The sequence below is a fragment of the Cellulosimicrobium sp. 4261 genome, from assembly GCF_040546915.1.
Lineage (GTDB): Bacteria > Actinomycetota > Actinomycetes > Actinomycetales > Cellulomonadaceae > Cellulosimicrobium > Cellulosimicrobium cinnabarinum.
The window spans coordinates 225,070-281,379 of the sequence record NZ_JBEPOQ010000001.1 but is presented as its reverse complement, the minus strand read 5'-3'; the positions used below and the strand labels follow the sequence as shown (position 1 = coordinate 281,379).

52 protein-coding genes, 1 tRNA gene and 1 pseudogene (2 of these 54 cut by a window edge) are annotated in these 56,310 nt (G+C 75.3%); 34 read left to right on the top strand and 20 right to left on the bottom strand.

Annotated elements, in window-relative coordinates; all coding sequences use genetic code 11:
* Window positions 1-193, top strand: the 3' portion of a protein-coding gene (locus ABIE39_RS01295; RefSeq protein ID WP_354050073.1) for an AGE family epimerase/isomerase. 1,088 nt of this gene lie to the left of the window's left edge; 193 of the gene's 1,281 nt are visible here — the last part of the coding sequence; its start codon lies off the left edge, out of view; its stop codon occupies window positions 191-193.
* A 350-nt stretch (window positions 194-543) separates the two neighbouring features.
* Here the strand turns inward: ABIE39_RS01295 and ABIE39_RS01290 are convergent.
* Window positions 544-614 (bottom strand) — tRNA-Gly (locus ABIE39_RS01290).
* A 154-nt stretch (window positions 615-768) separates the two neighbouring features.
* On the opposite strand from ABIE39_RS01290, the gene ABIE39_RS01285 reads away from it, so the two are divergent.
* The 12 genes and pseudogenes from ABIE39_RS01285 (at window position 769) to ABIE39_RS01230 (ending at window position 13,197) form a co-directional block, all read left to right on the top strand.
* Window positions 769-1,341 carry an NINE protein gene (locus ABIE39_RS01285; protein WP_175007480.1) on the top strand — a complete coding sequence of 191 codons (573 nt, stop codon included), beginning with the start codon at window positions 769-771 and terminating at the stop codon, window positions 1,339-1,341.
* A gap of 165 nt (window positions 1,342-1,506) precedes the next feature.
* Window positions 1,507-2,082: a dCTP deaminase gene (dcd, locus tag ABIE39_RS01280; RefSeq protein WP_074805252.1), complete on the top strand. Its 576-nt coding sequence runs from the start codon at window positions 1,507-1,509 to the stop codon at window positions 2,080-2,082.
* A gap of 65 nt (window positions 2,083-2,147) precedes the next feature.
* Window positions 2,148-3,218, top strand: coding sequence for a hypothetical protein (locus ABIE39_RS01275; protein WP_209828151.1), 1,071 nt, complete (start codon window positions 2,148-2,150; stop codon window positions 3,216-3,218).
* 195 nt (window positions 3,219-3,413) lie between these two features.
* Window positions 3,414-6,482: a Na+/H+ antiporter subunit A gene (locus ABIE39_RS01270; RefSeq protein ID WP_354050070.1), complete on the top strand. Its 3,069-nt coding sequence runs from the start codon at window positions 3,414-3,416 to the stop codon at window positions 6,480-6,482.
* An 11-nt stretch (window positions 6,483-6,493) separates the two neighbouring features.
* Window positions 6,494-6,985, top strand: a pseudogene (locus tag ABIE39_RS01265) (Na(+)/H(+) antiporter subunit C); the annotation flags it as partial.
* Between the two features lie 140 nt (window positions 6,986-7,125).
* Window positions 7,126-8,739, top strand: coding sequence for a Na+/H+ antiporter subunit D (locus ABIE39_RS01260; RefSeq protein WP_175007483.1), 1,614 nt, complete (start codon window positions 7,126-7,128; stop codon window positions 8,737-8,739).
* Complete coding sequence (locus tag ABIE39_RS01255; protein ID WP_074805261.1) at window positions 8,736-9,335, top strand: Na+/H+ antiporter subunit E; 600 nt, start codon at window positions 8,736-8,738, stop codon at window positions 9,333-9,335. Before ABIE39_RS01260 ends, ABIE39_RS01255 begins: the two co-directional genes overlap by 4 nt.
* Entirely contained in the window at window positions 9,332-9,739 is a 408-nt protein-coding gene (locus ABIE39_RS01250; RefSeq protein ID WP_175007484.1) for an MrpF/PhaF family protein, read from the top strand. Before ABIE39_RS01255 ends, ABIE39_RS01250 begins: the two co-directional genes overlap by 4 nt.
* Window positions 9,739-10,266 (top strand): monovalent cation/H(+) antiporter subunit G, encoded by a 528-nt coding sequence (gene mnhG / locus ABIE39_RS01245; RefSeq protein ID WP_175007485.1) that lies wholly within the window; start codon window positions 9,739-9,741, stop codon window positions 10,264-10,266. The genes ABIE39_RS01250 and mnhG overlap by 1 nt, the downstream gene beginning before the upstream one ends.
* A 111-nt stretch (window positions 10,267-10,377) precedes the next feature.
* Window positions 10,378-11,370: a cation diffusion facilitator family transporter gene (locus ABIE39_RS01240; RefSeq protein ID WP_354050067.1), complete on the top strand. Its 993-nt coding sequence runs from the start codon at window positions 10,378-10,380 to the stop codon at window positions 11,368-11,370.
* 119 nt (window positions 11,371-11,489) lie between these two features.
* The gene (locus ABIE39_RS01235; RefSeq protein WP_354050066.1) at window positions 11,490-12,506 is read left to right on the top strand and encodes a CAP domain-containing protein; all 1,017 of its coding nucleotides are present in this window, start codon (window positions 11,490-11,492) and stop codon (window positions 12,504-12,506) included.
* A gap of 133 nt (window positions 12,507-12,639) precedes the next feature.
* Window positions 12,640-13,197, top strand: a complete 558-nt coding sequence (locus ABIE39_RS01230; RefSeq protein WP_354050064.1) for a DoxX family membrane protein — start codon at window positions 12,640-12,642, stop codon at window positions 13,195-13,197.
* A gap of 31 nt (window positions 13,198-13,228) precedes the next feature.
* Here the strand turns inward: ABIE39_RS01230 and ABIE39_RS01225 are convergent, their stop codons facing one another.
* From ABIE39_RS01225 to ABIE39_RS01215, 3 genes are all read right to left on the bottom strand, one after another.
* A complete protein-coding gene (locus tag ABIE39_RS01225) occupies window positions 13,229-13,807 on the bottom strand; it encodes a methylated-DNA--[protein]-cysteine S-methyltransferase (protein WP_209828160.1) in 579 nt (192 codons plus the stop codon).
* Entirely contained in the window at window positions 13,804-15,402 is a 1,599-nt protein-coding gene (locus ABIE39_RS01220) for an AlkA N-terminal domain-containing protein (RefSeq protein ID WP_354050062.1), read from the bottom strand. The genes ABIE39_RS01225 and ABIE39_RS01220 overlap by 4 nt, the downstream gene beginning before the upstream one ends.
* 65 nt (window positions 15,403-15,467) lie before the next feature.
* Entirely contained in the window at window positions 15,468-16,445 is a 978-nt protein-coding gene (locus ABIE39_RS01215; protein ID WP_354050060.1) for an alpha/beta hydrolase, read from the bottom strand.
* 106 nt (window positions 16,446-16,551) lie between these two features.
* Between ABIE39_RS01215 and ABIE39_RS01210 the strand changes: the two genes are divergently transcribed.
* Complete coding sequence (locus ABIE39_RS01210; RefSeq protein ID WP_354050058.1) at window positions 16,552-17,883, top strand: enoyl-CoA hydratase/isomerase family protein; 1,332 nt, start codon at window positions 16,552-16,554, stop codon at window positions 17,881-17,883.
* 73 nt (window positions 17,884-17,956) lie between these two features.
* On the opposite strand, the gene ABIE39_RS01205 is transcribed toward ABIE39_RS01210, so the two are convergent.
* Window positions 17,957-19,357 carry an LppM family (lipo)protein gene (locus ABIE39_RS01205; protein ID WP_354050056.1) on the bottom strand — a complete coding sequence of 467 codons (1,401 nt, stop codon included), beginning with the start codon at window positions 19,355-19,357 and terminating at the stop codon, window positions 17,957-17,959.
* 294 nt (window positions 19,358-19,651) lie between these two features.
* On the opposite strand from ABIE39_RS01205, the gene clpB reads away from it, so the two are divergent.
* From clpB to ABIE39_RS01185, 4 genes are all read left to right on the top strand, one after another.
* On the top strand, window positions 19,652-22,273 hold the full coding sequence (clpB, locus tag ABIE39_RS01200) for an ATP-dependent chaperone ClpB (protein ID WP_209828172.1): 2,622 nt from the start codon (window positions 19,652-19,654) through the stop codon (window positions 22,271-22,273).
* Between the two features lie 124 nt (window positions 22,274-22,397).
* Complete coding sequence (locus tag ABIE39_RS01195) at window positions 22,398-23,381, top strand: diacylglycerol kinase family protein (RefSeq protein ID WP_175007491.1); 984 nt, start codon at window positions 22,398-22,400, stop codon at window positions 23,379-23,381.
* A 70-nt stretch (window positions 23,382-23,451) separates the two neighbouring features.
* Window positions 23,452-23,838: a hypothetical protein gene (locus ABIE39_RS01190; RefSeq protein ID WP_175007492.1), complete on the top strand. Its 387-nt coding sequence runs from the start codon at window positions 23,452-23,454 to the stop codon at window positions 23,836-23,838.
* A 51-nt stretch (window positions 23,839-23,889) separates the two neighbouring features.
* The gene (locus tag ABIE39_RS01185; protein WP_354050053.1) at window positions 23,890-24,687 is read left to right on the top strand and encodes a YqjF family protein; all 798 of its coding nucleotides are present in this window, start codon (window positions 23,890-23,892) and stop codon (window positions 24,685-24,687) included.
* Window positions 24,688-24,689: 2 nt separating this feature from the next.
* On the opposite strand, the gene ABIE39_RS01180 is transcribed toward ABIE39_RS01185, so the two are convergent.
* The 4 genes from ABIE39_RS01180 to ABIE39_RS01165 all read right to left on the bottom strand — a co-directional run bounded on the left by ABIE39_RS01180 (window position 24,690) and on the right by ABIE39_RS01165 (window position 28,405).
* Window positions 24,690-25,349, bottom strand: a complete 660-nt coding sequence (locus tag ABIE39_RS01180) for a response regulator (RefSeq protein WP_108050948.1) — start codon at window positions 25,347-25,349, stop codon at window positions 24,690-24,692.
* Window positions 25,346-26,653, bottom strand: coding sequence for a sensor histidine kinase (locus ABIE39_RS01175; RefSeq protein ID WP_354050051.1), 1,308 nt, complete (start codon window positions 26,651-26,653; stop codon window positions 25,346-25,348). Before ABIE39_RS01175 ends, ABIE39_RS01180 begins: the two co-directional genes overlap by 4 nt.
* A gap of 145 nt (window positions 26,654-26,798) precedes the next feature.
* Entirely contained in the window at window positions 26,799-27,692 is an 894-nt protein-coding gene (locus ABIE39_RS01170; protein WP_074805316.1) for a hypothetical protein, read from the bottom strand.
* Complete coding sequence (locus tag ABIE39_RS01165; RefSeq protein ID WP_175007496.1) at window positions 27,692-28,405, bottom strand: ATP-binding cassette domain-containing protein; 714 nt, start codon at window positions 28,403-28,405, stop codon at window positions 27,692-27,694. Before ABIE39_RS01165 ends, ABIE39_RS01170 begins: the two co-directional genes overlap by 1 nt.
* Before the next feature lie 292 nt (window positions 28,406-28,697).
* Here ABIE39_RS01165 and ABIE39_RS01160 point away from each other — a divergent pair, with 292 nt between their 5' ends.
* A complete protein-coding gene (locus tag ABIE39_RS01160) occupies window positions 28,698-29,507 on the top strand; it encodes a peptidoglycan-binding domain-containing protein (RefSeq protein WP_354050049.1) in 810 nt (269 codons plus the stop codon).
* An 88-nt stretch (window positions 29,508-29,595) separates the two neighbouring features.
* Window positions 29,596-30,267: a TetR/AcrR family transcriptional regulator gene (locus tag ABIE39_RS01155; protein ID WP_074805324.1), complete on the top strand. Its 672-nt coding sequence runs from the start codon at window positions 29,596-29,598 to the stop codon at window positions 30,265-30,267.
* Between the two features lie 34 nt (window positions 30,268-30,301).
* On the opposite strand, the gene ABIE39_RS01150 is transcribed toward ABIE39_RS01155, so the two are convergent.
* The 3 genes from ABIE39_RS01150 to ABIE39_RS01140 form a co-directional block, all read right to left on the bottom strand.
* Window positions 30,302-31,138: a DUF4190 domain-containing protein gene (locus tag ABIE39_RS01150; protein ID WP_354050047.1), complete on the bottom strand. Its 837-nt coding sequence runs from the start codon at window positions 31,136-31,138 to the stop codon at window positions 30,302-30,304.
* The gene (locus ABIE39_RS01145; protein ID WP_209828176.1) at window positions 31,135-31,767 is read right to left on the bottom strand and encodes a DUF4190 domain-containing protein; all 633 of its coding nucleotides are present in this window, start codon (window positions 31,765-31,767) and stop codon (window positions 31,135-31,137) included. Before ABIE39_RS01145 ends, ABIE39_RS01150 begins: the two co-directional genes overlap by 4 nt.
* A gap of 91 nt (window positions 31,768-31,858) precedes the next feature.
* The gene (locus ABIE39_RS01140) at window positions 31,859-32,644 is read right to left on the bottom strand and encodes an exodeoxyribonuclease III (protein ID WP_209828177.1); all 786 of its coding nucleotides are present in this window, start codon (window positions 32,642-32,644) and stop codon (window positions 31,859-31,861) included.
* Window positions 32,645-32,770: 126 nt separating this feature from the next.
* Here ABIE39_RS01140 and ABIE39_RS01135 point away from each other — a divergent pair, with 126 nt between their 5' ends.
* The 3 genes from ABIE39_RS01135 (at window position 32,771) to ABIE39_RS01125 (ending at window position 38,769) form a co-directional block, all read left to right on the top strand.
* Window positions 32,771-33,535, top strand: a complete 765-nt coding sequence (locus tag ABIE39_RS01135) for an SDR family NAD(P)-dependent oxidoreductase (RefSeq protein WP_061267145.1) — start codon at window positions 32,771-32,773, stop codon at window positions 33,533-33,535.
* A 30-nt stretch (window positions 33,536-33,565) separates the two neighbouring features.
* Entirely contained in the window at window positions 33,566-34,153 is a 588-nt protein-coding gene (gene pyrE, locus ABIE39_RS01130; protein ID WP_021483023.1) for an orotate phosphoribosyltransferase, read from the top strand.
* Window positions 34,154-34,380: 227 nt separating this feature from the next.
* Window positions 34,381-38,769, top strand: a complete 4,389-nt coding sequence (locus tag ABIE39_RS01125) for an HtaA domain-containing protein (protein ID WP_354050044.1) — start codon at window positions 34,381-34,383, stop codon at window positions 38,767-38,769.
* A 104-nt stretch (window positions 38,770-38,873) separates the two neighbouring features.
* Here ABIE39_RS01125 and ABIE39_RS01120 read toward each other — a convergent pair whose 3' ends face one another.
* Window positions 38,874-39,647 (bottom strand): HAD-IIA family hydrolase, encoded by a 774-nt coding sequence (locus tag ABIE39_RS01120; RefSeq protein WP_021482670.1) that lies wholly within the window; start codon window positions 39,645-39,647, stop codon window positions 38,874-38,876.
* 1 nt (window position 39,648) lies between these two features.
* Window positions 39,649-40,353, bottom strand: coding sequence for a VTT domain-containing protein (locus ABIE39_RS01115; protein ID WP_354050240.1), 705 nt, complete (start codon window positions 40,351-40,353; stop codon window positions 39,649-39,651).
* Between the two features lie 204 nt (window positions 40,354-40,557).
* Here ABIE39_RS01115 and ABIE39_RS01110 point away from each other — a divergent pair, with 204 nt between their 5' ends.
* Complete coding sequence (locus ABIE39_RS01110; RefSeq protein WP_502914823.1) at window positions 40,558-41,274, top strand: TrmH family RNA methyltransferase; 717 nt, start codon at window positions 40,558-40,560, stop codon at window positions 41,272-41,274.
* Window positions 41,275-41,383: 109 nt separating this feature from the next.
* Entirely contained in the window at window positions 41,384-42,406 is a 1,023-nt protein-coding gene (gene fbaA / locus ABIE39_RS01105; RefSeq protein ID WP_074805350.1) for a class II fructose-bisphosphate aldolase, read from the top strand.
* A 109-nt stretch (window positions 42,407-42,515) separates the two neighbouring features.
* Here the strand turns inward: fbaA and ABIE39_RS01100 are convergent, their stop codons facing one another.
* Window positions 42,516-42,941, bottom strand: a complete 426-nt coding sequence (locus tag ABIE39_RS01100; RefSeq protein ID WP_425457988.1) for an STAS domain-containing protein — start codon at window positions 42,939-42,941, stop codon at window positions 42,516-42,518.
* Between the two features lie 139 nt (window positions 42,942-43,080).
* Between ABIE39_RS01100 and ABIE39_RS01095 the strand changes: the two genes are divergently transcribed.
* Window positions 43,081-45,300, top strand: a complete 2,220-nt coding sequence (locus tag ABIE39_RS01095) for a SpoIIE family protein phosphatase (protein WP_175007501.1) — start codon at window positions 43,081-43,083, stop codon at window positions 45,298-45,300.
* Window positions 45,301-45,315: 15 nt separating this feature from the next.
* On the opposite strand, the gene ABIE39_RS01090 is transcribed toward ABIE39_RS01095, so the two are convergent.
* The gene (locus ABIE39_RS01090; RefSeq protein ID WP_043653881.1) at window positions 45,316-45,678 is read right to left on the bottom strand and encodes an STAS domain-containing protein; all 363 of its coding nucleotides are present in this window, start codon (window positions 45,676-45,678) and stop codon (window positions 45,316-45,318) included.
* Between the two features lie 72 nt (window positions 45,679-45,750).
* Window positions 45,751-46,185: a DUF3151 family protein gene (locus ABIE39_RS01085; RefSeq protein WP_175007502.1), complete on the bottom strand. Its 435-nt coding sequence runs from the start codon at window positions 46,183-46,185 to the stop codon at window positions 45,751-45,753.
* Window positions 46,186-46,420: 235 nt separating this feature from the next.
* On the opposite strand from ABIE39_RS01085, the gene ABIE39_RS01080 reads away from it, so the two are divergent.
* The gene (locus ABIE39_RS01080) at window positions 46,421-47,707 is read left to right on the top strand and encodes an adenylosuccinate synthase (protein ID WP_021482868.1); all 1,287 of its coding nucleotides are present in this window, start codon (window positions 46,421-46,423) and stop codon (window positions 47,705-47,707) included.
* A gap of 73 nt (window positions 47,708-47,780) precedes the next feature.
* On the top strand, window positions 47,781-49,103 hold the full coding sequence (gene purD, locus ABIE39_RS01075; protein WP_175007503.1) for a phosphoribosylamine--glycine ligase: 1,323 nt from the start codon (window positions 47,781-47,783) through the stop codon (window positions 49,101-49,103).
* Between the two features lie 21 nt (window positions 49,104-49,124).
* Here purD and ABIE39_RS01070 read toward each other — a convergent pair whose 3' ends face one another.
* Both ABIE39_RS01070 and ABIE39_RS01065 read right to left on the bottom strand, forming a co-directional pair.
* Complete coding sequence (locus tag ABIE39_RS01070) at window positions 49,125-50,360, bottom strand: S1 family peptidase (protein ID WP_354050038.1); 1,236 nt, start codon at window positions 50,358-50,360, stop codon at window positions 49,125-49,127.
* A gap of 247 nt (window positions 50,361-50,607) precedes the next feature.
* Window positions 50,608-52,113 carry an AAA family ATPase gene (locus tag ABIE39_RS01065; protein WP_354050036.1) on the bottom strand — a complete coding sequence of 502 codons (1,506 nt, stop codon included), beginning with the start codon at window positions 52,111-52,113 and terminating at the stop codon, window positions 50,608-50,610.
* A 96-nt stretch (window positions 52,114-52,209) separates the two neighbouring features.
* On the opposite strand from ABIE39_RS01065, the gene ABIE39_RS01060 reads away from it, so the two are divergent.
* Window positions 52,210-53,124 carry a phosphoribosylaminoimidazolesuccinocarboxamide synthase gene (locus ABIE39_RS01060; protein ID WP_354050239.1) on the top strand — a complete coding sequence of 305 codons (915 nt, stop codon included), beginning with the start codon at window positions 52,210-52,212 and terminating at the stop codon, window positions 53,122-53,124.
* Between the two features lie 18 nt (window positions 53,125-53,142).
* Here the strand turns inward: ABIE39_RS01060 and ABIE39_RS01055 are convergent, their stop codons facing one another.
* Window positions 53,143-53,502, bottom strand: coding sequence for an HNH endonuclease signature motif containing protein (locus tag ABIE39_RS01055; RefSeq protein WP_222592330.1), 360 nt, complete (start codon window positions 53,500-53,502; stop codon window positions 53,143-53,145).
* A gap of 174 nt (window positions 53,503-53,676) precedes the next feature.
* Here ABIE39_RS01055 and ABIE39_RS01050 point away from each other — a divergent pair, with 174 nt between their 5' ends.
* From ABIE39_RS01050 to ABIE39_RS01030, 5 genes are all read left to right on the top strand, one after another.
* A complete protein-coding gene (locus ABIE39_RS01050; RefSeq protein WP_354050034.1) occupies window positions 53,677-54,057 on the top strand; it encodes a PadR family transcriptional regulator in 381 nt (126 codons plus the stop codon).
* Window positions 54,054-54,674: a hypothetical protein gene (locus ABIE39_RS01045; RefSeq protein ID WP_354050032.1), complete on the top strand. Its 621-nt coding sequence runs from the start codon at window positions 54,054-54,056 to the stop codon at window positions 54,672-54,674. Before ABIE39_RS01050 ends, ABIE39_RS01045 begins: the two co-directional genes overlap by 4 nt.
* 178 nt (window positions 54,675-54,852) lie before the next feature.
* Window positions 54,853-55,140, top strand: coding sequence for a phosphoribosylformylglycinamidine synthase subunit PurS (gene purS, locus ABIE39_RS01040; protein ID WP_021483374.1), 288 nt, complete (start codon window positions 54,853-54,855; stop codon window positions 55,138-55,140).
* Window positions 55,140-55,859, top strand: coding sequence for a phosphoribosylformylglycinamidine synthase subunit PurQ (purQ, locus tag ABIE39_RS01035; protein ID WP_074805369.1), 720 nt, complete (start codon window positions 55,140-55,142; stop codon window positions 55,857-55,859). Before purS ends, purQ begins: the two co-directional genes overlap by 1 nt.
* Window positions 55,856-56,310, top strand: the 5' portion of a protein-coding gene (locus ABIE39_RS01030) for a GNAT family N-acetyltransferase (RefSeq protein ID WP_354050030.1). Its footprint extends 328 nt past the window's final position; only the first 455 of its 783 coding nucleotides appear in the window; it begins with the start codon at window positions 55,856-55,858; its stop codon lies off the right edge, out of view. Before purQ ends, ABIE39_RS01030 begins: the two co-directional genes overlap by 4 nt.

Here is a 56,310-nt window from a genome sequence, read left to right as displayed (position 1 = left end):
CGACGAGCACCTCGTCGACCACGAGCGCGGGTCGTGGCACCACGAGCTCGACACCGCCAACCGGCCCGACGGCGTCACGTGGGTCGGCAAGCCCGACGTCTACCACGCGGCCCAGGCCGTGATCCTGCCCGACCTGCCGCTCACCGGCTCCCTCGCCGCCTCGGCCAAGGCCGCCGGCAGCATCCTGGGCTGACGCCCGGGCCACCGACCGCCGAACCCGGGGTCGCGCGCCACGTCACCGTCGCCGTGGCGCGCGACCTCGGGCTCGGCGACGACACCCCCATCGAGTTGAGCTTTCTTGGTGGGGGTTCGATCGGAGGGGGTCTCAGGAGCGGGAATCCTCGGGCACTCGACGGCTCGATCCCTCCGAGCATGCTCGACCGGTCCCGGGGTCGGTGCCGCGACCCCGCTCGTCGCGGTCTGCCCGGCCGGTGCCGACGACGACCCGCGCCTGTCCCGGGTGGACGGCCGACGACCTGCTTGCCGCCTGGTCATGACGAGAGAGCCCCGCACCGGTCCGGTGCGGGGCTCTCTCGAAGGCTGAGCGGGTGACGGGAATCGAACCCGCGCTATCAGCTTGGGAAGCTGAAGTTCTACCATTGAACTACACCCGCGCGGCGCCGGTAGCGTTCGCCCCGGGCCCTCTGGGAGGATCCTCGGCGAACCAGCGCGCGACCCGATCATAGCGGACGACGCCGGTGATGCCAGAACCGCCCGCACCACGACCACTCCCGCGCCGACGAGCGGCGCGCCGCCCGAGGAGCCGCCTTGTCCGAGAACCCGTACCAGCAGCAGCCCGACCCGTCGCAGGGGACGCCCGCCCCCGGCGACCCGGTCTCCGGGGGCTCCGCCGCGCCGTCGGACCCGACGCCCGGCTACGGCCAGCAGCCCGGGGCCGGTGACGCGTACGGCCAGCAGGCGTACGGGACGCCGGGTGCCCCGGGCTACGGACAGCCGACGCCCGACCAGGGCTACGGCTCCGCCCCGCAGCAGGGCTACGCCCAGCAGGGCTACGGCCAGCAGCCGGGCTACGCGCAGCCCGGCGCCTACGGCCAGCCCGGGGCGTACGGCCAGCCCGGCTACGACCCGGCGTACGACCCCCAGGCGAAGTCGCGCCTCGCGGCGGGCCTGCTGGGCATCCTCGTCGGGAGCCTCGGCATCCACCGCTTCTACCTCGGGTACACCGGCATCGGCCTGACGATGCTGCTCGTGTCGGTGCTCTCCTTCGGGTTCGCGGCGCCGGTCATCGCGATCTGGGGCCTCGTGGAGGGCATCCTCTACCTGACCTCGAAGACGGGCTACTACTCCGTGGACTCGACGGGCCGCCCGCTGCGCGCCTGACCTCCCGACGGCGGGCGGGGTCCGCGCCGTCTCGACGACGAGGCGGCCCGCGGACCCCGGCCCGACGGCACCTGCCGCCCGCCGGTCCACGGCGCTGGTCCACGGTGCCGATCCACGGTGCGGCGCCCGGTCCGGGCACGCTCCGGCGTCGGCTAGCGTGGGCCCGTGCTGCTCTCCGACCGCGACATCCGGGCCGAGCTCGACGCCGGCCGCGTCCAGCTCGAGCCGTACGACCCGGCGATGCTCCAGCCGTCGAGCGTCGACGTGCGCCTCGACCGGTTCTTCCGGCTGTTCGACAACCACAAGTACCCGTTCATCGACCCGTCGCAGGACCAGCCCGACCTCACGCGCCTCGTCGAGGTCGACCCGGCGGAGCCCTTCGTGCTGCACCCGGGGGAGTTCGTCCTCGGGTCCACGTTCGAGACGGTCACGCTGCCCGACGACGTGGCGGCGCGCCTCGAGGGCAAGTCGAGCCTGGGCCGCCTCGGTCTCCTCACGCACTCCACCGCCGGGTTCATCGACCCGGGCTTCTCCGGCCACGTGACGCTCGAGCTGAGCAACGTCGCGACGCTGCCCATCACGCTGTGGCCGGGCATGAAGATCGGCCAGCTGTGCTTCTTCCGGCTGTCCTCGCCCACGGAGAACCCGTACGGGTCGAGCGTCTACGGCTCCCGCTACCAGGGCCAGCGCGGCCCGACGGCCTCCCGCTCGTGGCAGAGCTTCCACCGCACCGACGTCTGAGCGCGGCCCGCCGCGTCGGACGCCGCCCGACCCCGCAGGACCCGAGGCCAGGAGGACCGCACCGCATGAGCCCGCTCCCGCCCCTGCCGCACCCCGCCGGGCCCGGCGCCGCGCAGTCGTACCAGGCGCGGCACGTGCTGGGGCTGCCCGCCGACGTCCTCGTGGACGAGGTCGAGACGCTCGCGCTCTCGCGGTTCGCGGGTGCGCGGTGGGACGTCGCTCCGGAGGGCACCGAGCCCCTCGTGCCGCCCGCGCGCACCGCGCGGCCCGGAGAGCCGGGCGTGCTGCGCACGTCGCGCCACACGACGCTCACCGGGCCGTACGCGGGCCCCGGCTCCGGCGTGCCGGGCACCGCGCTCGTGTTCGACGTCGTCTGCCCCCGCGAGCGCGGGGACGTCCCCTACCCGGGCGGCGGGGACCGGGACGGCGTCGGGCGCGCGTTCCCCGGCGGCCTGCCGGTCCGGGAGGAGGAGCGCGTGGTCGCGTTCCTCGTCGCGGCGGCGCGGCGTCTCGGCGGCTCGCTCCGGACCGACGTCGGCAACCCGGCCGGGCCGGGCGTCGTCCTCACCCCGGACCCGGGCGTCGCCGTCGACATGACCCTGTACTCGGACGTGTGGCTCGACCCGCACGCCGCGCTCGCGCTCGTCGGTCGGCTGAACCCCCGGACGCGGCTCGCGACGGAGGGCAAGCCGTACGAGGGGCCGCCGAAGGGCATCACCGAGCTGCCGCTCTACCCGGGCGAGAAGATGGACCCGGAGCTGCGGCGCGCGCTGCACGCCGCGGCGGACGACGTCGACATCAAGGCGCTGACGACGGGCGCGGTGCTCGACGGGTACGGCCTCCTCGTCGACCTGGGCATGGACGGTCTCGTCGCGGTCGAGGTCGGCGGCGAGGAGGCGCTGCCCCTCCTGCTGCGCGGGCTGCCGTGGACGGTGGACGGCGCGGTGAGCTACCGCGTGCGCTGGGAGCCGCAGGACCTCGCCGAGTCCCAGCGGGAGCAGCCGTCGCTCGACCACCAGATCGCGCGCAAGCGCGCCGCGGAGGTGGTCACGCAGGTCACGCGGACGCTGCACCAGGCGGTCGGCGGGGAGATCGCGGACGAGGCCGAGTTCCTCGTGGACCCCGAGGATCTGTGACGGCCGACTGAGGAATCGGTCACGGACGGGGCTGCGGGCGCCCCGCACGGCTGAGGAGTCGGTAAAATGATTCTCGGCCCGGCCTCGTCGGCGCCGTGAACTGTCGTGCCCTGCGGCTTCCCCCCGCCCGGGCGCGGCGATGACAAGTCCAGCAAGAACTTCGCCCACCCGCCCCCGACCCGGACGGAGCGGCCCGTGCTCTACGTGCTCCTTGCCCATCTCGTGATGGCACTGGGCGCGCCTGCACTCGTCTCGCTCCTCGGCCGCCGGGCGTTCCTCGTCATGGCGCTCGCGCCGGCGTCCGCGGCGGTCTACGCGCTCGCCTGGACCGAGCGCGTCATGTCGGGAGAGCACCCGACGCAGGTCATCGAGTGGGTGCCGGGGCTGGGGCTCGAGCTCGCCTTCCGCATGGACACGCTGTCGTGGCTCATGCTGCTGCTCGTCGGCGGCGTGGGCGCGCTCGTCCTCGTCTACTGCTCGGCCTACTTCTCGCCCACCGCGCAGGGCCTGCGGCGGTTCGGCGGCGTCCTCACCGCGTTCGCGGGCGCGATGGTCGGGCTCGTCACCGCGGACGACATGCTGCTCCTGTTCGTGTTCTGGGAGCTCACGACCGTCTTCTCGTACCTGCTCATCGGCCACTACGCCGACCGCAAGGCGAGCCGTCGTGCCGCCATGCAGGCGATCATCCTCACCACCGCGGGCGGCCTGGCCATGCTCGTGGGGGTCGTGATCCTCGGGGTCCAGGGCGGGACCTTCCGCATGTCCGAGATCATCGCGGACCCGCCGACGGGCGGCGCCGTGACGGCGGCGATCGTGTGCCTCCTCGTCGGGGCGGCGAGCAAGTCCGCGCTCATCCCGTTGCACTTCTGGCTGCCCGCCGCGATGGCGGCGCCCACGCCGGTGAGCGCCTACCTGCACGCGGCCGCGATGGTCAAGGCCGGTGTCTACCTCGTCGCGCGCTTCGCGCCCGCCTACTCGGACACCACGGTCTGGCGCACGCTCGTCATCGTGCTCGGCGCGGGCACGCTGCTCGTGGGCGGCTACCGCGCGCTGCGGCAGTACGACCTCAAGCTCGTCCTCGCGTTCGGCACCGTGAGCCAGCTCGGCCTCATCATCCTGCTCGTGGGCCTCGGGACGCGAGGCGCCGCGCTCGCCGGGCTCGCGATGATCGGCGCGCACGCGATGTTCAAGGCCTCGCTGTTCCTCGTCGTCGGCGTGGTCGACGCCGCGGCCGGGACGCGCGACCTGCGCCGCCTCACGGGCGTGGGCAAGGCCCTGCCGTGGACGGCGGTCGCGGGCGGGCTCGCGACCGCGTCGATGATCGGGCTGCCGCCGTTCGCCGGGTACGTCGCGAAGGAGGCGGCGCTCGAGTCGCTCCTGCACGGCGAGGGGCTGGTCTGGGTGGACACGGTCGTGCTGTGGTCGGTCGTCGTCGGCTCGATGTTCACGGTCGCGTACGGCCTGCGCTTCTGGTGGGGCGCGTTCGCGTCCAAGCCGCACCTCGGTCGCTCGCCCGCGCGCGCCAACGCGCACGAGAAGGCGTGGGGCGCCGACGCCGGTACCGGCGCGCGCCGCCCGGCCGTCGAGGCCGAGGAGCCGCCGATCGACCCGGCGCGCATCCACCGCCAGCCGTTCCTGCTCGTGGGCCCGGCCGTCGTGCTCGCGGTCCTCGGGCTCGCGACGGCGCTCGTGCCGCACTTCGGCGAGGACCTCCTCGCCCCGTACGCGGACACCTACCCCGTCGGCGACCCCGGGCACCTCGTCCTGTGGGCCGGCTTCACCCCCGCGCTCGCGCTGACGGTCCTCGTGCTCGCGGTCGGTGTCGTGCTGTTCTGGCAGCGGTCGCGCGTCGAGCGGTTCCAGGCCTCGCTGTGGACGGGGCCCGAGGCCGACGTCACGTACCGCAAGGTGATGCGCAAGCTCGACGACCTGGCCGCCGACATCACGGCCGTCACGCAGCGTGGTTCGCTCCCGTTCTACCTCGGCGCGATCCTCGTGGTCCTCGTGCTCGGGCCGGGCATGGTCATGGTCGCGCAGACGGCGTGGCCCGAGCAGCTCCGGGCCTGGGACCGCCCCGCGCAGCTCGTCGCCGTCGCCGCGATCTGCATCGCGTCGGTGCTCGCCGCGCGCTCGCGCCGCCGGCTCAAGGCCGTGATCCTCGTCGGGATCGCGGGGTACGGCAACGCCGTCCTCTTCCTCCTGCACGGCGCGCCCGACCTCGCGCTCACCCAGGTCCTCGTGGAGACGATCACGCTCGTCGTCATGGTGCTCGTGCTGCGACGCCTGCCCGCGTACTTCTCGAACCGGCCGCTGGCGGCGAGCCGGTGGGTCCGCCTGGGGATCGGCCTCGCGGTCGCGGTCGTCATGATGGGCTTCGCGCTCGTCGCGCCCCTCGCGCGCGTCGCGACGCCCATCTCGGTCGACTTCCCGGCCGAGGCGTACGAGTTCGGGCACGGCAAGAACATCGTCAACGTGACCCTCGTCGACATCCGCGCCTGGGACACCATGGGCGAGATCTCCGTCCTCCTGGCCGCCGCGACGGGTGTCGCGTCGCTCGTCTTCCTGCGGTCGCGCAGCGGCGAGATCCTGCGTGCCTCGGGCGCGCGGCCCGCGACGACGGCGTCGGGCTCCGGCGTCTGGAGCGACACCGACGACCCGGGTGCGGCGCTGCGCCGCCGCGGGGTCACGGAGAAGGACCAGCCGCGCATGCTCGTGTGGCTGAGCGCCGGCCGCACCCTCGCGCCCCAGCGGCGCTCGGTGATCTTCGAGGTCGTCACGCGCGTGCTGTTCCACGCCATGATCGTCTTCGCGCTCTTCCTGCTGTTCTCGGGCCACAACGCGCCGGGCGGCGGGTTCGCCGCAGGCCTCGTCGTCGGCATCGCCCTCATCGTGCGGTACCTCGCGGGCGGCCGGTACGAGCTCGGCGAGGCCGCGCCCGTCCACCCCGGCCTGCTCCTCGGGACGGGCCTGTTCCTGTCCGCGGGCGTGGGGCTCGTCGCGTTCCTGCTCACCGGCAACGTGCTCGGCAGCGAGGCCTACGACCTCGCGCTCCCGCTCGTCGGGGAGATCCACCTCGTGACGTCGCTGTTCTTCGACGTCGGCGTGTTCCTCGTCGTCGTGGGCCTCGTCCTCGACATCCTGCGGACCCTCGGCGCCGAGATCGACCGGCACGCGGAACGCGCCGCCGCGGGCCGCGAGCCCGGCGAGGACACGGGGCCGCTCGAGGCCATGGAGCCCGACTCGATCGGAGGTGGCCGCCGGTGAACGCCATCGACATGGCGCCGAGCGTCGTCCTCGTCCTCGCGATCGGCGTGCTGTTCGCCGCGGGCGTCTACCTGCTTCTCGAGCGCAGCCTCACGCGCGTCCTGCTCGGGTTCATCCTCATGGGGAACGGCGCCAACCTGCTCTTCCTCGTCGCGGGCGGGCGCGCCGGGGGAGCGCCGCTCATCGGCACGACGCCCGAGGAGGACATGAGCGACCCGCTCGTCCAGGCGATGGTCCTCACGGCGATCGTCATCACGCTCGGCATCACGGCGTTCGTGCTCGCGATGGCCTACCGCTCGTGGCAGCTGCACGGCCACGACGAGGTGCAGGACGACCTCGAGGACCGCCGCGTCGCGCGGCACGCCGCCCGCAACGCGCCCGCGTTCGAGGACGCGGACACGGAGGAGAGCGGCGCGACCCTGGACGACGAGGCCGCCGAGGTCCGCGACGAGACCGACGGCGACGGCGACGGCGTCACGGACGGCGAGGAACCGCCGTCGGGCCCGGCCGGGCGGGACGCCGGGGACGCCACGGACGGCCGCACCGAGGGCTCCGACGCCCGACCCGATCACGCCCGAGCTGACGATGCACGACCGGACGACGCACGGCCGGACGACCGACGGACCGACGGGAAGGAGCCGCGATGAACCTCACCGCCGCGGCCCTCGTCCCGCTCCCCGTGGTCCTGCCGCTCGTCGCGGCCGGTCTCGCGCTCGCCCTCTGGCGCCACCCGCGCGCGCAGCGGATCATCACGGTGGCCGCGCTCGCGCTCGTCCTCGCGGCGGCCGTCGGCCTCCTGGTCGCGGCCGACTCGGGTCCGATCGTCGTCGACGTGGGCGGCTGGGCGGCGCCGGTCGGGATCGACCTCGTCGCGGACCGGCTCTCCTCGCTCATGCTCGTCGTGTCGAGCTTCGTCATGCTGTGCGTCCTGCTGTACTCGCTCGCGCAGGGCGTGGCGGACGGCGACGAGGAGGCGCCGGTCGCGATCTACCACCCGACGTTCATGGTCCTCGCGGCGGGCGTGTTCAACGCGTTCCTCTCCGGCGACCTGTTCAACCTCTACGTCGGGTTCGAGATCTTCCTCGCCGCGAGCTACGTGCTCCTCACGCTCGGCGGCACGGGCGAGCGCATCCGCGCCGGGTCGATCTACGTGGTCGTGGCGCTGCTCTCGTCGATCGTCTTCCTCGTCGCGATCGCGCTGACCTACGCCGCGACGGGCACGGTCAACCTCGCCCAGCTCTCGGAGCGGTACGCCGAGATCGACCCGGGCACGGCGCTCGCGATCCAGCTCCTGCTGCTGCTCGCGTTCGGCATCAAGGCGGCGATCTTCCCGCTGTCGGCGTGGCTGCCCGACTCCTACCCGACGGCGCCCGCGCCCGTCACCGCGGTCTTCGCGGGCCTGCTCACCAAGGTGGGCGTCTACGCGATCATCCGCACGCAGACGCTGCTCTTCCCGGAGGACAGCGTCGTCGACGACGTCCTCATGTGGCTCGCGCTGCTGACCATGGTCGTGGGCATCCTCGGCGCCGTCGCGCAGAACGACATCAAGCGACTCCTGTCGTTCACGCTCGTGAGCCACATCGGCTACATGATCTTCGGCATCGCGCTCGCGTCCGAGCCGGGCATGGCGGCCGCCATCTTCTACGTGGTGCACCACATCACCGTGCAGACGACGCTGTTCCTCGTCGTCGGCCTCGTGGAACGCCGCGGCGGCTCGACGTCGCTCGACCGGCTCGGCGGCCTCGCCAAGCTCGCGCCCGGTCTGGCGATCCTGTTCTTCATCCCCGCGATGAACCTCGCCGGCATCCCGCCGCTGTCGGGCTTCCTCGGCAAGGTCGGTCTCCTCGAGGAGGGCGTCGCGCAGGGCACGCCGCTCACGTGGGCGCTCGTCGTGGGGTCCGTCGTGACGTCGCTGCTCACGCTGTACGCGATCGTCAAGGCCTGGAACAAGGCCTTCTGGCAGACGGCGCCCGTCGAGATCCCCGCGGATGCTCGCCTCCCGCGCGGGATGGTCGGGCCGGCGACGGCGCTCGTCGCGTTCGGCCTCGCGCTCACCGTGGTCGCCGGCCCGCTCTACTCGTACACGGAGCGCGCCGCCGCGACGCTGCTCGACGGCCACACGTACGTCGACGCCGTGTTCCCGGGGAACTCCGACCGGGGGCAGGGCGAGTCGAGCGACGTCGCCACGGGCGAGACGGACGGCGCGGGACCCGTCAGCACCGAACCCGCCGGTGCGGACGGGGGTGCGGACGGATGAGCCTGCACCGCCGCCGCCGCGCGCTCGCCTCCGGCTGGTTCGCCCGCGTCACCACGCAGTGGCGCACCATCCTGTGGCTGACGATCGTCTGGGTCATGCTCTGGGGCGACCTGTCCGTGGGCAACGTGCTCGCGGGCGTCATCATCGGGTTCGCCGTCATCACGTTCTTCCCGCTGCCGTCGATCGCGGCGCGCGGGAAGTTCCGGCCGTGGCCGTTCCTCGTGCTCGTGGGGCGCTTCGTCTCCGACCTCGTCGTCGCGTCGTTCCAGGTGAGCCTCCTCGCGCTGAACCCGCGGCACACGCCGCGCGGCGCCGTCGTCGGGGTGCGCCTGCGGAACCCGTCCGACATCTACCTGACCATCACGGCCGAGCTGTCGTCGCTCGTCCCCGGCTCGATCGTCGTCGAGGCGCACCGCCTCACGGGGATGCTCTACCTGCACGTGCTCGACGTCGAGACCGCGGGCGGCGTGGAGAAGATCCGCGAGGACACGCTCGCGCTCGAGGCGCGCGTGCTGCACGCGTTCGCGTCGAACGACGAGCTGCGGGCCGCCGGCCTGTACGACGTCCCGTCCGCGCGAGAGGTGGCCGAGGCATGAGCGACACCGTCTACCTCGTGATCGTCGTGGCGAGCGCCGTGCTGCTCGCCGCGGGAGCCAGCCTCGCCGTCGCGCGCGCCGAGCGCGGTCCCTCGATGCTCGACCGCACGATCGCGCTCGACGTCTTCACGACGACGCTCGTCGGGGCGATCGCGCTCGAGGCCGCGTTCTCGCGGCGCACGGACACCATCCCGATCCTCGTCGTGCTGTCGCTCGTCGGGTTCGTGGGCTCGGTGACGATCGCGCGGTTCGCGTCGGTCGAGCCCGAGGACGAGGGCCGCATCCGCACGGCCGAGGAGATCGCGGCCGAGGACGCCGCCCGCCGCGAGGCCGAGGAGTCCGACCGGGACGCGGCGGTCGACGGCGAGCACCACGGTGGCGCGCCCGAGGGGGAGGTGCGCTGATGGACCCGACCACCGGCCTGTGGGACACGGTCGCCGACGTCGTCTCCGCCGTCTTCCTCCTGTGCGGCGCGTTCCTCGCGTTCGCCGCGGGCGTCGGCGTCGTGCGGTTCCCCGACCTCCTGGCGCGCATGCACGCCGCGACGAAGCCCCAGGTCCTCGGGCTGATCCTCGTGCTCGCGGGCCTGAGCCTGCGGCTGCGCTCGTGGGGTGCCGTCGCGACGCTGTTCCTCGTCGTCGTGTTCCAGCTCCTCACGTCGCCCGTCGCGGCGCACATGGTCGGTCGTGCCGGGTACCGCACGGGCAAGGTCCGCACCGACCTGCTCGTCGTCGACGAGCTCACGCGCGACCAGGAGGCGGCGGAGCGCGAGGACACGGGCGAGCACGACGACACGGACCGGCACGGCGAGCCGGGCGCGACCGGCGACGTCGAGCTCGCCGACACGAGCGACCCCGGGCCCGACGGCGCGGGCGACCCCGGGTCCGACGGCGCGGGTCGTGCCGCCGGTGCGGAGGGCCCGGCGCGCTGACGTCGCCTCGCGGCGCGTGCGCTGCCGGGCCCGGTGCCCGGGCCCTGCACGCCCGGCCCGGGCGCCCGGCCTCCGCGCGCGGGTCGTGCACGCGGCTGGTAGACCGGCAGCATGCCCGACGCCCCCACGCCCGCCCCGCCGCAGCCGGAGTCGCGCAACCCGCGCGTCGCGCGACCGGAGGGCGGCGGCGACAGCACGGTGACGGTGATCGTCGCGTTCCTCGCGAACGCGCTCATCGCGGGCGCGAAGACGGTCGCCGCGACGGTCACCGGCTCGGCGTCGATGCTCGCGGAGGCGGTCCACTCGTGGGCGGACACGGGCAACGAGATCTTCCTCCTCGTCGCCGACCGGCGCTCGCGCCGCCCGGCGGACACCGAGCACCCCCTCGGGTTCGGCCGCGAGGCGTACGTGTGGTCGATGTTCGCGGCGATCGGGCTGTTCGCCGTCGGCGCGGGGGTCTCGATCACGCACGGCATCCAGGAGCTGGTGCACCCCGAGCCGGCGGACAACTACGTCGTCGCCTACGCGGTCCTCGCCCTGGCGTTCGTGCTCGAGGGGGTGTCGTTCCTGCGCGCCCGGCGGCAGGCGCGTGCCGAGGCGCGGGCGGCGGACCGCGACACCCTGCACCACGTGCTCGTCACGTCGGACCCGACGCTGCGCGCGGTGTACGCGGAGGACGCCGCCGCGCTGATCGGCCTCGTGGTGGCGTTCGCGGGCGTCCTGGCGCACCAGCTCACCGGGTCGCCCGTGCCCGACGCCGTCGGGTCGATCGTCGTCGGCCTCGTCCTCGCGGTGGTGTCCGTGGTGCTCATCGACCGCAACCGGCGGTTCCTCGTGGGGGAGGCGGCGATGCCGGCGACGCGCGCCGCGGTGCTCGCGGGCATCCGCGACCTGCCGGAGGTCGAGCGCGTCACGTACCTGCGACTCGAGTACGTCGGGCCGCGCGCGCTGTACCTCGTGGCGAGCGTGGACCTGCGCGGGGACGAGTCGGAGACGTCCGTCGCCCGTCGGCTCGACGAGCTCGAGCGTCGGGTGACGTCCGTGCCGCTCATCGCGGGCGCGGTGTTCACGGTCTCCGCCCCGGAGGAGCCGTCGATCGTCTGACCTCGCGGTCGACCCGGCCATCGATCTTGCCGTCGACCCGGCCCTCGATCCGGCCGTCGACCGGGCGCAGAACGGACGAAGCGGTACACATCCACGGGCGCGATGGGTAAGGTCGGGCGATGGTCTCGCAGCGCACGCCCCGGCACCGCTCGGCGGGGGCGGCGCCCGCGCCGTCCCCCGTGACCCCGTCGTCGTCCGCGCCCGCACGACGGCGGGGCGGCCCGTTCGCCCGGCACCTGCGGTCCGGTCCGCGCGTCGCGGTGACGACGGGCGTCGTGGCCGCCCTGCTGCTGGGCCCGGCGCTCGGGCTCACGGCCGCCACGGTGACGGGCGAGATCCGTCCCGAGCACGCGGGTCCGTTCGGCCCCGTCGTCGCGGCGCTCCCGTGGCAGGGGACCTCTCCGCAGGAGTGGCTCGCGGGCCGGGACCCGCGCGACGACCGCGCGTCGCGCACCCTGGCCGACGCGCGCGACGACCTGCCCTCGGGCGTCCCCACCGCGCCGGGAGCGCCCGCGGCCGACGACGCCCCCACCGGCTCCGAGGCCTCGCCCGCGCCCGCGGCGGCCGAGGAGCCTCCCGCCGCCCCGGCACCGACGGGCACCCCGGAGGACGTGCCGCCCGCGGGCGAGGCGGACCCCGCCGGCCCGGACGACGCCACCGCGACGGGCCCGGTACCTGGCACCGCACCGGCCGACGCGGCGACTCCTGCCGCCGGGACCGCGACGGCCGCCGGAGCGGCGGCGCCGGGCGGAGCAGGTCCCGGGGCGATCACGGCGGAGGGCGCGGCGGTCGTCGAGCTGACGAACGCGGCGCGGGCCGCCGCCGGGTGCGAGCCGCTCGCCGTCGACGACCGCCTCACCGCTGCGGCGCAGCTCCACAGCGAGGACATGGACGCGCAGGGGTACATGGACCACACGAGCCTCGACGGCCGCTCGCCGTGGGACCGGGCGCACGCGCAGGGCTACCCGAACCCGGGCGCCGAGAACGTGGCGAAGGGCTACCGGACCGCCCAGGACGTGGTGCGCGGGTGGATGGACTCGCCCGGCCATCGCGCGAACATCCTCGACTGCGGCCTGCGGGAGATCGGCGTCGGGCACGCGAACGGGGCCTGGACCCAGGTCTTCGGCCGGGGCTGATCCCGGCCCCTCTCGTCGGCGGCGCACCGCCCGTCCCGCGTCTCGCGGGAGCGGGCCCACGCGCGGCGAATATCGCAGGTCCGCTATCTTATCGCCGGAAAGTGGAACGCTCCTGCTCGACGAGGAGCTCAGAATGGCCCCCACAGGATCCACCGGACCCGCCGCACCGACCCCGTCCACCGCCGCCCCCGTCGCGGAGGAGCCGCGGCGCGCCGCTGCCCGGCGGCTCCGCGAGGGGCTCTGCGAGCGCCTCGCCGTCTGGTCCGTGCCGGCACTGCGGGTCGCCCTCGGCCTCGTCTTCCTCGGCTTCGGGGTGCTCAAGTTCTTCCCGGGCGCGAGCCCGGCGGAGCAGATCGCGCGCCGCACGGTCGAGGCGCTGACCTTCGGCCTCGTCGACGGCACCGCCGCCGTGGTCCTCACGGCGGTCGTCGAGACGGCGGTCGGGCTCGCGCTCCTCACCGGTCGCGCGCTGCGGGCGGGGCTCGTCGTGCTCGCCGTCACGCTGGCCGGCGTCCTCTCCCCGGTCGCGCTCTTCCCGGGCGACCTGTTCGGCGACGGCATGACCCTCATGGGTCAGTACGTGCTCAAGGACGTCGTCCTCGTGGCCGCCGCCGGGGTGGTGGCGGCGGCGACGCTCGGCGCCCGGTTCACGCTCGCGGCGCCGGAGCCGGCGCGCGCTCCGGCGGCGTGAGACCGGGGCCGTCGGTCCGTCCCCGGCGGCCTCAGCCCACCGGCGCCGACGCGGTCGCCCGGGCCTCGCGATCGAGGAGGCTGCGCTTGACGTCCAGGCCGTAGCGGAAGCCGCCGAGGCTGCCGTCCGTGCGCAGCACGCGGTGGCAGGGCACGAACAGGGCCGCCGCGTTCATCGCGCAGGCGCCCGCGGCGGCACGGACGGCGGCGGGCCGCCCCGACAGCTCCGCGTACCGGGTGTAGGTCACCGGGTCGCCGGGCTCGACCGTGCGCAGCACGTCCCACGCGTGCGCGCGGTAGGGTCCCGAGGCCTGTCGCACCGGCACGGCGTCGATCGCCCGCACGTCGCCCGCGTAGTAGGCCCGGACCGCGGCGACGGCGGTCGCGACGGCGGGGTCGTCGTCGGGCACGGGGGTCACCTCCGCGGGGCGCAGCCCGGGGTGCACGAGGGCGACGAGGGACGCGGCGTCGTCGGTCCAGCCGGACGCGAGGACCGCGCCGGCGGCGTCGACGACGACCGTGAACGGACCGTCGGGCGTGGTGAGCGTCGTGGTGACGGCCGGGCTCGTGCCTGCCGTCGCGGTGGTGGTGGGAGCGGGTGCGGTGGTCACGGGGTCTCCTTCGGAGGGGTCGGGGCAGGCGCGGAGGCGCGCCAGAGGTGCATCGCGGCGTACGAGCGCCACGGCGCCCAGCGCTCGGCGCGGGCGGCGAGCGCGCGGCGGTCGTCGGGCAGGCCGAGCGCGGCGGCACCCGCGCGGAGGGCGAGGTCGCCGTCGAGCAGGACGTCGGGGTCGTGCAGCACGCGCATCGCCACGTACCCGGACGTCCACGGCCCGACGCCGGGCATCGCCTCGAGCGCCGCGCGCTGGGCCGCGGGGTCGTCGGCCGGGGAGAGGGCGAGCGACCCGTCGGCGAGCGCGTGCGCGACGCCGAGCACCGCCGCCGTGCGCCGGGCGGGGCCGCGCAGGTGGTCCGCGCCCCCGGCGGCGAGCTGCGCGGGCGTCGGGAACAGGCGTGTCGGCCCGAACCGCGACGCGAACGGCGTCCCGAGCGCGACGGCGAGCCGCGACAGGTGCGTCCGCGCGGCCGCGACCGAGATCTGCTGCCCGACGAGCGCGCGCACGAGGATCTCGGCGGCGTCCACCGCCCCCGGGACGCGGATCCCCGGGACCGCGTGGACCGACGCGGCGAGCGCCGGGTCCGCGGCGAGGGCGGCGTCCACGGCCGCGGGGTCGGCGTCGAGGTCGAACAGCCGCCGGACGCGCGCGATCGCCGCCGGGAGGTCGGCCACGGACGTCAGCTCGAGCTCCACGTGGAAGCGCGGCGGGCGCCGTCGGGTCCCGGGCGGCGGCCCGTAGGTGGCTCGGAGAGCGCCCGGCCCGTGCGGCAGCGCGAGCGTGCGCGCGTAGGAGAGCAGCGGGCCGTCGAGGTCGACGACCTCGACGCCGTCCACCGCACGCGCCGCGAGGAACGCGAACACGCCGTGGGCGTCGAACGGCTCGCGCAGCGGGAGGGTGAGGTCGAGCGCGGCGGTGGCGCCGCCGTCGTCCGCGGGGGACCCGGCGGTCTCGGCGCGCGAGCCGGGGTCGCCGGTCGACGTCGCCCGGTCGGGCCGGGCGCGACGGCGCAGCTCGCCCGGCGTCGTGTCGAAGACCTCGGCGACCGTGTCGTTGAACTGACGCACGCTGCCGAAGCCGGCGGCGAACGCGACGTCGGCCAGCCGCAGGTCGGTCCCGGTGAGCAGGGCGCGCGCCGTCTGGGCGCGCACCGCACGGGCGAGCGCGACCGGACCGGCGCCGAGCTCCGCGACGAGCACGCGGTGCACGTGCCGGGCCGAGTAGCCGAGGCGGGCGGCGAGGCCGTCGACGCCCTCGCGGTCCACGACGCCGTCCGCGACGAGGCGCATGGCCCGGGCCGACAGGTCGTGCCCGAGGTCCCAGCTCGGCGTGCCCGGCACCGCCTCCGGGAGGCAGCGCTTGCACGCGCGGTAGCCGGCCTCGTGGGCGGCGGCCGAGGTGAGGTAGAAGGTGACGTTCTCGGGCTTCGGGGTACGCGCCGGGCACGACGGCCGGCAGTAGATGCCGGTGCTGCTCACGGCGGTGATGAACTGCCCGTCGAAGCGGCGGTCGCGCGACGCGATGGCGCGGTAGCGCTCGGCGAACACGGGGTCCGTGGTCGCCGGGCGCGTCGCGAGGGTCGTCGTCATGACTCGATCCTCACCCGCCGGACCACGCGCTGGCTAGCGGGATTCGGACACGACGGTGAGCGGCGTCAGACGCGTGCGTCGAGCCAGTCGAGGACCTCGCGCAGGTACGTCGACCGGGCAGGCTCGGGGGAGAGCGCGAGGTCGTGCGCGCCGCCCTCGACCGTGACGACCGTGACGTCGTCGCCCAGCCGCTCGGCCCGCGACGTGATGTGCCCGACGTCGAGCACGCTGTCGGTCGTGAGCAGGGCGTCGTGCCAGCCCGACGCCGGGCCGCTGCGCGCGGAGGCGAGCACGAGCACCGGGCAGTCGACGTGGAGCCCGCGCGCGACGCGGGCGTGGCCGCGGCGCACCGCCCGCAGGAACCCGGCGCGCACGGGGAACCCCTCGATCGGCTTCCACGCGAGGTCGAAGTCCCACTCGCCGCCGGTGCCCGCGTGCAGCGCCTCCGCCCAGTGCGGGTCGAGCGCGCCCACGACGAGCCGCGGCGCGACCCGCCCGACGACGTCGACCACCCACGTCACCGGGCCCCGGAACACCCACGGCTTGTTGAGGTCGAACCACGGGCTGTTGAGCACGAGCGCCGCGAGCCGGCCGGGCCGCGCGTCGGCCCACAGGCTCGCGAGGAGGCCCCCGGTCGAGTGCCCCAGCACCACGATCCGGTCGTGGCCCTCGGCGCGCACCGCGCGCGCCGCCGCGTCGAGGTCCTGCGCGTAGACGGCGAGGTCGGTGACGAAGTTCGGGTCGTCGTCGGGCCGCGACGGCGCGCCCGTGCCGCGGCCGATCGAGCGCCCGTAGCCGCGCAGGTCGACGGCGTAGAACCGGTATCCGCGCGCCTCGACGGCCTCCGCGACGTGCGTCTGGAAGAAGTAGTCGATGAACCCGTGCACGTACAGCACCGCGGGCCGGTCGCCCGCAGGCGCCGCGGCGTCGCGCCGCACCAGGGTCGCCACCGCACCGTCCGGGAGGTCGAGGTCGCGCGCGACCCAGTCCCCGCCCAGCACGTCGGGCCGCCAGGTCCCGTCCGTCCGCGTCGCCTCGTCCACCGCCGCCTCCTCGCTGCTCCCGGCACCGCCGGCCCGACCCCTCTGCCGTGCCAGGGTCCCACGTCGTGCGCACCCGCGGCCGCCGACGGGCGGTAGCGTGACGCGGATGACGAGCGAGATCCTCGCCCGCGTCGACGACGGCGTCGGGCACCTCACCCTGGACCGGCCCCGCGCGCTCAACGCGCTCGGGTACTCGATGCTCGGCGAGATCGCCGACGTGCTGGACGAGTGGCGCGTCGACCCGACCGTGCGTCTCGTGCTGCTCGACGGCGCGGGCGACCGCGGCCTGTGCGCGGGCGGCGACATCCGCGAGCTGCACGCGTCGGTCGTCGCCGGGCAGCAGGCCGACGCGCGCCGGTACTTCCGGCGCGAGTACGCGGTCGACGCGGCGCTCGCGGAGCTGCCCGTGCCCGTCGTGACGATCATGGACGGCATCACGATGGGCGGCGGCGTCGGCCTCGCGGCCCACGCGCCGGTCCGCGTCGTCACCGAGCGCTCGCGCGTCGCGATGCCCGAGACGCGGATCGGCTTCACGCCCGACGTCGGTGGGTCGTGGCTCCTCGCCCGCGCGCCCGGGCGGCTGGGGGAGATGCTCGCGCTCGGCGCGGTGACGATGGACGCCGCCGACGCGATCCACGCCGGGCTCGCCGACCACTACGTGCCGAGCGAACGGCTGCCCGTGCTCGGCGCGGACCTCGCCGCGCTCGCGGGCGCGGGCGTCGACCCGCTCGACGTCGAGGCCGTGCGCGAGGTCGTGCGGCGGCACGCTCTCCCGACGCCGGTGTCCGGGCTCGTCGCGCGCCGGACCGCGATCGACGCCGCGTACGCGGCGGACACGGCGCCGGAGATCGTGGCGCGCCTGCGCGCGGCCGCCGCGGAGGGCGACGAGCGCGCGGGCGCGGAGGCGGACGAGCTCGAACGGCTGTCGCCCACGGCGGTCACCGTCGCGCTCGCGGCCGTGCGGAGCGCGCGCGGCCTGCCCGACCTCCGCGCCGCGCTCGCCCAGGAGTACGGGCTCGTCTGCTGGTTCGTCGACACGCAGCCGGACCTCGTCGAGGGGATCCGCGCGCAGGTGGTCGACAAGGACCGCGACCCGTCGTGGCGCCCCGCGACGCTCGAGGAGGTCGACCCCGCGCTCGGCGCCGAGGCGCTCGCCTACGTGCCCGCGGAGGCGCTGTGGGACGACGCCCTCAGCCCGCGGCTCGCGCGCCGCGCGGTCGAGGCCGTCGTGCGCCGGTTCGGCGAGGGGGAGCCGACGCCCGACGAGCTCGCCGAGGCGCACGACGACCTCGTCGTCGAGCTCGTGGAACGGCACGAGGACGGGAGCACCGTGGTGCACCTCGCCGACACGTGCGGCGAGCACTTCCTCGACGGCTACTGGCCCGCCGTGCGGCTCGACGCCGTCGGTGACGTCGTCGAGGTCACCGTCGAGTCCTGAGCGGTCCTGGACGCACGACAGCCCGCCCCGGTGCTCCGGGGCGGGCCGTCGTGTCGTGCGGGGTGCGGGCCGCTCAGTCGGTCGGCGGGCGCAGCCGCGTCGCGTCGTCGATCTCGTCGTCGGGACCGGCCTGCGCGCCCGGGCCGTCCTGGCCGGCGCCCGGCTGCGGCGGGAGCGGCTGGGTCGGTGCCGGCGGCTGGTGCGGCGGCAGCGGCTGGGTCGCGCCCGGCGCGACGGGCGGCTGCGCGGGCAGCGGCGTCGTCGGGGACGACTGCGGGTGCGGCGCGCCGGGGGGCGCGAACGGCGCGGCACCCGGGTAGCCGCCCTGCTGCGGCGGTGCCGGCGGCTGGCTGCCGTACGGGCCACCCTGCTGGCCCGGGCCGGACGGCGTCCCGTAGCCCTGCGGCTGGCCGGGCTGACCCGGGTACTGGCCCTGCTGGCCGGGGTACTGGCCGGGCTGACCCGGGTACTGACCCGGCTGGCCCGGGGCTCCGGGGTACTGGCCCTGCTGGCCGGGGTGCGCGCCGGGCTGGCCGTACTGACCCGGGTACTGGCCCTGCTGGCCCTGACCGGGGTACTGGCCCTGCTGGCCGGGCTGGCCCGGGTACGGCTGCTGGCCGGGGTACTGGCCCTGCTGACCGGGCTGACCCGGGTACTGCCCCGGGGCGCCGTAGACGCCCTGCTGGCCGGGCTGGCCGGGCTGGCCGGGCTGGCCGGGGTACCCGCCCTGCGGGAAGCCGGTGCCCTGGCCGTCCTGCGTGCCGGGCTTGGAGCGGAGCACGAGCCACAGCACGAGGCCGATGATGCCGAGCAGCACGAGGCCGCCGACCAGGAACCAGATCCACGCCGACGAGCCGGACTCGTCGGAGCTCCCGGCGTCGGGCGCGGTCGCGCCGTCGTCGGTCCCCTCGTCCGTGCCCTCGTCGGAGCCGGAGCCGGAGCCGGAGCCGGAGCCCGCGGAGCCGCCGGGCAGGGCCGAGCCGCGTGCCGTCATCTCGTTGACCTCGCCGACCACCGGCGTCCACGTCACGGTGTTGCCGTCGACCTCGCCGTTGGACTCCGCCACCTCGCCGGGGAACGTGATGGCGATCTTGATGTCGAGACCCTCCATCATCTGCCGCGACATCTCGTCGGTCGCCGCGTCACCCGTGTCCGGGTTGAACTCCTCGCCCGTCATGTCCATCGAGCCGCTCACGACGTAGTCGTCGCCCTCGCGGGTGACGGAGATCGAGTCGGCGGCGCCGGTGTCGAGCTGCGCGATCGGCTGGTCGGCGTAGGTGATCTTGGTGCCGGTGTAGCCGTCCTGCGCGTACGGCTCCTGCGTCGCGCCCTCCGGCATCTCGGACTCCATCTCGGAGCCCATCTGGTCCCAGAGCTCCTGGGGGTCCGACCCCATCGACTTGGCGACCTCGTCGGAGAACGCCATGACGACGCTGCCGTCGAACGTGTCGTCCTCGTTGAGGGTGATGGCCATGTCCATCCTCATGCACCCCGTGAGGAACAGTGCGAGGGTGGCGAGGAGGGCACCGAGGCCGAGTCGTCTGCGCAAGGGTGAGGAGTTCACCCGCCCAGCATGTCGCGGATCGTCGCCCGGGGCGAGGGTCGATGCCGTTTTGAGACGGAATGCGGCCGGACTTCATCCGCTCCGGGACGCGGGCGGGCGGGGAGAGGGCGTCCGGGGGTGCCGATCGAAGTTGAGCGGAATACACTCAACTTAGGAGTCGTTCCACTGGTCAGACCATCTTTTCGAGCATCACACGGAGCACCTATGGAAACGAAGTTCACCACGATGTCGCAGCAGGCGATCGGCGAGGCGATCCAGACCGCGTCGGCCGCCGGCAACCCCCAGCTCGAGCCGACCCACCTCCTGGCCGCGCTGCTCACTCAGGAGGGCGGCGTCGCCGTCGGGCTCCTCGACGCCGTCGGCGCGGACAAGCAGGCCGTGGGGCAGAAGGTTCGCGCCGCGCTCGTCGCGCTGCCCACCGCGAGCGGCTCGGCCGTCGCGCAGCCGACGCCGTCGCGCGCCACGTCCGCGGCGCTCGACGCCGCCGCGAAGGAGGCCCAGGCGCTCGGCGACGAGTACGTGTCGACGGAGCACCTGCTCCTCGGGATCGCGGCAGGGTCGTCGCAGGCCGCGACGATCCTCCAGCAGGCCGGTGCCACGGCCGAGGCCCTGCGCTCCGCGCTGCCCGCCGTCCGGGGCGGCGCGCGCGTGACGAGCCCCAACCCCGAGGGCACCTACAAGGCGCTCGAGCAGTACGGGACCGACCTCACGGCGCGCGCGGCCGAGGGGAAGCTCGACCCCGTCATCGGGCGCGACTCCGAGATCCGGCGCGTCGTGCAGGTGCTCAGCCGCCGCACCAAGAACAACCCGGTGCTCATCGGTGAGCCGGGCGTCGGCAAGACGGCCGTCGTCGAGGGCCTCGCCCAGCGCATCGTCGCGGGCGACGTCCCGACGTCGCTGCAGGGCAAGCGCCTCGTGTCGCTCGACCTCGCGAGCATGGTCGCGGGCGCGAAGTACCGCGGCGAGTTCGAGGAGCGCCTCAAGGCCGTCCTGGAGGAGATCAAGTCCTCCGACGGCGAGGTCGTCACGTTCATCGACGAGCTGCACACGGTCGTCGGGGCGGGCGCGGGCGGCGAGGGCGCCATGGACGCGGGCAACATGCTCAAGCCGATGCTCGCGCGCGGCGAGCTGCGCCTCGTCGGCGCGACCACGCTCGACGAGTACCGCGAGTACATCGAGAAGGACCCCGCGCTCGAGCGCCGGTTCCAGCAGGTGTTCGTCGGGGAGCCCTCCGTCGAGGACACGGTCGCGATCCTGCGCGGCCTCAAGGAGCGGTACGAGGCGCACCACAAGGTGACGATCGCCGACTCGGCGCTCGTCGCGGCGGCGTCGCTCTCCGACCGGTACATCACGGGCCGCCAGCTCCCGGACAAGGCGATCGACCTCGTCGACGAGGCGGCGTCGCGCCTGCGCATGGAGCTCGACTCCTCGCCGATCGAGATCGACGAGCTGCAGCGCGCCGTCACGCGCCTCGAGATGGAGGAGGTCGTGCTGTCCGAGTCGACCGACCCCGCGTCGCTCGAACGGCTCGAGAAGCTGCGCGCCGACCTCGCGGACCGTCGTGAGGAGCTCGCCGCGCTCACCGCGCGGTGGGAGGCCGAGAAGGCGGGCCACAACCGCGTCGGCGACCTGCGCGCCAAGCTCGACGAGCTGCGCGTCCAGGTCGAGCGCGCGATCCGCGAGGGCGACCTCGAGACCGCGGGCCGGCTGCAGTACGGCGAGATCCCGCAGGTGCAGCGCGAGCTCGACGAGGCCGAGGCGGCCGAGCAGGCCGACGACGCGTTCGCCGCGTCCGGCCCCGAGGCCGCGCCGATGATCGCGGACAAGGTCGGCGCCGACGAGATCGCGGAGGTCGTGTCCGCGTGGACGGGCATCCCCGCCGGCCGCATGCTCCAGGGCGAGAGCGAGAAGCTCCTGCACATGGAGGAGGTCATCGGGGAGCGCCTCATCGGCCAGCAGGCCGCCGTCCGCTCGGTGTCCGACGCCGTCCGCCGCTCGCGCGCGGGCGTCGCCGACCCGGACCGCCCCACGGGCTCGTTCCTCTTCCTCGGCCCCACGGGCGTCGGCAAGACGGAGCTCGCGAAGTCGCTCGCCGACTTCCTCTTCGACGACGAGCGCGCCATGGTGCGCATCGACATGTCCGAGTACTCCGAGAAGCACTCGGTCGCCCGGCTCGTCGGCGCGCCCCCGGGGTACGTCGGCTACGAGGAGGGCGGCCAGCTCACCGAGGCCGTCCGGCGTCGGCCGTACTCGGTCGTGCTGCTCGACGAGGTCGAGAAGGCGCACCCCGAGGTCTTCGACATCCTGCTGCAGGTGCTCGACGACGGCCGTCTCACCGACGGCCAGGGCCGCACGGTCGACTTCCGCAACGTCATCCTCGTGCTGACGTCGAACCTCGGCTCGCAGTTCCTCGTCGACCCGATGCTCGACGACGCGGAGAAGCGCGAGGCCGTGATGAGCACGGTGCGCGCGTCCTTCAAGCCGGAGTTCCTCAACCGGCTCGACGACGTCATCGTGTTCGAGCCGCTGACGATCGAGGAGCTGGGCCGGATCGTCGACATCCAGGTCGCCGCGCTCGGCCGGCGCCTCGCGGACCGGCGCATCACGCTCGACGTGACGACCGCCGCCCGCGAGTGGCTCGCGCTCGAGGGGTTCGACCCGGCGTACGGTGCGCGCCCGCTGCGCCGCCTCGTGCAGCGCGAGATCGGTGACCGCCTCGCGCGGATGCTGCTCTCGGGCGACGTCGCCGACGGCGACGTCGTGCGGGTCGACCGCGACCCCGAGGGCGGCGGCCTCGCCCTCGGCACGGAGATCCTCACGGCCTGACCCGACCGGCGGCCCGTGCCACGTCCTGCCCCCGCGGGCAGGTGCGGCACGGGCCGCGGTGCCGTCCGGCACGGTCGGCCCTCCCGGCCGCGCGTCGTCGCGGCGACCGGGACATACTCGGTCCGTGCCGACCGACGAGACGACCTCTTCCGCGACCACCGCCCCGCAGCGGCGGCCCGACGACGTCCCGCGCCGCTCCGCGGTCATCGTCAACCCGAACCGTGTCGAAGGGCTGGACGCGCTGCGCGAGCTGATCGTCACGCGACTCACGGACGCCGGGTGGCCCGAGCCCGCGTGGCTCGAGACGACGGCCGAGGACCCGGGGACGGGGCAGGCGCGTCAGGCCGTCGAGGACGGCGCCGAGGTGGTCTTCGTGAGCGGCGGCGACGGCACGGTCCGCGCCGTCGTGGAGGGGCTCGCGGGCACCGACGCCGCGCTCGCGATCCTGCCCGGCGGCACGGGCAACCTGCTCGCGGTGAACCTCGGTGTCCCGTCGGACGCCGAGGAGGGCATCCGGCTCGTGCTGCGCGGCGGCAGGCGCACCATCGACGTCGGGGTGGCCGACGGCCAGACGTTCGCGATCATGGCCGGCATGGGCCTCGACGCCGCGATGATGCAGGACGCGCCGACGGCGCTCAAGGCCCGCGCCGGGTCGGTCGCGTACGTCTTCTCCGCGCTCAAGCACCTGGCCGACGACGAGATGCACGTCGAGGTCACCGTCGACGGGCGCACGCGCCGGCGCCGCGCGCGCACCGTCGTGGTCGGGAACGTCGGGCGGCTCCAGGCGGGGACGAACCTCCTCCCGGACGCCGAGCCCGACAACGGCCGGCTCGAGGTCGCGATCATCGCGCCGCGCAACGTGCGGCACTGGTTCCAGCTCCTGTGGGGCGTGGTGCGCGGCAAGAGCCGGGTGCCGAGCCGCGAGGTCGTGCGGGGGCGCGAGGTGTCCGTCGTGTCCGACCGGCCGCAGCCCCGCCAGCTCGACGGCGACGTCATCGAGCCGGACGAGCGCCTCGACATCAGCGTGCGGCCCCGAGCCCTGCACGTGTGCGTCTACCACCCGGAGGAGTCCCAGGACCTCCGGCGCGGCGCGCCGGGCCACCGCTGAGCGCCGGTTCCGGCGGCGCGGCCCCCGGACGACCCTGTCGCCGGTGCCGCTCCTCGGGCACGATGTGCGCATGAGCGCTCCCCAGCCCGGCCCCGAGACGTGGTCGCCGACCGCCGCGTACGGCACCTCGTCCCCCGTCCCCGCGCGCCGCTCCCCGCTGACGGTCACGGCGTTCGTCGCCGGTGTCGTGACCGTGCTCGTCGGCGGGGTGGCGTCGCTGGCGCTCCCGCTCGTGCTGTCGTCGGGGTACGACCCCACGGCGGTCGGCCTGCTCCAGCTCGCGCGCGGCACGCTGACGGGCCTGCTCGCGCTCGTCGCGACCGTCACCGGCACCGTCGCGCTCGTGCGGCGTCAGCCGGGCACCGGGCTCGCGGCGGCCGGTACGGCGCTCGGCGCGTCGGCACTGTTCGGCATCGTGAGCGGGCTCGTCCAGGGTGCGCTGTACCAGGTGTTCTGAGTGGTGCGCCGACCTCGTGCGAGGGTGCGCCCGGGGGAGCACCGTAGGGCCATGACCCCACGACCGCCCGAGCGTCCGGGCGTGCGCGCACCCGGCGCGTCGCCGCGCGGGCGGCCACGAGTCGTGGTGAACGCCCAGCGCTGGGAGGCCCTGACGTTCCTGCACTGGCCCGTCGACCCGGCCGTCGTGCAGGGCTGGCTCCCGCCCGGCCTCACCGTGCAGCAGGTGGACGGGACGACGTGGCTCGGGGTGGTCCCGTTCCGGATGGCCGGCGTCCGTGTCCCGCCGCTGCCCGCCCTGGGCGCGTGGTCGACGTTCCCCGAGCTCAACGTCCGCGTGTACGTGCGCGACCGCGCGGGCGCCGAGGGCGTGTGGTTCCTCGGCCTGTGGGCGACGTCGCGTGCGTTCGTCGCCGCGACGCGCGCGGCAGGCGTCCCGTACCACCCGGCCCGCGCGGCGGTGCACGCACGCGACGACCGGGCGGGGCCGCCGTCGGCAGTGCGCTATGGGTTCCGCTCCGTGGGCCGCGGGCCCCTGCGCGTGCCGCACGAGCACGCGGGCCTGCGCGGTCTCTCCCTGCACGCCGAGGTGCGCTCCCACGAGGAGGTGGACGCGGCGTCGGGCCTCGTGCGGTGGCTCACCGCTCGGTGGTCCGCGTACGGCGTGCGTGCCGGGCGGCTGTGGCGGTTCCCCGTGGTGCACGAGCCGTGGACCCTGCGGCGCGGCACGCTCGACGCCCTCGACACCGACCTGCTCGATCTCCTCGGGCTGCCGCCCGCGGCCCCGCCGCTCGTGCACGTCGCCGCGCCGGTGCACGCGCGGTTCGGCCTCCCGCGGCCCGTGCGCTGAGGTCAGGCCGCGGGGTCCACGATCCCGTGCCGGAACGCCCACACGACGAGCTGCACGCGGTCGCGCGCGCCCGTCTTCGTCATGGCCCGGCTGAGGTGCGACTTCACGGTGCTCGGCTCGAGGAACAGCGCCGTCGCGATCTCCGCGTTCGACGACCCCCGGCACAGCAGCGCCACGATGTCGAGCTCGCGGGGCGTGAGGAGCGCGGCCGCGTCGTCGTCCCGCGACACCGGGGCACGGCGCCGCGCGAACTCGCCGAGCACGCGCCGGGTGAGCGACTGGTCCACGAGGCCGTCGCCCGAGGCGACGCGCCGGACGGCGTCCACGAGCACCTCCGGCTCGGCGTCCTTGAGCAGGAACCCGCTCGCCCCGGCCTCCAGCGCCCCGAACACGTAGTCGTCGAGGTCGAACGTGCTCACCACGAGCACCGGCACCGGGTCCGCGACGTCGGGCCCGGCGAGCGCGCGCGTCGCCGTGATGCCGTCGCCGCCGGGCATGCGCACGTCCATGCACACGACGTCGGGGCGCTCGCGGCGCGCGACCCGCACGGCGTCCGCGCCGTTCGACGCCTCGCCCACGACCTCCAGGCCCTCGCTCTCGAGGATGACGGTGAACCCGGCGCGGACGACCGCCTGGTCGTCCACCAGCACGACGCGTGTCACGAGGCCTCCTGGGCGGGGGTGCGAGGGTCGCGCGCGGGGGCGCGGGGGACGGTCAGCCGGACGAGCCACGCGCCGTCGGGCGTGCGCCGCGCGTCGAGCGTGCCGCCGAGCACGGCGGCGCGCTCGCGCATCCCCACGAGGCCGTGGCCCGGGCGGGCGTCCTGCGGGGGAGCGGTACGACCGGCGGGGTTGCGCGCGGTGACGACGACGGCCGTCGGGCTCCACGCGAGCCGCACCGCGACCGGCCGGCCGGGCGCGTGCCGCCGCGCGTTGGCCAGCGCCTCCTGCAGCACGCGGTAGACGGCGATCTGGGCGGTCGGTGCGGGGTCCCAGGGCTCACCCTCGGTCTCGACGGTGACCGTCGTGCCCGCGGCGCGGGCGGTCTCGAGGAGCGCGGGGAGGTCGGCGAGCGTGGGCTGCGGGGCCTCGCGCGCGTCGCCCTCGTCGTCGCGCCCGCGCAGGATGCCGACCACGAGGCGCAGGTCGTCGAGGGTCTCGCGACCCTGCGACCGGATCCAGCGGACCGACTCCTTGGCGCGCTCCGGGTCGGCGTCGACGAGCCGTTCCGCCGCGGACGCCTGCACGACGATGCCCGAGAGGTGGTGCGCCGCGACGTCGTGCAGCTCGCGGGCCATGCGGGCGCGCTCCTCGAGCACGGCCTGCGCGGCGAGCGCCTCGCGCTCCCGCTCGGCGCGCACCACGCGGTCGCGCAGCTCGGCGACGAGCTCGCGCCGCGTCGCGACGTAGGAGCCGACGAGCGCCGCGCCCACGAACGTGAGCACCGCCGAGAGGAGGGCGCCCCCCACCTGGAGGGTGTGCTGCGCGGGCCCGGCCCCGGCGGGGACGCCGAACCCGCCGAGCGCGAAGACGAGCAGGACCTGCGCGACCGCCGCGAGCGCCGGCGCCCCGAGCCGCGCGCGGCGGGGGGCGTAGGCCCCCGCGGAGTAGGCGGCGACGAGCGTCGCCGGGGCCTGGAACCCGACGTAGGGGGGCAGGAGCGCGGTGATCGCGACCTGCGCGACGACCGTCAGCGCGAGGCAGACGAGCGGTGCCCGACGGCGGAGCACGAGCGCCGCGGCCTGACCGACGACGAGCGCGAGCACGGCCGCGCGCACGCCCGGGCTGATCACGCTCTCGCCGGGTCCCGCACCGAACGTGGCCCCGACCTCCGTCGCGAGGACGCGCTCGATGCCGAGGAACAGCGCGACGGTCGCGAGGGCGACGACACCGGCCAGCACGGCGTCGCGGCCGGTGTCGGTGCGGACGCCGGCCCGGTCGAGCGCGCGGCGCAGGGTCTCGGTCACGGTCCTCCTCCAACGGGCGACGGGTGCGGGGACGGGGTGCGCCGTCGGGCCCGCCCACCCTACGGGGCGGGCGGGCCGACGGCGCCGCGCGGCTCCCGGCCTGTGGACGACCGGGTCGTCGCGTCGGGAGCCGGACGGGCTGTGGTCAGACGAGGTCGCGTCGCCGCAGGCTGACGGCGCCCCCGCCGAGCAGGAGCGCGGCCCACGCCGCGAGCCCGGCGAGAGCGGCGAGGGCGCCGAGCGGTGCCGCGCCGCCGAGGAGCGTCGCGGCGGACCCGCCGGTCGACGCGAGCGCACCCAGCCCGAGCGGGAGCCACTCGGCCGCGGCCGAGTCACCGCCGGACAGGAGCGTCACCGCGCCGCGGACGATCGGCTCGGCGAGCGCGAGCGCCGCGACCGTGACGACGCCCGCCACCTGGCCGCGCACGAGCGTCCCGATGCCGAGCCCGAGCCACGCGAGCAGGACGAGCACCGCGAGCCCGCGGGCCCAGACGCCGAGGACGTCGCCGGGGCCGAGCGCGAGGCCCGCTCCCGGCGTCGTGACGATCGCGACGAGCAGCCCCAGGGCGCCCAGGAGGGCGAGGACGACGCCGACGCCGAGCGCGACGGTCGCGGTCGCGCCCGCCTTCGCGCCGAGGATGCGCAGGCGCGACGGCTGGACGAGCGCCGTGGGCACGATGCCGCCCGTGCGGAAGTCGGTCGTCACGGCGAGCACGCCGAGCAGGAGCATGCACACGGTCGCGACGCCGACGGACCCGGAGCCGCCGAGACCGGTGCCGAGCAGGTCGAGCATCGAGCGTTGGAACGCGGGCTGCGAGACGTCGGCGAGCGCGCCGAGGTCCGGCGCGAGCTCGGCCACCATCTCGGGCGGGGCCTGGAGCCCGACGGTCGTGCCCCCGCCGACCGCGTCGGCGCTGCGCAGGATCGTGGGGAGCAGCAGGGTGAAGGCCTGGACGACGAGCATCCCGGCGACGGCGACGGCCGCGACGACCCACGTCGCGCGGGTCGTGCGGAGCTTGAGCATCTCGGCGCGGTACATCAGCGCACCCCTTCGGTCGTGGCGGTCAGGTCGAGGTAGAAGTCCTCCAGGGACTCCCCGCGCAGCAGCTCGTCGAGCGGTCCCTCGGCGACGACGCGCCCCTGCCCCACGACGACGAGGTCGTCCGCGACCTGGCGCACCTCGGACAGCACGTGGCTCGCGAGGAGCACGGTGCCGCCGTCGTCGGCGAACGCGCGGACGAGGTCGCGCAGCCAGCGCATCCCGGCGGGGTCGAGACCGTTGGCGGGCTCGTCGAGGACGAGGACCTCAGGGTCGCCGAGCAGCGCGGCCGCGATCCCGACGCGCTGCCGCATCCCCAGCGAGTACGTCCGCACGCGGCGGTCGGCGGCGGGGGTCATGCCGACGAGCGCGAGCACCTCGTCGACGCGCCGCGCCGGGATCCGGCCGGCGGAGGCGAGCACGCGCAGGTGGTCGCGCCCCGTCCGCCCCGGGTGCAGGCCGCCCGCGTCGAGCAGCGCGCCGACGGTGCGGGCCGGGTGCGTCAGGTCCGCGAACGCGCGGCCGTCGAACGTCGCGGTGCCCGCGGTCGCCGCCGCGAGCCCGAGCAGGACGTGGAGCGTGGTCGTCTTGCCGGCGCCGTTCGGGCCGAGCAGCCCGACGACGCGGCCCGGCGCGGCGGTGAACGTCACGTCGTGCACGGCGTCGAACCCCCCGTACGCCTTGCGCAGCCCGGAGACGTGGATGGTGGTCATGCCGGTCCCTCCCTCGTGCGTGCCGCACGGGCCTCCCGTGCGGTGCCCCACCAGGCTGTCGCGCGGGCCCCCGCCGGGTCTTGCGGCGCAGGGCGGAACCTGCGTTGCGACCTCCGTCGGAGGCGCGGCGCCGCCCTGCTGGACCGGGGGAGCCGTGGCGGGTATCGCCGCAGGTGAGGGCGTCGGGCGTGACACACGAGCCGGGATGGGGCAGGGTGGACGTCCACCCGACCGCCCCGGCGGGCAGCGTGTCGCGCCGTCCGCCCCCTCGACAGCCCCGGAAGGAGGCGACGTGCGCCGACGCCACGACCGGTCCGGACCCGCCGAGCGGGACCGCACCGCCCCCCTCCCGCGGCCTGCGCGCCGCACCGCCACGCCGTGGGTCACGGTCGCCGCCGGCGCGGGCGCGGTGACGCTCGTCGTCGCCGTCGCGGGCATGGTCGGTGCCGCGACGGGCGGTGGCGAGGCGGTCGTCGTCGGCGGGGTCTCCGCCGAGGGCGGCCCGAACGGCGAGGACACGGTCCCCGCGGTCACGCCGCGCCCCGACACCCCGCGCCCCGAGGTGACCCGCATCCCTCCGCCCGACGCGTCGGACGAGACGTCCGACGACACGGGCTCGACGCCGGCCCCGCGCCCGTCTGCGGGCGGCACCGGGGAGCAGGCCGCGCCCAGCGCGCCCTCGCCCTCCGCCGAGCCCGCGCCCGGTCCCACCGCGTCCGAGCCGACACCGGCGCCGACCGCGCCCACCCCCACGCCGTCCCCGACGACCGACCCGGGCACGGCGTCCGTGTCCTGGGTCCAGGAGCGGCTGCGGGTGCACGGTGCCGACGTCGCCGTCACGGGGACGATGGACGACGCGACGCGCACCGCGCTGCGAGCGTTCCAGAAGGCGCACGGCCTCGCCCCTGACGGCACGGTCACCGCGGCGACCGCCGAGGCCCTGCGCGCCGCACCGCCCGAGGTCGAGGAGCCGACCGAGCCCGGCACCCCGCCCCCGACCGAGCCCGCGCCGACGCCCTCCACCGACCGGCCGTCGGTCGCCGTGCCCGGGCCGTCGTCGAGCACCGACGAGCCCGCCCCGACGCTCGCCCCCGCGTCCTGAACCGCGCCCGCCCGGGCGCGGGCACCCCGCGGGGCCGCAGCGCGGTCGGTAGGGTGTGCCCTCGTCGGACGACGGACGGAGCAGTGCCATGACGAGCGCGGCCATCGGCGCCGGGCAGGACCGGGCAGGCTCACGCCGCGCCACGGCGCCCGACCCCGCCCGCGGGTACGCCAAGGGGCGGGCCAAGCGCGAGGAGATCCTCCAGGCGGCCGTCGTGCTCTTCGGCGAGGTCGGCTTCCACGCCGCGTCCCTGCGCGAGCTCGCGTCCCGCGTGGGCATGTCCCACCCCGGGCTGCTCCACCACTTCCCGACGAAGGCGGCGCTCCTCGAGGCGGTGCTCGACCACCGGGAGACCGTCGACCGCGCCGACCTCGAGGAGGACCTCGCGCGGGGGACCGACTTCTTCGACGCGCTCGTGCGGCTCGTCGAGCGCAACGCGCTGCGCCGGCCGATCGTCGAGCTGTTCACGGCGCTCGCGGCCGAGGCGACGTCGCCCGACCACCCGGCGCACGCGTACTTCGTCGAGCGCTACGAGTCCACGGTCGCGCGCATCGGCGAGCAGCTCTCCCGGCGCGCCCGGGAGGGCGGCCTGCGCGACGGCGTCGAGCCGGACGTCGCGGCCCGCCAGCTCGTCGCGCTCATGGACGGCCTCCAGGTCCAGTGGCTGCTGTCCCTCGACCGTCCGCGGCCCGAGCGCGTCGACATGGCCGCCGACCTGCGCGCGTACCTGCGCCTCGTGCTGTCCGACGCCGCGCGCTGACGCCGCGCGCTGACGCCGCGCGGGGTCGACCTCGTCAGCCGATCAGGTCGGCCGGGAGCGGGTCCTCGCTGCTCGCCAGGCACAGCCCGGTGCGGTCGCCGTCGCGCCAGGACGTCTCGGTCGGTGCCCACACCACGAGCCGCACGTCCTCCGGGGCGTCCGGACCCAGGGCGTCGGGCGTGCACACGCGCGCGACGCGGCGGTCTGCGGCGTCCTGGCCGGGCCACACCTCGTCCGCGCCGAGGTCGGTGCGGCCGACGACCTGCGCGCGGTGCTCGTCCGCGCACGGGACGGCGCGCACGCGCGACACCTCGCCGTCGGGCGGCAGCTCGTCGAGGCACGTGCCGAGCACGAGCTGCACGGCGCTCACGGTGCGTGGTGCGTCCACGTCGCCCGCGAGGGGCGTGCGTGCCTGCTCGCCCTGCCACCACGCGATCCCGCCCGCCACCCACGCGAGCGTGGCGACCGCACCGAGCACCGTCCCGGCGACCGCGAGTCCGCGCCCGCGGGTGCCGCGCGAGCGGACGCGCGACAGGGCGGCGGCCCCGAGGCCCACGCCGACCGGCCCGAGCACGACCCCCGCCGGCACGCTCGCCACGGCGAGCGGCTCGACGCGAGGCGCCGCGGGCTGCCACCCGGGCGCGTAGTACGTGTCCGGGGCGAAGCCCGGCCGGTCGTCGGGCCCGGGCGGCGGCACGGGCGCCGGAGGACCGGAGGGGCCGTGCGGCGTCGGGCCGGGCAGCGGCGTGCCGACGTCCGCGCCGCGGGGGCCCGAGGCCCCGGGCACTCCCGCGGGGGGCGGGACGGGCGGGCGTCCCGCAGGCCCGGACACGCTGCCGCCGGGCGGGGCGAAGAGGTCGTCGTCGCTCACGGTGCCGAGTCCCCGAGCGTCCCGGCGAGGACCACGAGCATCGCGAACGCCGTGCCGACCGCGCCGACGACGATCCCGGTCACGGCGAACCCGCGCCCGCGCGTGCCGTCGCGCATCACCTGGTTGAGCGCCACGATGCCCAGCACGAGGCCGACGAGGCCGGGGAAGCCCGCACAGAGCACGAGGCTCGCGATCGACACGATCATGGAGGCGAGCGCGAGCCCGTTCGTCCGCGGCGGGGGCGCGTAGGGCGCGCCGTACGGCGGCGGGTAGCCGCCGTAGCCCGGTGCCGGGTACGCCGCGGGTCCGGGTGGCGCCGCGTACCCGGGCGCCGCGCCGTACGACGGCGTCGCTCCGGGGGCGTAGGGGGAGCCGGGGCCGTACGGCGAGCCCGGCCGGGCGGGCGCGGCCGGCCCGCCGGACGGGGCGCCGACGCCCGGCGCGCTCCCGTACCCGCCCCCGCCCCCGGAGCCCGACGGCGCCACGAACCCGCCGTCGTCGGGCGCGGAGGGTGCGTCGTCAGTCGGGGGGTGGTACGGCGTGAGCGGCGGCTGGTGCGGCCGCCGCGGGGCGTACGGGTCGGCGGGCTCGTCGGGGGACCCGTACGGAGGGACGGGTGGCGTCGTCATGGACACACCGTAGCGAGGGGACGCGCCCCACCCGGCCCCGGACCCGCGGCGCGGACCCGGGGCCCGAGCCCGACGGCGGTCGTCCCGGAGGTCAGTCCGTCAGGTCGACGACGACCGGCACATGGTCCGACGCGCCCTTGCCCTTGCGCTCGTCGCGGTCGATCGTCACGCCCGTGACGCGCGCGCGGGCGGCGGGCGACAGGTACGCGAAGTCGATGCGCATGCCCTCGTTCCGTGGGAACCGCAGCCGCTGGTAGTCCCAGTACGTGTAGGTGCGCTCGGCCGGGATCGCCTCGCGCGTGACCTCGGTGTACCCGGCGGCGCCGAACGCGGCGAAGGCGTCCCGCTCGGCGGGCGTGACGTGCGTCTTCCCGGCGAAGTACGCGACGTCCCACACGTCGGTGTCGAGCGGTGCGACGTTCCAGTCCCCGACGAGCGCGACCTGCGCCGCCGGGTCGGCGGCGAGCCAGCCGGCGGCCTGCGCGCGCAGCTCGTCGAGCCAGCGCAGCTTGTAGGCGTAGTGCGGGTCGCCGACCTCGCGCCCGTGCGGCACGTAGAGGCTCCACACGCGCACGCCCCCGCACGTCGCGCCGAGCGCGCGCGCCTCGACCCGGTCGCCGAAGGCGGGCTGGCCGGGGAACGACGTCTCGACGTCGGCGAGGCCCACGCGCGAGACGACGGCGACGCCGTTCCACTGGTTCACGCCGACGTGCGCGACCTCGTACCCGGCCGCCTCGAACGGCGCGACGGGGAACTGCGCGTCCGTGCACTTGGTCTCCTGGAGCGCGAGGACGTCGGTCCCCGTCCGCTCGAGGAACGCGACCGCGCGGTCGACGCGGGCACGGACGGAGTTGATGTTCCAGGTCGCGAGGCGCACGGGCCCCACCGTACGGCGTCGGGGGTGCGACCGGCCCCGGGAACGGTCCTGCTGGGCGCCGCGTGCCCCGTGCTCGCCGTGAAGCCGTCGGCCCGGTGACACGACTCCAGCCCGTAGGCTGTGACCATGGCGACAGCACTCATCACCGGCGCGAGCGCCGGCCTGGGTTTGGAGTTCGCGTGGCAGCTCGCCACGGCGCGGCACGACCTCGTCCTCGTGGCGCGCGACGAGGCGCGACTCGAGGAGACCGCGCGGCAGATCCGCGCCGCGGCCGGGGTGCGCGTCCAGGTGCTGCGCGCCGACCTCTCGGTGCCCGACGACGTCGCGCGCGTCGCGGAGCGCCTCGCCACGACCGGCGGGCCGGACGAGCGCCCGGTCGGGCTGCTCGTCAACAACGCGGGCTTCGCGACGCACCAGCACTTCGTCGGGGGCGACCTCGACGTCGAGCTCGAGGCGCTCGACGTCATGGTCCGCGCCGTCATGGTGCTGTCCCACGCGGCCGCGGGCCAGATGACCGAGCGCGGGCGCGGTGCGATCCTCAACGTCGCGTCGGTCGCGGCCCTCACCGCGGGCGGCACGTACGCGGCGGCGAAGGCGTGGGTGCGGTCCTTCACGGAAGGCCTCGCCGTCGAGCTGCACGGCACGGGCGTCACCGCGACCGTGCTGTGCCCCGGCTTCACGCACACCGAGTTCCACGACCGCGCGGGCATCGACAAGTCCGTGCTCCCCGACCTCGCGTGGCTCGACGCGGACCGGGTCGTCGCGGAGGCGCTCGCGGACGTGCGGCGGGGTGTCGTCATCTCCACGCCGTCGGTGCGGTACCGGGTCGCCTCGGCGGCCCTGCGCGCGATGCCGCGCTCGGCCGTCCGCGCGATCGGCAAGTACCGCTAGGCACGGGGCGGGCCCGATACCCTGGCGGTCGTGACTACCGACCCCGCCTCGACGCTCGCCTCGACCCCCCGCGAGCAGCTGCTCGGCCTCATCCGCGAGCTCGCCGTCGTGCACGGCCGCGTGACGCTCTCCTCGGGCAAGGAGGCGGACTACTACGTGGACCTGCGCCGCGTCACGCTGCACCACCGCGCCGCGCCGCTCATCGGCCACCAGCTCCTCGACCTCCTCGAGGAGCAGGGGCTCGGCACGGCGGAGATCGACGCGGTGGGCGGGCTGACGCTCGGCGCCGACCCCATCGCGACCGCCCTCCTGCACGCCGCCGCGTCCCGTGGCCAGGACCTCGACGCGTTCGTGGTGCGCAAGGCGGCCAAGGCGCACGGGATGCAGCGCCAGATCGAGGGCCCCGACGTCGCGGGCCGGCGGGTCGTCGTGGTCGAGGACACGACGACGACGGGCGGCTCGCCGATCACGGCGATCGAGGCCGTGCGCGCGGCCGGGGGCGAGGTCGCGGGCGTCGCGACGATCGTCGACCGGGCCACGGGTGCGGGCGCCAAGATCGAGGCGCTCGGCGTCCCGTACCACTACCTGTTCAGCCTGGAGGACCTGGGTCTCGCCTGAGCTCCTCCGCTCCGTCTCCCTCTGCTCGACGCGGCGCACCGCCCCGCGGCCTCCTGGGCCGCGGGGCGTCGTCGTGCGACGAGGCGCGCGTCACATCACGATAGGTCAGGCTTGCCTTGCTTTGGTGAGGCCACCCTTATATGGTCCGTCACGACGGAGCGTGAGCACGCTCCCTTCTCGGTCCCGCTCCCCGCCGGGACCTCGCCCGGACCAGCACGGGAGACCTTGTGCGCACTTCATCGTCGAGACGCGTCCGACGCGCCCTCGCCTCGTTCCTCGCCGCGGCGCTCGCCGCCGGCCTCACCGTCGCCGGCACCGGCGCCCCGGCCCAGGCGGCCGCGGCCGACGTGACCGGCGGGTCGGCCACCTGGAACTTCGTCGACTCGTGGACGTCGTACGTCACGGGCGGCATCGCCCAGGGCACGATCACCCCGCCGCTCCAGGGCGGCCAGGCGTCCTACGGCCCCGCGTCCGGCAGCTACGACGACGCGTCCGGGACGGGCTCCGTCCGTCTCGGCGGCTCGACCCGGTACGAAGGCCACCACGGCGCGCTCGACGTGACGATCTCCGACGTGCGGCTCGACCTCACCGGCCCCACGACGGGCGCGGTCTACGCGGACTTCGCGGGCACCGTCAACCCTGGGGCGGGGGAAAACGTGAAGGTCGCCGACGTCACCGTGTCCGCGACGCGAGCCGGTGACGAGGTCACGTTCGTGGCGGACGGGAGCGTCGTCGGGACGCTCGGGAACGTCTCGCCGTACTTCTCGTCGTACGCGGGCAAGCCCCTGTCGACCCTGACCGCCCGCGTCGTGTCGCCCGAGCCGGTGGCGCCCGCGCAGGCGACGACGACCACGCTCGTCGCGGCGCCCGCGGGCACGTCCGCGGCCGGGGCGTCGGTGACGCTCACTGCGACCGTCGCGCCCGCCGCCGCGGGCACGGTCGAGTTCCGCGACGGCGGCACCGCCCTCGGCACCGCTGCCGCGGCCCACGGCGTCGCGCGCCTCGAGACCACGACCCTCGCCGCGGGCAGCCACCAGCTGAGCGCCGCCTTCACGCCCGCGGACCCGGCCGCGTTCGTCGCCTCGACCTCCGTGGCCGTCGCGCACACGGTGATTGCCAAGGAGCCCGAGCCGGAGCCCGAGCCGGAGCCCGCCGTCGACCCCGCCGTCACGGTGTCGCCGACGACGCCCGTCGACCCGGCGGTGGAGAACACCTTCACGATCTCGGGCACCGGGTTCGTCGGCGCGGGCGCCGCGAACGGCGCGTACGTGCTCCTCGGCGACGCCGCGATCTGGGACGGCAGCGGCCCGCTCGTCGCGAGCGGCTGGCTCGCCCAGGGTTGGGTCATGCCGCAGCAGGTGCGCGACGGCGCGTTCACCACGACGCTGACCGTCCCGGCCGGAAAGCTCGACCCGGCGAAGCAGTACGTGGTGGCGACCTCCGCCGCGCACGGCCTGTCGGTGACCGACCGCAGCCTCGACACGTTCACGCCCGTCGCGGTCCAGGGCAGCACGGCGCCCGAGCCGGTCTGGGAGCCGCAGATCACCCTCTACGCCGCCGACGGCACGACCCCGCTCGGGGACGCGCCCGTCCGCCCGGACGACAGGATCGTCGTCAAGGGCTCAGGCTTCGACCCGGACGCGAACGTCGCACCGGCCGGCAACCGTCCGCCCATCTCCGGGGGCATCCCCGCGGGCACCTACGTGGTCTTCGGCAGCTTCGCGGCCGACTGGCGTCCGTCGGAGGGTGCCCCGTCGAGCGCGCGCACGGCCGGTTCGCAGCAGTGGGCCCTCTCGTCCGCAGCGCTCGACCAGGTGGACCCGCGCTACCAGCCCGCGATCCGCGGGCAGTGGGCCGAGCTCGCGCCGGACGGCACGTTCACCGCCGAGCTCGTCGCGGGCGAGCTCGAGCGCGAGGACGGCCGGTACGGCGTGTACACGTACGCCGCGGGCGGCACGGTCAACGCCGCGCAGGAGCTGTACGCGCCCGTCGCGTTCACGACCGAGCCCGCGGCGCCGGTCTGGGAGCCCGAGATCACCGTGCTCGCCGCGGACGGCACGACGCCGCTCGGCGACACCCCGGTCGCGGTCGGGGACACGATCGTCGTCCGGGGCACGGGCTTCGACCCGGCGGCGAACGTCGGCGGCCGCGGCGTCCCGATCCCGGCGACGCTCCCGCAGGGTACCTACGTCGTGTTCGGGAGCTTCGCCGAGCAGTGGCGGCCGTCCGAGGGCGCCGCGTCGTCGACCCGCAAGGTCGGCTCGCAGGCGTGGGCCCTCGCCGAGCCCGTGCTCGACCAGGTCCCCGCGCAGTACCAGTCGGTGGTCCGGGCGCAGTGGACGGACATCACGCCGGACGGCACGTTCGAGGCGCGGCTCGTCGTGAAGAACCCCGCCGCGCTCGAGGGCGGGCGCTACGGCGTCTACACCTACGGCGCGGGCGGCGTGAGCAACGCCGCGCAGGAGCTCTTCGTCCCCGTCGCGTACGACGCACCGGGCACGCTCACCGTCGCGCCCGCGTCCACCACGGTGGAGGCCGGATCGACGGTCCGCGTCACGGTGCGCGGTCTCGGCGCGGACGACGCGGTCAAGGCCGTGACGTTCGGCGGCGCCCCGGCGTCGTACTCCCGCGACGGCGCGACGCTCGTGCTCACGGTCCCCGCCGGCACTCCCGCCGGACCTGTCCCCGTCGTCGTCACGTCGGAGCTCGGCCTGACCGGCAGCACCACGCTGACCGTGACCGCCCCGGTCCCCGGGGGCGAGGCGAAGGCGACCACGACGACGCTCGCGTCGTCGGCGACGTCGGTCGTCGAGGGCACGGCGGTGACGCTCACCGCGACGGTCGCGCCGAAGGCGGCCGGCACGGTCCGGTTCGTCGCAGGCGGCACGACCCTGGGCACCGCGACCGTCACGGACGGTGCCGCGACGTTCCGGACGGCCCCGCTCGCCGTCGGCTCGCACGCCCTCAGCGCGACCTTCGTCCCCACGGACGCCACCGCCTACCGCGGTTCGACGTCCGCGCCGGTGACGGTCGCGGTGACCGCCATGCCGGTGACGCCGGCGCCGACGACGGCCGGCAGCCTCACGTGGGGCGTCAAGGAGTCGTTCCGCAGCTACATCGTGGGCCCGGTCGCGAAGGGCGGCGCGACGGCGACGAGCGGCGCGAGCGTCGTCGACGGCGTCTTCCGCTTCGGCCAGGCGGACGGCGGCACCTGGACCGCGGCGAGCGGTCGGGGGACGGCCCGGTACACCGGGACGGTCCGCTTCACCGGCCACGCGGGCGCGCTCGACCTCACCCTGTCGAACCCGGTGGTCGAGACCACCGGCCCCGGCACGGGTCGCCTGCTCGCGGACGCGCGCTCCACAGGGCTGGACGGCTCGACGTTCGACCGCAGGGGCGTCGCCGTCGCGACGCTCGTGCTCGGCACGCCGACGACGGGCGCGGACGGGGCCGTGACGTTCCGGGACGCGGCCGCGACGCTCACGGCGGACGGCTCGCTCGCGTTCGTCGGCTTCTACCCGGCCGGGACCGCGCTCGACCCCGTGACGTTCACGATCGGCGCGAAGGCGACCGCGCCCGGGGGCGGCGGCACCATCGGCGCCCCGGGCGACGGCTCGACGGGCGGGTCGGTGGACCCGGCGAGGGCGACGCTCTCGGTGTCGCAGGCACGGCCGGGCGACGAGGTGACGATCAGCGGCGTCGGGTTCGGCGCGCGCGAGTCCGGCATCCGTACGGAGCTCCGCTCGACGCCGCGCACGCTCGCGACGGGCACGACCGCGAACGCGGGCGGCGCCGCGACCTCGACCGTGACGATCCCGAAGGACGTCGCGCCGGGCGAGCACACGCTGCTCCTCATCGGTGCGGGCCACACGGCGTCCGCGCCCCTCACGATCGTCGGTGCCGGCACGACCGGCACCGGCACCGGGTCGGGCAGCGCGGCGGAGCAGTGCTTCGCCCAGGGCGTCCACGGCGCGACCCTCTCGTGGGGCGTGAGCGACCGGTTCCGGTCGTACGTCACCGGCCCGATCGCGAAGGGCTCGGTCTCGACGGACGGCGTGCGGGACGGCGGCTCGGCGTTCACGTGGAGCGGCGGCAAGGGCTCGTTCAACACGGACCTCGGCAAGGGCCGCGCGAGCTTCGGCGGCTCGGTGTCGTTCTCCGGCCACGAGGGCATCCTCGACCTCCGGATCAGCAACCCGCGCGTCGTCGTGGACGGGTCGTCGGGCACGCTCGTGGTCGACGTGCGGAGCAGCGACATGGAGGGCAAGAAGTCCTCGTCGACCGGCGTCGCGTTCGCGAGCCTCGACCTGTCGGGGAAGAAGTCCACGTCGGGCTCCACGACCACGTGGAGCGGCGCCCCCGCGACCCTCACGGCCGCCGGCGCGAAGGCGTTCGCCGGGTTCTACGAGGCCGGCACCGCGCTGGCGCCGGTGACGGTCAGCTTCCCCGTCGGCGGCGACGTCGAGTGCGACGCCTACTCGGGTGCGCTCGCCACCACCGGCTCCGACGCCGGGAGCCTCGCGCTCCTGGCCGGGACGCTGCTGCTCACCGGTGCGGCCCTCCTGGCTGTCCGGCGCCGCCGCGCAGGCCGCGCGGAGATGGCCGCGGCCGCCTGACCCGGCTCCCCGCACGACGACGCCCGGCCACCTCGTGGTGACCGGGCGTCGTCGTGCGTGCGGGGCTCCCGGGGGCGGACCGGTCGGACCGGCCCGGCGTGCCCTCAGACGAGGTCGACGAGGTCCGCGACGGAGTCGACGACCTTGCTCGGCCGGAACGGGTAGCGGTCGACGTCGGACATCGTGGTGGACCCGGTCATGACGAGGTAGGTGTACAGGCCCGCCTCGATGCCCGCGACGACGTCGGTGTCCATCCGGTCGCCGATCATCGCGGTCGTCTCGGAGTGGGCGTCGATGCGGTTGAGCGCCGAGCGGAACATCATCGGGTTCGGCTTGCCGACGAAGTACGGCTTGCGGCCCGTCGCGGAGGTGATCATCGCCGCGACGGCGCCCGTGGCGGGCAGCGGGCCCTCCTGCGAGGGCCCGGTCGTGTCGGGGTTGGTGCAGATGAACCGCGACCCGCCCAGCACGAGGCGGATCGCCTTGGTGATCGCCTCGAACGAGTACGTGCGGGTCTCGCCCAGCACCACGTAGTCCGGGTCGGACTCGGTGAGCGTGTAGCCGGCCTCGTAGAGCGCCGTCGTCAGCCCGGCCTCGCCCACGGCGTACGCGCTGCCCTGGGGGATCTGGTCGGTGAGGAACTGCGCGGTCGCGAGCGCCGACGTCCAGATCGACTCCTCCGGCACGTCGATGCCCGACGTCGCGAGGCGCGCCCGCAGGTCGCGCGCCGTGAAGATCGAGTTGTTCGTGAGGATGAGGAACGGTCGGCCCTTGTCGCGCAGCGCGCGCACGAACTCCGGGGCGCCGGGGATCGCGTGGCCCTCGTGGACGAGCACGCCGTCCATGTCGGTGAGCCAGCTCGTGATCTCTCGTGTCATGTCAGGCGTCCTTCCCGTCCGTGTCGGCCTGGCCGACGGCGGTCGCGTCCTCCGCGACCCCGTTCTGGTGGGCGTCGGCGGCGACCCGCGCCTCCAGCGCCGCCGCCCGCTTCTCCGCCCGCCGACCGCGCCAGACCTCGATGACCATGGGCAGCACGGACAGGAGGACGATGAGGAGGACGAGCGACTCGATGTTCTCCTTGACGAACGTGATGTTCCCCAGGAGGTAGCCGAGCCACGTGAGGCCGACGGCCCAGAGCAGGGCGCCGAGCGCGTTGAACCCGACGAAGTGCCGGTAGTGCATCTTGCCGACGCCCGCGGCGACGGGGGCGTACGTGCGCACGATGGGCACGAACCGCGCGATGACGATCGTCCGGCCGCCGTACTTCTCGAAGTAGGCGTTCGTCTGGTCGATGTACTTGCGCTTGAAGAACCGGGAGTCGGGCCGGTCGAACACCTTGGGCCCGACGGTGCGTCCGATGAGGTACGCCGTCTGGTCGCCGAGGAACGCCGCGGCGAACAGCAGGACGAGCAGGACCGGCAGGCTGATCTGCAGCGACTCCTGCGCGACGAGCGCGCCCGCGGTGAAGAGCAACGAGTCGCCGGGCAGGATCGGGAAGAGCAGGCCCGTCTCGATGAAGATGACGACGACGATCCCGACGAGCGCGGCGTCGCCGAAACGCTCGATGAGCGTCATCGGGTCCATCCAGTCCGGACCCAGGGCGGCGACCGGTCCGGCGGCGCCGAGGCTCGCGGCGTGCGCGGCCCCCGGGAGGGCGGAGGCGAGCTCGGCGAGGGTGTCCACGGGTCACCAGCGTAGCCGGGTGGGACCGCGCGGCCCGGCCGTCGTGTGCACCCGCCGTGGAGGTCCGGCGACGGCGGACCGGCAGGTCCCGGCAGAATGTGCGCCATGGCGAGCAGCGCGGGCACGGCGGATCCGGGCGCGACGGGCGAGCGCGAGGTCGGCGTCGGCCCGTGGCCCGGGGGGCCGGAGGCGTGGCCCCGCGTCCCGGACCCCGCCGGACCGCCCGGGGCGACCCGCCTTGACCCCCGGTACGACCCCGAGCTGCTCGCGCACGGCGACCGCCGCAACGTCGTCGACGCCTACCGCTACTGGACGGTCGAGGCCGTCGTCGCCGACCTCGACGCGCGCCGCGACCCGGCCCGTCGGCTCCACGTCGCGATCGAGAACTGGGCGCACGACCTCAACATCGGCTCCGTCGTCCGCACCGCCAACGCGTTCAACGCGGCCGGGGTGCACGTCGTGGGACGGCGGCGCTGGAACCGCCGCGGCGCCATGGTCACGGACCGCTACCTGCACGTGCACCGCCACGCGTCGGTGGAGGAGCTCGCGGGCTGGGCCGCGGGGGAGGGCCTGCCGCTCCTCGGGGTCGACAACGTCCCGGGGTCGGTGCCGATCGAGGGCTACGTGCTGCCCGCGTCGTGCGTGCTGCTCCTCGGCCAGGAGTCGGCCGGGCTGACGCCCGAGGCGGTCGCGGCGTGCCGCGCGGTCCTCCACATCACGCAGCACGGCTCGACCCGCTCGCTCAACGCCGGTGCCGCCGGCGCGATCGCCCTGCACGCGTGGGCGGCGCAGCACCTGGGGCCGGCGGAGCCGCCGAGGTAGAGGCGTGGTCATCGGGGGACCACAGGTCGAACGGCCCTGACCTCGCGCTGTCATCCATGCCAGACTTTGACCTGACAGTCCACCCCGCACGACTCCACAGGAGCTCCGCATGCCCATCGCAACCCCCGAGGTCTACGCCGAGATGATCGACCGGGCGAAGGCAGGCTCGTTCGCCTACCCGGCCGTCAACATCACCTCGTCGCAGACCATCACCGCCGCGCTCCAGGGCTTTGCCGAGGCCGAGTCCGACGGCATCATCCAGGTCTCCGTGGGCGGCGCCGAGTACGGCTCGGGTTCGACGGTCAAGGACCGCATCGCCGGTTCGCTCGCCCTCGCGGCGTACGCGCGCGAGGTCGCGAAGAACTACCCGGTGCAGATCGCGATCCACACCGACCACTGCGTCAAGAAGAACCTCGACTCCTGGGTCCGCCCGCTCCTCGCCATCGAGGCCGAGCAGGTGAAGAACGGCGGCCTGCCGACGTTCCAGTCGCACATGTACGACGGCTCGGACGTCCCGCTGGACGAGAACCTCACCATCGCGGCCGAGCTGCTCGAGCTCTCGCAGGCGGCGCGCACGATCCTCGAGATCGAGGTCGGCGTCGTCGGTGGCGAGGAGGACGGCCACGAGGCCGAGATCAACGAGAAGCTCTACACGACGGTCGAGGACGGCCTCGCGACGATCGAGGCGCTCGGCACGGGCGAGAAGGGCCGCTACCTGACGGCTCTCACGTTCGGCAACGTGCACGGCGTGTACAAGCCGGGTGCGGTCAAGCTCCGCCCGGAGATCCTCAAGGAGATCCAGGAGGCCGTCGGCGCGAAGGTCGGCAAGGAGAACCCGTTCGACCTGGTCTTCCACGGCGGGTCCGGCTCGACGGCCGAGGAGATCTCGGCGGCGGTCGACTTCGGTGTCATCAAGATGAACATCGACACCGACACGCAGTACGCGTTCACGCGCCCCGTCGTCGGCCACATGTTCTCGAACTACGACGGCGTCCTGAAGGTCGACGGCGAGGTCGGCAACAAGAAGGCCTACGACCCGCGCGCCTGGGGCAAGCTGGCCGAGGCCGGCATGGCCGCGCGCATCATCGAGGCGTCGCAGCAGCTGCGCTCGGCGGGCAACAAGATCCGCTGACGCCGCACGGCCCGGCGCCCGCTCCGGGCCCGCGTCGCACGAAGGCCCCCGGTCCGTGAGGACCGGGGGCCTTCGTCGTGCTGCGGCCGCGGGCGAGCGCGGCCACGCGTCAGTCGGTGCTGCCCGCGCCGTTGCCGGGGGGCTCGTCGAGGTCGAAGCCGGGGTCCACGTCGACGATGTCGAGCAGCTCCCCGATCCGGGTCACCTCGAGCAGGAACCGCACCGTGGGCGGGGCGCGGAGGACGCGCACGCGGTGCGGGCCGCGTGACGCGAGGCGGGCGAGGAACGCCACGCCCGACGAGTCCATGAAGGTCACGTGGTGGGCGTCGATCTCGACGGGCAGGCCGGAGTCCTCCGCCGCGGCGGTCGCCTCCTGGAGGTCGGCGCCGAGGTCGGCGTCGATCTCGCCCGAGAGCACGATGCGTGCTCGCGTCGTGCCCACGATGACGTGCACGCTCGCGGGGTCGCCCGCTCCTGCGGGGTCGCCGGCGACGCCGACCGGGCGGTCTGCGGCCGGGGGTGTACCTTCGCGCACCGGCGCTCCTCTCTGGCGTGGTCCGGACCGGTTCCGGTCTCGGGAAGCACCAATCTACGGTTGAATGTCCAGTCGGGACAGTAACGCGACCGTGGCGTCCGTTTCCAGACGATCGACGCTCGGACCGTCGGAGGTGACGATGGGCAGCTCGCCGGGGCTCGGCACCGACCTGCCCGCGCACGTCCAGGAGCTGTGCACGCGCGCGATGGACGCGACCGGGGTCGCGATGTTCGTCACGGGCCCGCGATCGGCGGAGATGCCGATCGTCTGGGTCAACCGCGCGTTCGAGCGACAGACCGGGTTCACCGCCGCCGAGGTCCTCGGCCGCAGCCCCCAGGTCCTCGAGTCGCTCCTCGCGAACCCCGTCGACGCGCAGCAGCTCCGCTCCGCCGTGGCCGACGAGCGCGAGCTCACCTACACGGTGCGCACCTTCCGTCGCGACGGGGTGGCGGTGTGGACGCAGCTGTCGCTCGCGCCTCTCACCGGACCGGACGGCGCGGTGACCCACTGGGTCGGTGCGCAGGTCGACGTCTCCGAGCACCTCGACCGGTACGCCGCCCAGGTCGCGTCGCTCGCGCTCGAGCGGCGCGAGCGCGCGGTGCTCGACGTCGTCTCCCGCAGCTCCGACCTCCTCGCCGACCTCGACCAGCCGTACGCGCTGCGCGACATCACGGCGCTGCTCGCGGGGTACGTCGTCGACTGGGCGGGCTTCTACCTCAACGACGACGGCCTGCGGTACGCGGAGGGCGTCGACACGGCGGCGCCGCCGAGCGGGCGCGGCCAGCGGCACGGCCGCTACACGCCCGGCGTCCTGCCCCTGGCCTCGGGCGTGCACACGACCGACGCGCTCGGCGACTCGGCGGCCGTCACCGGCTCGGTGCCGCGCGTCCGCGTGGACGTGCCCGACCGTGTCCAGGACGTGCTCGACGGGCGCATCGAGGGCCCGGTGACGCTCGACCTGTCCGCCACCTACCCGCAGTGGTCGGCCTCGGGCTGGCTCCAGCGCGACCTCCACCACCGGCTCTCCGGGCTCGCGCGGCCGCCGGGTTCCGTGACGGTGTCCGCCGTCCCGGGGCGGCGGCGCATCCTCGGCCTGCTCGTCACGGGTGACCTTCCGGACACCCCGCCGCAGGGGTTCGGCACGGACGCGGAGGCCCGCGAGGGCGTGCGCACGCTGCTGCAGGTCATCGCCCGCCGGGCCGGCACCGCGATCGACAACGTGCGCCTCTACGCGCGCGAGCACCGGCTCGCCGAGACCCTCCAGCGCGCGATGCTCCCCGAGCAGGCCGACGTCACGGGCCTCGACGTGTGGACGTACTACGCGCCGAACTCCGAGCACGCCCAGGTGGGCGGCGACTGGTACGACGTCCTGCAGATCGCGCCGGACGTCGTCGGCCTCGTCATCGGCGACGTCGTGGGGCACGACGTCGAGGCCGCGGCCGCCATGGGCCAGCTCCGCTCGGTGGTGCGCTCGTACGCGTACGAGCTCACGACGCCGGGCCCCGTGCTCGAGCGCGTCGACCAGCTCGTCCAGGGCATGCGGATCCCGCGGTCCGCGAGCCTCGTGTACGCGGCGCTCACGCAGCCGGACGCCGCGCAGCCCGAGGACGCGTGGCGGATCGAGTACTCGCGCGCCGGCCACCTGCCGCCGCTCCTGCTGCGCGACGGCACCGTGACACAGCTCGACGACGCCGGGGGAGCGCTCGTCGGCTTCGGCGGCCGCAGCCGCTCGACGGGCGTCGCGACGCTCGTGCCGGGCGACACGCTCGTGTTCTACACCGACGGCCTCATCGAGCGCCGCGACCGCGCGCTGCGGGTCGGCCTGGAGGCGCTCGTGGCGGCGTCCGAGGCCGTCACGGCCGTCGACGCCGCGGGCGTGGGCGAGGAGCTCCTGTCGCGCCTGGCGGACGCCCCCGAGGACGACGTCGCGCTCGTCGTCGTGCGCATCCCCGACCCGCAGCGGGACGCGTCCGCGGTCGTGCTGAGCCCGCGCAGCCGTCGCTGGCTCCTGCCGAGCGAGCCTGCGTCCATCGGGCGCGCGCGGCACGCCGTCGTGCGCACGTGCCAGGCGTGGGGCGTGCGGGAGAGCGCGAACGCGGAGCTCGTCGTCTCCGAGCTCGTCGCGAACGGCGTGCTGCACGGGTGGGGCCACCTCGCGCTGCGCCTGTTCGACACGGGCGACGGCATCCGCGTCGAGGTCGAGGACTCCAACCCGGCGCCGCCCGTCCCGACGGACGGCCACCCGAACCGCATGGGCGGCTTCGGCATGCAGATCGTCGAGCGGCTCGCCGACTGGGGATGGCGCCCGACGGCGTCGGGCAAGCTCGTGTGGGCGACCCTGCGGCCCTCGGGGCGGTAGCGCGGCCCGACGGCGTCAGGCCGGGGGCTCGACCTTGGCGAAGCCGGACGGCGGTGTCGCGGGCTCGCAGCGGTGGTCGTTGTCGATGCGGAACAGCTCGAGCGCTCCGCACACCTCGAGGACGAACAGGTCCCGGTCGTCGCAGCCGCGCAGCACCGTCGCACCGCCGCGCTTGCGACCGGCGTCGGCGAGCGAGATGAGGAACGCCGCGCCGGTGGAGTCCATGAACGTCACGCGGCACATGTCGATGACGAGGAGCTGACGGCGCAGCCCGACGACGCGTGCCGCGATCTCCGGGAACTGGTCGCGCTCGGCGAGATCGAGGTCTCCGGCGATGACGAGGGTCGTCGTCGCGGGGGACGTGGCGATCTCGATCATGTCCACGACTCTAGACGCCGCCCGGGTGCGTCGCGCGCCCACCCGGTGCTCGCCGGGCGGACGCGCGGCCGGTCAGCGCAGCGCACGCACCTCGTCGGCCGAGGTCCCGGCGTCGCGCAGGAACTGCTCGCAGCGCTCCGCCTCCTCGATCTCGCCGAGGTACGCGGCGCACTCGGCGAGGGCCAGGAGAGCCCGCAGGAAGCCCTGGTTCGGCACGTGGTCGGCCGGGATCGGGCCCTGGCCGCGCCAGCCGGCGCGCCGCAGGGAGTCCAGCCCGCGGTGGTAGCCGGTGCGCGCGAACGCGTAGGCCGTCACCGCGCCGCGCGAGCCGTTCTCGTGGAGGAAGTCCTCGGCGAGGTAGGCCCACGCGAGCGAGCTCGCGGGCGAGCGGCCCGCGATCTCGTACGGGTCGCCGTCGGCCGCGATGGCGTCGCGGACGTGCGCGTAGTCGTCGGGGAGGCGGACCGGTGCGGGGCCGCCGAGGAGGTTCGCGTGCGTGTCGCTCATGAGGCCATTCTGCCCATCCCGGGCGTGACGCGGTCGATCCACGCCTCCAAGGTCAATTTCCGCCATCCGACCGGTAAACTCGGCGCCGGTCCCCGGGTCTCTGCCGCCCGGGAGACGCCTCGGGCCCGCGGGCCCGGCGCCGTCGGGCACCCCGTGCCCGCTCCGCTCCGGACGCCGGTGCGCGCCCACGACCATGACCGGCCCGAGGAACAGGCAGTGTGAAAGTGGGGATTCCATGCCAGGCGTGGTGCTCGTCGGTGCCCAGTGGGGCGATGAGGGCAAGGGCAAGGCGACCGACCTCCTCGGGTCCCGGGTCGACTACGTGGTCAAGTTCAACGGCGGCAACAACGCCGGCCACACGGTCGTCATCGGGGACGAGAAGTACGCGCTCCACCTGCTGCCGTCGGGCATCCTGTCCCCGGGGGTCACGCCGGTCATCGCGAACGGCGTCGTCGTCGACATCGAGGTGCTGTTCCAGGAGCTCGACGACCTGATCTCGCGCGGCGTGGACGTCTCGCGCCTGCTCGTCTCGGGCTCCGCGCACGTCATCGCCGGCTACCACCGCACGATCGACAAGGTGAGCGAGCGGTTCCTCGGCAAGCGCCGCATCGGCACCACGGGCCGCGGCATCGGGCCGGCGTACGCGGACAAGATCAACCGCGTCGGCATCCGCATCTGGGACCTGTTCGACGAGAAGATCCTCGCGGAGAAGATCGAGGGCTCGCTCGACCAGAAGAACCACCTGCTGGTCAAGGTGTACAACCGTCGCGCCATCACGGTCGACGAGACGGTGGCCGAGCTGCTGCAGTACGCCGACCGGCTCAAGCCGATGGTCGCGGACACCGCGCTCGAGCTGAACAAGGCGCTCGACGCGGGCAAGAACGTCCTCTTCGAGGGCGGGCAGGCCACCATGCTCGACGTCGACCACGGGACGTACCCGTTCGTCACGTCGTCCAACGCGACCGCGGGCGGCGCGCTCACGGGCTCCGGCGTCGGGCCGACGCGCATCAGCTCCGTCATCGGCGTCATCAAGGCGTACACCACGCGCGTGGGCGAGGGCCCGTTCCCGACCGAGCTGTTCGACGCGAACGGCGAGTACCTGCTCAAGCAGGGCGGCGAGTACGGCGTCACGACGGGCCGCGCGCGCCGCTGCGGCTGGTACGACTCGGTGATCGCGCGCTACGCGACCCGCGTCAACGGCATCACCGACATGGTGCTCACCAAGCTCGACATCCTCACCGGCTTCGAGAAGGTGCCGGTGTGCGTCGCGTACGACGTGGACGGCGTCCGGTACGACGAGATGCCGCTCGACCAGACGGCGTTCCACCACGCGAAGCCGATCTACGAGGAGCTCGACGGCTGGTGGGAGGACATCTCCGGCGCCCGCACGTTCGACGACCTGCCGGTCAACGCGCAGCGCTACGTGCACGCGCTGGAGGAGATGTCGGGCACGCGGATCTCCGCGATCGGCGTCGGCCCGAGCCGTGACGCGATCATCCCGCGCCACGACCTCATCCACTGAGCCGACGACCCCCGCCGACCACGGCCCGGACGCCCCGCGGGGTGTCCGGGCCGTCTCGGTAGACTCGGCACCCGTGAAGATCCTCGTCGTCGGGACCGGTGCCCGCGAGCACGCCATCGTCCACGCCCTCGCGCACGAGGCCGACCGCCCGGGCGCGGAGCGCCACGAGCTGCACGCCGCCCCGGGGAACCCGGGCATCGGGGACCTCGCGACGCTGCACGCGGTGGACCAGAACGACGGCGCCGCGGTGGCCGCGCTCGCGACGGACCTCGACGTCGACCTCGTCGTCGTCGGCCCGGAGGCGCCGCTCGTCGCGGGTGTCGGGGACGCGGTGCGCGAGGCCGGCGTCCCCGTGTTCGGGCCGAGCGCGGAGGCCGCGCGGCTCGAGGGCTCCAAGGCGTTCGCGAAGGACGTGATGGCCGCGGCGTCGGTCCCCACGGCGCTCGCGCACGTGTGCAGCGACGTCGACGAGGTCGCGGCCGCCGTCGACGCGTTCGGCGCGCCCTACGTCATCAAGGACGACGGCCTGGCCGCCGGCAAGGGCGTGGTCGTCACGGAGGACCGTCAGGCCGCGCTCGAGCACGCCGCCGCGTGCTTCGCGACGCCGCGCCGCGCCGCGGACGGCACGCCCGAGGACCCGTGCGTCGTCGTCGAGGAGTACCTCGACGGCCCCGAGGTCTCGCTCTTCTGCGTGAGCGACGGCGCGACCGTCGTGCCGCTCGCGCCCGCGCAGGACTTCAAGCGCGCGTTCGACGCCGACGCGGGGCCCAACACGGGCGGCATGGGCGCGTACAGCCCGCTGCCGTGGGCGCCCGAGGGCCTGGTCGAGGAGGTCGTCACGCGCGTCGCGCAGCCGACGATCGACGAGATGGCGCGGCGCGGCACCCCGTTCGTCGGCGTGCTCTACGTGGGCCTCGCGCTGACGAGCCGCGGCACGCGCGTCGTGGAGTTCAACGCGCGCTTCGGCGACCCGGAGACGCAGTCCGTGCTCACGCGCCTCGCGACGCCGCTGTCCGCGGTCATGCTCGCGGCGGCGCAGGGGCGGCTCGCCGAGATCGGCCCGCTGCGCTGGCACGACGACGCGTCGGTCACCGTCGTCGTCGCGGCGCACGGCTACCCGGGCGCCGTCCGCGGCGGCGACCCGATCACGGGGATCGAGGCGGCGGAGGACGTCGAGGGCGTCCACGTGCTGCACGCCGGGACCGCGCGCACGGACGACGGCGGCCTCGTCGCCGCGGGCGGGCGCGTGCTCTCGGTCGTGGCGCGCGGCGCGGACCTCGCCGAGGCCCGCCGTCGCGCGTACGCGGCGGTCGACCGCATCGTGCTCCCCGGCTCGCACCACCGCGACGACATCGCGGCCCGCGCTGCCGCGGGCGAGGTCACGCTCGCGGGCTGACGGCGCGTCCGGCGACCGTCGCTACCGGCGGAACCAGGGGTCTCGGTTCACCGCCCCCGCCAACCCCGCGAGGGCGCTGCCCGCCGTGCCCTTCGTCGTGACGAGCGACAGGCCGTAGGCGGACAGGATCGGGTTGACGGGCTGGTAGACGAACGAGCCGCCGTTGGAGCAGTCCTTGACGCGCCCCGACGTGACGCCCTGCGCCTGGTCGCCCGAGACGACCGAGCCGCCCGAGTCGCCACCCTCCGCGCACGCGCTGCCGCGCGCGAGGCCGGAGACGGTGCCGGTGCCGTAGTTGACGGTGATGTTCTTCTGCTCGATGACGCCGCAGCGCCAGCCGGTCGTGGCACCCGAGCGGCACACCGACGCTCCCACGGGCGCCTCGGTCGAGCCGGCGACGTCGACCGTGCCACCCGCGTAGTCGTTCACCCGCGGGACGGGCGAGAACCCGGCGTCGACGCGCGCCCACGCGTAGTCGTGGCCGGGGAACGACGCGGCCTGGACCGTGCCCATCCGCGCCCAGCTCGCGGTGAGCACCTCCTTGCCCGCCGCGCCGCAGTGCCCCGCCGTGACGAACCCGCCCTGGACGGCGAAGCCGATCGAGCACGCCGACCCGGACCACCCGCCGGGGTCCCGGGAGATGTAGCGGTCCCCGCCGCGCACGTCGGCCGCCGGCTCGTACGGCGCGTCGACGACCTCGGTGCGCACGGCGGACCCGTCGGTCCCCGACGCCTCGACGAACGCCTCCGCGGCTGCGGGGTCGAGCGACTCGACGACGACCTCGTTCGTGGTGACGTCCACGTACCAGGCCTGGACGGCGTCGGGTGTCCTGGTCGTCTCGAGCTGCGCCGCGACGTCGTCGAGCTCGGCCTGGCTCCGGTCCACGACGAGGGCCGTGGCGCCGGCCGCCTCGACGTCCGCGACGGCTGCGGGGTCGGTCACGGCGACGACAGGCGTCCCTGCCTCGGCGTCGACCCACGTCCCGGCGTACACGGCGCCGAGCTCGCCGCTCAGCGTGCGTTCGACCGTGGCGGTCGCGGCGTCGAGCGCGAGCCGGTCGTCGACCTCCGCGGGGTCGAGCCCGAGGTCGAGCTCGAGCGCGCGCAGCTGCCCCGCCGGCAGGCTGCCGGAACCACGGTCCGTCGCCGGTGCCGTCGTGCGCCCGGGGGCCGTGCCGGGCGCGGACAGGGAGACGCTCTCCGTCGGCGGCGCGCTCGCCCGCGCGGTCTCGGCGAGGCCCGCGCTCGCGACGAGCACCACCAGTCCTGCCGCTAGCGCTGTCCTGGGGTGGTGCATCGGTGCGTCCTCCGTTCCGGTGACGGCCGCTGCCGTCGGCGCAGCCGGGACGAGACGTGCGCACGCGGGAGGCGTTCCGGAGCGGGCGCCCGACGGCGGGGGAGCGTGCCCACGGTCGTTCTCTGGGGACAGTAGCCGCGGGCGGGAGGTTCGGCGCGGGCTGGCAGTCCGCCCCGGCCCGACGGCCCCGGAGGACGGCCGTCGCCGGTCAGGGTTCGAGCGACCCGTCGTCGAGGAGATCCGGCGACGAGCCGAGCAGCGAGCGCGTGATGCGCTCGGCGTCGGCGGTCATCTCGTGCACGGCCGACCGGAGATCCTCGTCGCCCACGTCGTGCCCGGCCTCGACCGCGCGCAGCACGGCTCGTCGGACGACCTCCTTGACGAAGGAGGCGGTCACGCCGTCCGTGCGGTCGGCGGCGTCGGCGAGCGCTCCGGAGGTGAACGGCAGGTCGCCGCGGTAGAGCTCGAGCAGCCGCAACCGTGCCGACGCGTCCGGCAGCGGGATCTCGACCGCGAGGTCGACCCGGCCGGGCCGCTGCGCGAGCGCGCGCTCCAGGAGGTCGGCCCGGTTCGTCGTCAGGACGAACGCGACGTCGGAGTCGCTGCCGAGGCCGTCCATCGCGTCCAGCACCTCGAACAGCAGCGGCTGCGGGCCGTCGTGGAACGAGCGGTCCTCGGCGATGAGGTCGCAGTCCTCGAGCACGATGATCGCAGGCTGCAGCGCGCGAGCCGTCTCGGCGGCGAGCCGGACGAGCCGCAGCGCACCGCCCGCGAGGACGATGACCGTCGTGCCCGGGCTCTCGCCGACCAGGTGGCGGACGGTGTGCGTCTTGCCGGTCCCGGGCGGGCCGTAGAGCAGGACGCCGCGCTTGAGGTGCTGGCCCGCCGCGAGGAGCTCCGTGCGGTGCCGCGCGACGCCGAGCACCTGGCGCTCGATCCTGCTCAGCGTGCCGTCCGGGAGCACGACGTCCGTCGCCGGGACCCGGTCCCGGGGCAGGAACGTCATGCCGCCGGCCTGCGCGCCGTAGTCCGACGCCGTGAACGTCACGACCTGGCCGCGCAGCACGCTGTGCTCGACCATCGCGGCCCGGAGCTCCGCGAGGAGCGACAGGGCGGCGTCCTCCTCGGGGCACATGACCTCGACGCTGCCCTCGTTGCCGTGCCGCGGGTTCGCCGCGCGCTGCAGGAGCGCGACGGGCGTGCCCGCGTACGCGAAGAGGTGGAGCCCGAAGGAGACGGTGCGTCGCTCGCTCTCGGGGCCCGTCGCCGCGCGCGCGTAGTCGACCGCGCCGACGGGGAACTGACGCCACAGGGCGGAGTGCTCGACGATCTCGGAGAACGACGTGTGCATCCGCTGCTCGCCGCCGCCGACGCCCACGACGCGTCCTCCGCCGTGACGCGTGACGACGGCCTCGATCGCGACGTCCGCGTCGACGCTGCGCAGCGTCGACACCGTCTCGGTGACGACCGCGATCGCGCGCGGGTCGGAGCCCAGGTGCTCGCGCAGCACGTCCGCGACGGACGGCCCGGCGTCCACCCGCTGCTTCTGGGCCTGCTCGTTGGCCGTCTCCATGAAGGCCGAGAACGTCGCGAGGAAGTCGCGCACCCGCGGGTCGTCCGTCGCGCGCCCGGCGCGGTCGCCGTCCTCGGGCGGGGTGGGGTGCGCGCCGGAGTCGGTTCCGGAGGTGGACGCGGGGCCGGGTGCGAATCGCATGGTGCGACACTAGGGGCCGTGACCTCCACCCCGCAGGATCCCGGCTCGGCGCTCTCGCTCGGCGAGGCCGACGCCCTCGACACCGCCGCGCTCGACCTGCCCGGCTGGACGCACGCGTACTCGGGCAAGGTGCGCGACCTGTACGTCCCGGACCTGCCTGCCGTGGGGGGCGTGCACCCCCTGGGCGACGTCGTGCTCGTCGTCGCGAGCGACCGGGTCAGCGCCTACGACCACGTGCTGTCGCCCGGCATCCCGGACAAGGGCGTCGTGCTCACGCAGCTCAGCCTGTGGTGGTTCGAGCAGCTCGCGGACCTCGTGCCGAACCACGTCGTCTCGACCGCCGTCTCGGCGGTGCCGGGTGACGGCCTCGTGCCCGACGTCGTCGCCGGCCGCGCGATGATCTGCCGTCGCCTCGACATGTTCCCCGTCGAGTGCGTGGTGCGCGGGTACCTGACGGGCTCCGGCCTCGTGGAGTACCGCGCAGGCGGGGAGGTGTGCGGCGTGCCGCTGCCCGACGGCCTCGTCGACGGGTCGCGCCTGCCCGAGCCGATCTTCACGCCCGCGACGAAGGCGGCGGTGGGCGAGCACGACGAGAACGTCTCGTTCGACGTCGTGGCCGAGCAGATCGGCCTCGACGACGCCACGCGCCTACGCGACCTCACGCTCGCCGTGTATGCGCGCGCCGAGGCGATCGCGCGCGATCGCGGTGTGATCCTCGCGGACACCAAGCTCGAGTTCGGCGTCGACCCGGCGACCGGGGAGACCGTGCTCGGCGACGAGGTGCTGACGCCCGACTCGTCGCGCTTCTGGCCGGCAGACCAGTGGGAGCCGGGCCGCGCGCAGCCGAGCTTCGACAAGCAGTTCGTGCGCGACTGGCTCACGTCGCCCGCCTCGGGCTGGGACCGCGCCGCGGACACCCCGCCGCCGTCGATCCCGGCCGACGTCGTCGCGCGCACCCGCGCGCGCTACCTCGAGGCGTACGAGCGGCTCACCGGCTCGACGCTGGCCTGACGCCTCGCTCCTGACGCCTCATGCGGTCCGGAGGGTGCCGGGCCGGAGGTAGGTGTGCCCGCTCGGCGCGGTCCACCGCACGGAACCGTCGGTGAGCAGCGCCGGGCGCCAGCCGTCGCGCGCGCGGACGACCCGGTGGTGGCGGCACAGCGCGACGAGGTTGCCGGCCTCGTGGGCGGACCCCGCGTCGTCGTCCGTGCCTGTGCCTGTGCCCGGCCGCGGGGCGACGACGTGGTCGAGGTCGCAGCGGAACGCCGGCACGCGACAGCCCGGGAAGACGCACGTCCCGTCGCGCGCGAGGACGCGCGCCACGGTGGCCGGCTCGGGCCGCGAACGGCCGCGCTCGATCGTCGGGACGGGTGCTGCCGGTGCGTCCATGGTGGGCCTCCGTGCGTCGTCGGGCGAGGGTCGTGCGAGGGCGGGGAAGGGGCAGGACCCCGCCCTCGCACCGTGCCCGAGCGTGCTTCTCGAACACGTGTTCGAGAGTAACGGCACCCTCTGACACGCGTCGAGCGCTTGCGCGCATAGGTCGTCGAGCGATATATATCGACCGTGACGCACTCGACCCCGTTCCGCATGACGGAGCAGGCGTACCTCGTGCTCCTCGTCCTCAGCGGCGAGGCGCTCCACGGGTACGCCGTCATCCGGTCGGTGCGCGAGCTCTCCGACGGGCGCACACGCCTCGGCGCGGGCACCCTCTACGGGAACCTCGACCGCCTCGTCGCGGCCGGGCTCGTCGAGCCGACGGGCGAGGAGGTCATCGACGGCCGGCTGCGTCGCTACTACCGCGCGACCGACGACGGGCGCCGCGCCGCCCGCGCCGAGACCCTCCGCCTCGCCGAGCTCGCCGAGCTCGCCGAGCGCGCGCGCCGGTCGCTCTCCCGGGGCGCCGGCCGAGGTGCTGCCGACGGGCTCGCGGGGAGCGGCGCGTGAGCGGGCGACGGGCCGGCGCCGACGGCGCGCCTCCCGGCCGCCTCGCGCGCTGGTCGCGTGGCGCGGACCGGTACGAGCGGTCCGCGCGGTTCTGGCTGCGCGCCTACCCCCCGCGCTGGCGCGACCTGCACGCCGACGAGGCGCTCGCCGTCCTGCTCGACCTGGCCCCCGAGCCGGGCGACGGCGCCGCTCCCCGCGGCATCGGCGCGCGCGAGGCGTGGGGCCTCGTGCGCGCGGGGTGGGCGCTGCGGTGGCGCGAGCATCCGCCGCTCGGGCGCTGGCTGCTCTACCGGTCGCTCGACCTGCGGCTCCCCGCGCGGTACTGGTGGTGGGTCGCCGACGACATCCACGGGGCGCTGTACCCCTGGCGCGTCACCCTGGGCAGCCTGGGGACCGCGCTGGCGGTGTTCTACGGGTGGCCTGTCCTGGGCCATGCGCTGTTCTCGTACGACGTCACCCGGCCGGGCCTCTGGATGGGCGTCCTGTGGTGCGCGGCTGCGCTCGTGAGCGGGTTCCTGTTCCGCCGGTCCCACGTCGACCGGGCCTGGCGCAAGCACGTGCTCGACGGCAACATCCCCGCCGACTCCCCGGATCGACGTCGCACCGCGGGCGGCTGAGCGCGCCCGCTCACCGTGCGGACGCCCGTCCGGACGCGTGCGTACGCCCGCTAGACTGGACGCGGAATCCCGCCGTCGGCTCCCGCTCGTCCCGTCCTCCCGGGCGTCCTCGACGCCCGTGACGTGGCCGGGATCCCGGAGCCCCGGCCCTCCCGAACACTCTCGCCAAGGAGCCCCCGTGGGACGCGTCGTCGTCGAGGTCATGCCCAAGCCCGAGATCCTGGACCCGCAGGGCAAGGCCGTCGTCGGGGCGCTGCCGCGCCTCGGCTTCACCCAGTTCACGTCCGTCCGCCAGGGCAAGCGGTTCGAGCTCGAGGTCGAGGGGCCGGTGACGCCGGAGGTCCTCGCCGCAGCCGAGGAGGCCGCGGTGAAGCTCCTGTCGAACCCCGTGATCGAGGACGTCGTGCGCGTCGCCGACATCGAGACGGACGCCGCCGCGACGATCACGTCGCAGGGTCTCGCCTGATGTCCACCGCGGCTCTCGCGACGGCCACGGTCGGCGTCGTCACCTTCCCCGGCACGCTCGACGACCGCGACGCCGCGCGCGCGGTGCGCCTCGCGGGTGGCGAGGCCGTGTCGCTCTGGCACGCGGACGCCGACCTGCACGGTGTGGACGCGGTCGTCCTGCCCGGCGGCTTCTCCTACGGCGACTACCTGCGCGCGGGCGCGATCAGCCGCTTCGCGCCGGTCATGGAGTCGGTCGTCGACGCCGCGAAGGGCGGCATGCCCGTGCTCGGCATCTGCAACGGCTTCCAGATCCTCACCGAGGCGCACCTGCTCCCGGGCTCGATGGTCAAGAACGACCACCTGCACTTCGTGTGCCGCGAGCAGGTCCTCGTGGTCGAGAACGCCGACACCGCCTGGACGCGCGACTACACGGCCGGCCAGCGCATCACGATCCCGTTGAAGAACCAGGACGGGCAGTTCGTCGCCGACGAGCGGACGCTCGACGAGCTCGAGGCCGAGGGGCGCGTCGTCTTCCGCTACGACGGCTGGAACCCCAACGGGTCGCGCCGCGGCATCGCGGGCATCACGAACGCGGCGGGCAACGTCGTCGGGCTCATGCCCCACCCCGAGCACGCCGTCGAGCCCGGCTTCGGCCCTGCCGCCGCGGCCGGCCCGCGCGCCGGCACCGACGGCCTCGGGTTCTTCACGTCGGTCCTGGGCGCGCTCGTCCGCGCGTGACGCTCCCGCGCGTCCTGCCCGACGGCGCCCGGCACCCCGGGGCCGGGGCCGTCACCGTGGCGACGGTCCCGGCGGACGACGCCGCCGCCGAACGGCTGCGGTCGCGACAGCAGGCGGAGCTCGCCGTGCGCTACGGCGAGCCCGACGCCGGGACGTTCACCCCTGAGGCGGCGCTCGCGAACGTCGTGGTCCGGGACCACGGCGAACCGGTCGCGTTCGTCGCGCTGCGCGACGTCTCCGGCACGCCGGACGGACGCGGCGGCGTGCACCCGGCGCGGACCGGCGAGGTGAAGTGCCTGTACGTCGAGCCCGCCCACCGGGGCCGCGGGCACGCCCGCACCGCGATGCGCGCGCTGCACGAGCGCGCGGTCGCCGCGGGCCTCGACCGGCTCGTGCTCGAGACGGGAACGCTCCAGCCGGAGTCCATCGACCTCTACCTCTCGCTCGGCTA

What these genes read in the sequence shown, in the direction of transcription:
- ABIE39_RS01275 (WP_209828151.1), top strand. Translation starts at nt 2,148, where the DNA reads ATGAGCCCGCTCCCGCCCCTGCCGCACCCCGCCGGGCCCGGCGCCGCG.
- ABIE39_RS01260 (WP_175007483.1), top strand. Translation starts at nt 7,126, where the DNA reads ATGAACCTCACCGCCGCGGCCCTCGTCCCGCTCCCCGTGGTCCTGCCG.
- ABIE39_RS01255 (WP_074805261.1), top strand. Translation starts at nt 8,736, where the DNA reads ATGAGCCTGCACCGCCGCCGCCGCGCGCTCGCCTCCGGCTGGTTCGCC.
- ABIE39_RS01250 (WP_175007484.1), top strand. Translation starts at nt 9,332, where the DNA reads ATGAGCGACACCGTCTACCTCGTGATCGTCGTGGCGAGCGCCGTGCTG.
- mnhG (WP_175007485.1), top strand. Translation starts at nt 9,739, where the DNA reads ATGGACCCGACCACCGGCCTGTGGGACACGGTCGCCGACGTCGTCTCC.
- ABIE39_RS01240 (WP_354050067.1), top strand. Translation starts at nt 10,378, where the DNA reads ATGCCCGACGCCCCCACGCCCGCCCCGCCGCAGCCGGAGTCGCGCAAC.
- ABIE39_RS01235 (WP_354050066.1), top strand. Translation starts at nt 11,490, where the DNA reads ATGGTCTCGCAGCGCACGCCCCGGCACCGCTCGGCGGGGGCGGCGCCC.
- ABIE39_RS01230 (WP_354050064.1), top strand. Translation starts at nt 12,640, where the DNA reads ATGGCCCCCACAGGATCCACCGGACCCGCCGCACCGACCCCGTCCACC.
- ABIE39_RS01220 (WP_354050062.1), bottom strand. Translation starts at nt 15,402, where the DNA reads ATGACGACGACCCTCGCGACGCGCCCGGCGACCACGGACCCCGTGTTC.
- ABIE39_RS01210 (WP_354050058.1), top strand. Translation starts at nt 16,552, where the DNA reads ATGACGAGCGAGATCCTCGCCCGCGTCGACGACGGCGTCGGGCACCTC.
- ABIE39_RS01205 (WP_354050056.1), bottom strand. Translation starts at nt 19,357, where the DNA reads ATGGCCATCACCCTCAACGAGGACGACACGTTCGACGGCAGCGTCGTC.
- clpB (WP_209828172.1), top strand. Translation starts at nt 19,652, where the DNA reads ATGGAAACGAAGTTCACCACGATGTCGCAGCAGGCGATCGGCGAGGCG.
- ABIE39_RS01190 (WP_175007492.1), top strand. Translation starts at nt 23,452, where the DNA reads ATGAGCGCTCCCCAGCCCGGCCCCGAGACGTGGTCGCCGACCGCCGCG.
- ABIE39_RS01185 (WP_354050053.1), top strand. Translation starts at nt 23,890, where the DNA reads ATGACCCCACGACCGCCCGAGCGTCCGGGCGTGCGCGCACCCGGCGCG.
- ABIE39_RS01170 (WP_074805316.1), bottom strand. Translation starts at nt 27,692, where the DNA reads ATGTACCGCGCCGAGATGCTCAAGCTCCGCACGACCCGCGCGACGTGG.
- ABIE39_RS01165 (WP_175007496.1), bottom strand. Translation starts at nt 28,405, where the DNA reads ATGACCACCATCCACGTCTCCGGGCTGCGCAAGGCGTACGGGGGGTTC.
- ABIE39_RS01155 (WP_074805324.1), top strand. Translation starts at nt 29,596, where the DNA reads ATGACGAGCGCGGCCATCGGCGCCGGGCAGGACCGGGCAGGCTCACGC.
- ABIE39_RS01145 (WP_209828176.1), bottom strand. Translation starts at nt 31,767, where the DNA reads ATGACGACGCCACCCGTCCCTCCGTACGGGTCCCCCGACGAGCCCGCC.
- ABIE39_RS01135 (WP_061267145.1), top strand. Translation starts at nt 32,771, where the DNA reads ATGGCGACAGCACTCATCACCGGCGCGAGCGCCGGCCTGGGTTTGGAG.
- ABIE39_RS01120 (WP_021482670.1), bottom strand. Translation starts at nt 39,647, where the DNA reads ATGACACGAGAGATCACGAGCTGGCTCACCGACATGGACGGCGTGCTC.
- ABIE39_RS01115 (WP_354050240.1), bottom strand. Translation starts at nt 40,353, where the DNA reads ATGGACCCGATGACGCTCATCGAGCGTTTCGGCGACGCCGCGCTCGTC.
- ABIE39_RS01110 (WP_502914823.1), top strand. Translation starts at nt 40,558, where the DNA reads ATGGCGAGCAGCGCGGGCACGGCGGATCCGGGCGCGACGGGCGAGCGC.
- fbaA (WP_074805350.1), top strand. Translation starts at nt 41,384, where the DNA reads ATGCCCATCGCAACCCCCGAGGTCTACGCCGAGATGATCGACCGGGCG.
- ABIE39_RS01095 (WP_175007501.1), top strand. Translation starts at nt 43,081, where the DNA reads ATGGGCAGCTCGCCGGGGCTCGGCACCGACCTGCCCGCGCACGTCCAG.
- ABIE39_RS01090 (WP_043653881.1), bottom strand. Translation starts at nt 45,678, where the DNA reads ATGATCGAGATCGCCACGTCCCCCGCGACGACGACCCTCGTCATCGCC.
- ABIE39_RS01085 (WP_175007502.1), bottom strand. Translation starts at nt 46,185, where the DNA reads ATGAGCGACACGCACGCGAACCTCCTCGGCGGCCCCGCACCGGTCCGC.
- ABIE39_RS01080 (WP_021482868.1), top strand. Translation starts at nt 46,421, where the DNA reads ATGCCAGGCGTGGTGCTCGTCGGTGCCCAGTGGGGCGATGAGGGCAAG.
- ABIE39_RS01065 (WP_354050036.1), bottom strand. Translation starts at nt 52,113, where the DNA reads ATGCGATTCGCACCCGGCCCCGCGTCCACCTCCGGAACCGACTCCGGC.
- ABIE39_RS01055 (WP_222592330.1), bottom strand. Translation starts at nt 53,502, where the DNA reads ATGGACGCACCGGCAGCACCCGTCCCGACGATCGAGCGCGGCCGTTCG.
- purQ (WP_074805369.1), top strand. Translation starts at nt 55,140, where the DNA reads ATGTCCACCGCGGCTCTCGCGACGGCCACGGTCGGCGTCGTCACCTTC.